Here is a 54,962-nt window from a genome sequence, read left to right as displayed (position 1 = left end):
ACCACCACGAGGCCGACCAGCGCCTGCAAGACGAGAAACAGCTTGGCCTGCCCCCTCGTCACCTGCCCCGATGGCAGCGGTCTTGAACGCGTGCGATCCACCTTGTCGTCAATATCCTGATCGACAAGATCGTTATAGGTGCAGCCGGAGCCACGCATGGCAATGGCGCCGATCAGGAACAGAACGAGATGCCAGATCGAAGGCATGACGGCCCAGGCGCCATCGCCCGGCTTGGCGCCCGCACCTGCCACCAACGCTGCCGACCACCAGCATGGCCAGAGCAGGAGCTGCCATCCGATGGGACGATCCCAGCGGGCGAGCTGCGCATAGGGCCAGAGCCAGTGCGGCAGCAGCTTATAGACCCAATGGCCCGATGGAGCATCCTTTACACGCCCTTGCGCATTGCGTGACTGAATCGATCCGTGTAGTTCGGGCTGTGACATGGCGAAATCCTTGATATATGCAGCCATCACTATAACCCCGACGAAGACGGAGCAAGCAATGAGAGTTCTTTTAATCGGTTCTGGCGGTCGTGAACATGCTCTGGCCTGGAAACTGTCCGCTTCTCCGTCACTGACAAAGCTCTATTGCGCTCCCGGCAATCCGGGCATTGCGACGGTCGCCGAACTCGCCGATATCGGCGTCGATGACCATCAGGCTCTGATCGCCTTCGCCAAGGACAGGAAGATCGACCTTGTAATCGTCGGCCCGGAAGCGCCCCTCGTGACTGGCCTTTCCGATGAAATGCGCGCAGAGGGTATCCGTGTGTTCGGCCCCTCCAAGGCTGCGGCACAACTGGAAGGGTCAAAGGGCTTTACCAAGGATCTCTGCGCACGCTTCGATATTCCAACGGGTGCATATGGGCGCTTCAACAATGCGCCCAAGGCCAAGGCCTATATCCGCCAGCAGGGTGCGCCCATCGTCGTCAAGGCCGACGGGCTTGCAGCAGGCAAGGGCGTGATCGTTGCGATGACGCTCGATGAAGCGCTCGACGCCGTGGATGCCTGTTTCGAAGGTGCATTCGGTTCCGCCGGTGCCGAAGTGGTGGTTGAGGAGTTTCTGGACGGCGAAGAAGCAAGCTTCTTCTGCATATGCGATGGCAAGACCGCCTTGCCGCTCGGCTCGGCACAGGATCACAAGCGCGTCGGCGATGGCGATACCGGCCCGAATACGGGCGGCATGGGTGCCTATGCCCCTGCTCCGGTCATGACGCCGGAAATTGTCGAACGCACGATGCGCGAACTGATCGAACCGACCATGCGCGGCATGGCTGAAATCGGCGCACCATTTTCCGGCATCCTGTTCCTCGGCCTGATGATCGGCAAGGATGGCCCAAAGCTCATCGAATACAACACTCGTTTCGGTGACCCAGAATGCCAGGTACTGATGATGCGCCTCAACAGCGACCTGCTCGCGCTCATCAATGCTGCCGTGGACGGCAAACTGGATCAGGTCTCTCTCGACTGGAAAGACCAGCCTGCGCTGACGGTTGTGATGGCTGCGGAAGGCTATCCGTCCAATGTGAAGAAGGGCAGCGTCATCCGCGATCTCGACAAGCTTGAAGGCATTGATGGCGTCAAGGTCTTTCACGCGGGAACGGCGGAGAAGGACGGCAGCATCGTAGCCAGTGGGGGCCGCGTGCTCAACATCACCGCCATTGCCGACACGGTTGCCGAGGCACAGGCGCGCGCCTATGAAGCCGTGAAACTTATCGACTGGCCGGAAGGTTTCTACCGCTCCGATATAGGCTGGCGCGCTGTCGAGCGGGAAACCCAAGCCGACAAGAAATAGCCTCGACAGCATTATCTGTAACCGCCAAGTTTCGGCCCTCACAGGCGGATAATGCCTAGTGGATTGCATTTGACGTTTGATACCCGTCCGATATTAATCCCGTTTCAAACGTCAAATTCGAAAAATCCACGAGATTGTTCACCTCCGTACAAATGGCTGTGAAGCCGCAGCGCAATATTGACGTTTACGTAATAAGCCGATAGCTCTTGTGTTGAACAGCCAAAATGGCTCCTGCCGGATTGCATGAAGCACCGGCGCAGGGCGGGCTTCCGAGGAGAAGTCCGCGAAACATACTCGGAGGAAAGATGTATCGCGCGCCGGTTTCTGAAATTTCCCATACGCTGATGAAGGTTGCAGGGCTGGAGAAAGCCCTCGATGACAACCGCTTCCCCGAATTTTCCGCCGATCTTGCCGCCGCCATTCTGGAAGAAGCCGGCAAGTTTGCCTCCGAGCGCGTCGAGCCTCTGCGCATCACCGGCGACAAGCACGGCGCGACCGTCAAGGACGGCGTCGTCACGACAGCGCCGGGCTGGAAAGAGCTTTACCGCGACTGGATCGAAGGCGGCTGGAACTCGCTGACCGGCACGCCGGACTATGGCGGTCAGGGCCTGCCCACGATGATGTCGGTGGCAGTGAGCGAAATGTGGAACTCTGGGACGCTTGCCTTCGCCATTGCCCCGACGCTGACCATGGGTGCCGTCGAAGCAGTCGAAAAGCACGCCTCCAAGGAGTTGAAGGACATCTATCTCGAAAAGCTGATTAGCGGCGAGTGGATGGGCACCATGAACTTGACCGAACCGCACGCCGGTTCCGATCTTGGTGTACTTCGCACCCGTGCGGAACGCGCCGGTGACGGCAGCTACCGCATCTTCGGCCAGAAGATTTTCATCACTTATGGCGAGCATGACCTGACCGACAATATCGTGCATCTGGTACTGGCGCGCCTGCCCGATGCCCCGGCCGGAACGAAAGGCATTTCGCTTTTCCTGGTGCCAAAATTCCTTGTCAACGATGACGGCTCGCTTGGCCGCAGGAATGATCTGTTCTGCTCCGGCCTTGAGCACAAGATGGGCATCCATGCCTCGCCAACCTGCACCATGATTTATGGTGACGGCTTCGTGAAGGGTGAGGAACAGGGTGCAGTCGGTTATCTGATCGGCGAGGAAAATCGCGGGCTGGCCTGCATGTTCACCATGATGAACAATGCGCGTCTACTGGTCGGCATTCAGGGTGTCGGCGTTGCCGAGGCCGCTTATCAGCAGGCTCTTGCCTATGCCAAGGAGCGTAAGCAGGGCCGCGCCATCGGCGCTGATCCTAAGCAAGGCATGAGCCCGATTATCGAACACCCCGACGTGCAGCGCATGCTCTTGACCATGAAGGCGCTGACGCAGGTTGCCCGTTCGATCACCTATTCCTGCGCACATGCCATCGACATGAGCCATGCGACGGACGGTGCAGACCAGCAATTTTGGTCAGATCGCGCCGGTCTGCTGACGCCGCTCGCCAAAAGTTTTGCGACCGATGCGGGTGTGGATGTCGCTTCGCTGGGCATCCAGATTCACGGTGGCATGGGCTTCATCGAAGAGACAGGTGCTGCGCAATTGCTGCGTGATGCCCGCATCACCCCAATCTACGAAGGCACCAACGGCATTCAGGCCATCGACCTCGTGGCGCGCAAGCTGCCGCTGGGTAATGGCGAGCACATCAAGGATTTCCTAGCAGAGTTGCAGGATGATGCCGACAAGGCCACCGCGTCCAATCGTCCGGAACTCGGTGAAACCGGCGCGCGCCTTTCCAAGGCCATTGCGGAAGCCCGCGAAGCAACAGACTGGCTGCAAAAGGCCGTTGCCGAAGGGCAGCTTGAGGCAGCCCTTGCCGGAGCCACGCCTTATCAGCGGCTTTTGTCGCTCGTTTCCGGTGGCGCCTATCTCGCGCGTGCAGCGCTTGCGGACGGCGATAGCGGTCGCGCAGTGCTGAGCCGCTTCTTCGCGGAAAACATGCTTGCCGAAGTATCGTCCCTGAAGGACACCGTCATCACCGGTGCTGCCAGCCTTGCCGCCGCCAAATCCGCGCTGGAGGCATAAGCATGAGCGAACATATCCTGATCGAACGCAAAGGCGCGGTCCAGATCATTCGTCTCAACCGGGCCGACAAGAAGAACGCCATCACCCGCGCCATGTATGCCACCATGGCAAAGGCGCTCAAGGAAGGCGATGCCGATGACGCGGTGCGTGTGCATGTGTTTCTCGGGGTTCCGGGTGCATTCTCATCCGGCAACGACATGCAGGATTTCATGGCGGCTGCGATGGGCGGCGATCTCGGCAACGACATTCTGGATTTTCTGGGTGCTCTTTCCAGCGCAAAGAAGCCGATCGTTTCCGGTGTCGATGGCCTTGCCATCGGCATCGGCACGACCATCCACCTGCATTGCGACCTGACATTTGCAACGTCGCACGCCCTGTTCCGCACGCCTTTCGTCGATCTTGGCCTTGTGCCGGAAGCAGCTTCCAGCCTGCTGGCACCACCGCTGATGGGACATCAAAAGGCATTTGCCCTGCTGGCGCTCGGTCATGGATTTACCGCGGAAGCCGCACAGGAAGCCGGAATCGTCTATCAGATCGTTGCCGACGATGTGCTGGAAACGGAAGTGATGAAGGCCGCAGAAGAAATCGCTGCCAAGCCTCCGCAGGCCATGCAGATCGCCCGTGCGCTGATGCGCATGCCAGCTGAAAAAGTTTCCGAACGCATTGCGCGTGAGGCCAAACATTTTGCTGAACGGCTTACCTCGGATGAAGCCCGCGAGGCCGTCATGGCATTTCTCAGCCGAAAAAAATAAACCCGAACGTCTTCTTTTCTGGGCGCATCTTTTCCGAAAACCGGTTTCCACTTTTCGGGATGCGCCCCAAGACGTTCGGGGGCTTTTTGGAGGTCAGCCAAGGTTTTTTTGAAGGGGTCGCCTTATCTCAGGCGACCCTTTACCCTTTCTAGAGCGCATCCCGAAAACCGCTTCACACTTTTCGGGATGCGCTCTAATTCAATTTCGAGCAATGATTTCCTTGCCGGAGATCACCAGACGGACGCCAAGCGTACCGGTCTTGCGGCGAGCGAGAAAACGCGGACGGCGACGGCGCGGCTCCTGCCCCTGACGGCGAGCCTGCGGCTGGCTGGTCCGGACTGCGCCGGTGCTTTCGTAAAGCGGGCGGGCAACGCCGTCTTCCTCGACCAGCATCATCGGCAGATTGAAGCTTGCCGCCCAGGCGCGCCAGTCGGCGGCAACGTCAGTCAGATCATGTGCGACAAGCAAGGGAACGGAAAGCTGCGGGTCTTCATGCATCAGCTCCAGCGTCACCGTGATTTCGCCGAACTCGTCTTCCACCGCACGGGCGGCAACGCCGACAAATGCGTTGGCCGGGAGAGCGATCGACATCGGCAGACCGCTTGAAGGCAGAACCTGCCGGATCACTGCGCCGCGCTCGTTGATGGTGAAGGTAACGTCGCTGCTCCCGTCATGGGTCGCATAGCTCACAACCTGCGGAAAGTGAAACGGATCAAGCCGCAATTCCCGTCCTGCCCAGTCGGGCTTCAGTCCCTTGCTCATCATTTTCGACGCCTCTGTCTCTCTGTTTTTTTATTTTTGAGAGCCGGTTATTCCGACTTCCCTTTGTCGAGCTTTTTGCTCTTCGTTGAGATGGAGAATAGGCGCGGTTTATTACCGACGGGCTTAATGAGTTAAGTTAACTTTTTCCTGCCTTTTCCTTTGGTTAGCAGATTGCAACCAGGTGTAAGAATTCGGAAATTCTTCTGAAGAAGTGTTTACTAAAACAAACGGGCGGTTAATACCGCCCGCCTTACTCGATTAAATAGTGATACTTTATAGAACCTTGCCGGGGTTCATGATGCCTGCCGGATCGAAAGCTGACTTGATGCGGCGCATCAGGTCAAGCGCGACATCCTGCTTGAAGAAAGCCAGTTCTTCGCGCTTGAGCTGACCAATGCCGTGTTCTGCCGAAATCGAACCCGTATAGCTCGCGACGATCGTGTGGATACGGTGGTTCAGCTCGTGCCATCGCGCAAGAAAGGCTTCCTTGTCAGCGCCTACCGGCTGCGAAACGTTGTAATGCAGGTTGCCGTCGCCGATATGGCCGAAGCAAACGATGCGCGCACCGGGAATCATTTCCAGCGTCGCGGCATTGGCTTCGTGGATGAAGGCGGGGATGGATGCGACCGGCACGGATATGTCGTGCTTGATCGAGCCACCTTCCGGCTTCTGCGCCCAGGACATTTCCTCGCGCATTTTCCAGAAGGACTGCGCCTGCGCAACGCTTTCGCCGATGGCCGCATCCTGAATAATATCGCTCTCGAAGGCTTCGGTCAGGATCGTTTCCAGCGTCGTGCGCGCATCTTCTTCTGAGCGGGTAGAAGAAATATCGATCAGCACATACCAGTCATGCGGGCTTTCGAGCGGATCGCGCACGCCATCGACATGGCGCACCGTAAATTCCACGCCCACGCGCGGCATCAATTCGAAGCCGGTCAGCGACGGGCCTGCATGTTCCGTTGCAAGCTGGAACAGGCGCAGCACGTCTTCCGGATTGCGCAGTCCTGCATAAGCTACGCCCTTGCCCTTCGGCTGCGGGAAGATTTTCAGCACCGCAGCCGTGATGACACCAAGCGTGCCTTCCGAACCGATGAAAAGGTCTTTCAGGTCGTAACCGGTATTGTCCTTTTTCACATAGCGAAGATCGTTGAGAATCTCGCCGGTCGGCAGCACGACCTCAAGGCCGAGGCAAAGCTCGCGCATGTTGCCATAGGCAAGCACTGCCGTGCCGCCAGCGTTGGAACCAAGATTGCCACCGATCTGGCATGAACCTTCGGCACCCAGCGACAGCGGAAACAGGCGACCGGCTTTTTCAGCAGCTTCCTGAAGGTTCTTCAGGATGACACCGGCTTCAAGCGTTACCAGATTGCCGACCGTATCGAGGTTACGGATACGGTTCATACGGCCGAGCGACAGAATGATGGCTGCGCCGCTTTCATCGGGCTGCTGGCCGCCGACGAGGCCCGTATTGCCACCCTGCGGCACCACCGGTGTTTTCGTCTCGCTGGCAAGCTTCATGATAGCCGCGACTTCTTCCGTCGACCCCGGACGAAGGACGAGAGGTGTGCGACCGTGATAGAGATCGCGTTGCTCGACGAGATAAGCGGCGAGATCTTCCGGCGCGGTGAGCGCATTCTTTTCGCCCACGATGGCGGAGAAACGTTCGATCAGAGCGGTGTCCAGCATAGTCTGTCTCTTACATAGGAGGATGTTAACGCGGGGCCGCCGCGCGTTTCAAACGGTCGTTGATGGCCTCGCCGAGACCTTCGAAAGGAATGGGTTCGACGGCGATGGTTGTGGCACCTGTCGCGTCCAGCCTGCGCATGAAATCGAACAGATTGGCCGCTGCTTCGCGCAAATTGCCATCAGCGCTCAAGTTCATGATCACCTTTGCCGTATCGGCCCCGGCCACGCGCTGCGGGCCAAAGGCAAGCAGGGCTTCGCCCGGCTGCACCGAGCCGACACCAAGCCGCATCGCAGCATCGGGTGCATAGTGCGACGCCATCATGCCCGGTGCCTGAATTGCCGACGTGTGGTCGGCGCGCACGAGCTTCTCGCCAATCACGGCTTCGATTTCTTCCGCAGCCAGTCCGCCCGGCCGGAGCAGATGCACTTGATCACCGTCAACCTTGACGATGGTGGATTCAACCCCAACGCCGCAGGGACCGGCATCGAGGATCAGATCAAGCTTGTCACCGAGATCGTCGGCAACGGCACGAGCGCTTGTCGGGCTGATGCGGCCCGACGTGTTGGCGCTTGGCGCTGCGACCGGACTGTCGAGCCCCTCGATGATATCGCGCACGCGGCCAAGCGGCATGCGGATGGCAAGGGTCGAAAGCCCGGCGGTTACAAGCGGATGGATCGGGCGATCCGTATCCTGCCTGTCCTTCAGCGGCAGCACGATGGTCAGCGGGCCGGGCCAGAACATCTCGGCAAGCTTGCGCGAAAGAGCGTCGAAGGTGACATAGCGCTCGGCCATCGCAATACCGCTCACATGCGCGATCAGCGGATTAAACTGAGGCCGCCCCTTGGCCGCGAAAATACCCGCCACACCCTCGCCGTTCGCAGCATCGGCGGCAAGGCCATAAACGGTTTCGGTCGGAATGGCGACGAGACCGCCGCGCCGCAGCACTTCCACCGCGCGCTGGACTGCCTCGTCATCAAATTTGACTATATCGGACACTGGTTTTCCGCCTCTCGAGCGTCCCAAGTTGGAGCGCATCCCGAAAAGTGTGAAACGGTTTTCGGATAAGATGCGCGTCAAAACAGACAGTTAGAGCGCCGATCTGACTCTATCAGATCAAAATGCGCTCTAAGCCCGTTCTGCCTACACAAGCTCAGGCTCCTGTGCAAGTGATGTGCAAGCGATGTACAAGCAAGCTCGGACTCTATCCGGGCACAATCACGGCAAGACGATCATGATTGCGCATGAAAAATTGCGTTTTGTTAGGTTTTTCAGGGTATGATGATATTATTCATGCGTGAGGTGAATAATGTTATCCCGATTTATCGCTATTTCGCTGACGGCCATCGGACTGCCCGCAATCGCTTCCGCAAACGGAGGCGAGCGCGCGGCATTGACCTATCAGGTCGGCTCCATCGACTATATCGGCTATGACAAGATCGGTGCCAACGGCCTGCCGGTTTGCGGCACCTGTGCGCAAAAGCAGGCAGCCGAACTGGACGCACAGAAGGAAATCGAGGCCCGCCGCAAGCGCGCCCGTGCCTATATGGCGCGCATGCAGGGCCAGTCCGTTCCGGACGATCTGCTTGAGCCAGCCGCCACACCAGCAGAAGACTTTGACCCCACAAAGCCGGTGCGCGTCGTTGGCGATCCCTGGGCCGGCGCATCCGACGAAATCGATCTCAGTTCGCTCGAACTCAGACCCAGCCTGAAATAAACAAAAATGGCGCCAGCCCCTCGTCCCTTATCCTGAGGAGGTCCGCAGGGCCGTCTCGAAGGATCGAGCGACGACGCGCAAAATCGAAGGGCGCGGCAGGCGCTGTGCGTTTTCCCTCAGCCCTTCGAGACACCTCCCTTCGACAAGCTCAGGGAGGCTCCTCAGGATGAGGGAAAATGGAGCCGCACGTGGCTGATTATCAGCCCGCGATTTTCGAGAAATCCGCCACCTTGCCGGTTGCCGCACGAATCTGGTCGAGCAAGGCCAGACGATTGGCGCGGACATTCTCGTCCTCGTCGTTCACCAGTACCTTTTCGAAGAACGTATCGACCGGACCGCGCAGCTTTGCGAGCGCCAGCATTGCACCGTTGAAATCTTCACGGGCAATTGCAGCCTCGGCATCTTGCGAAGCCAGAGTGACGGCTTCGAACAGCGCTTTTTCTTCCGCTTCGCGAAGAAGAGACGCGCTCACGCTGTCTGCAACCTTCGTACCCTTCTTCTCTTCGGCAGCGAGAATATTGGCGGCGCGCTTGGTGCCAGCCAGAAGGTTCTTGCCGTCTTCCTCATTGATGAAGACGATCAGCGCTTCCAGACGACGGGCAACCAGCAGCAGATTGTCGGCTTCCGGCGACAACACGGCATCAATGGCGTCGTAGCGTGCACCTTCTTCTTTCAGATGCACCTTGAAACGGTCATGGAGGAACGACAAGAGATCAGCCAGCACCGGCTCGGACGATGCCTCCGCCCCGGCGCGAACCTGCTTTTCATAGCTGGCCAATGCGTTGTCGACGTCCTGTTCGCCGTCGACATCACCGGAGTTTTCCCCAGCAAGCTTGGTTTCAAACTCGCGCAGCTTGCGCTGGACCTGACCTTCTTTCAGCGCGGCAAACGCCGAGCGGAAGAGCGGCAGCAGCGGGAACTTCCATTCCTGCGACAGCAGGAGGCGGATCACGCCCAAAGCCGCACGGCGCAGCGCAAACGGGTCCTTGGAGCCGGTCGGCTTTTCGTCGATCGCCCAGAAGCCGACCAGCGTATCGAGCTTATCGGCAAGCGCGACGGCAACCGAAACCGGGTTTTTCGGCACCACATCCGATGGACCTTGCGGCTTGTAATGTTCTTCAATCGCAGCGGCGACGGCTTCGTCTTCGCCCTGAAGCAACGCATATTTGCGGCCCATTGCGCCCTGAAGTTCAGGGAACTCGCCGACGACTTCCGTGGTGAGGTCAGCCTTTGCCAGAACTGCCGCGCGCGCAGCAAGCTTCGGATCGGCACCCACCAGCGGCGCAATCTGCGCAGCCAGTTCGCGAATGCGTTCAACGCGCTGCCCTTGCGTGCCCAACTTGGCATGGAAGGTCACATTCAGTGCATCCAGACGCGCCATGCGCTGATCGAGCGGCTTCTTCAGATCAAGACTGAACTTTTCCGCCGAAGCGACGAGTTTGTCGAGGTCGGGCAGATCATGCTGATCGGTGTGCCAGAAATAGAGCGCATCCGACAAGCGTGCGCGCACGACCTTGCCGTTGCCATAGGCGATTTCCGTGCCACCATCGCGGGCTGCAATGTTCGACACCAGAATGAACTTGTTGGAAAGCGCTTGCGCTTCGCCCTGCTTGCGGGTGACAAAACACTTCTGATTGGCGCGGATGGTGAGGCGAATGACTTCCGGCGGAATGGCCAGAAACTCTTCCTCGAATTCGCCCATCAGCACGACCGGCCATTCGACCAGACCGGACACCTCTTCCAGAAGTCCGTCATCCTCGACTAGCTCAAGGCCGGAAGCAAAGGCGAGATTATGCGCGTCCTGCGAAATGATTTCCTTGCGGCGCTCGGCGTCGAGAACCACGAAAGCCTTTTCAAGCTTTTCGACATAATCCTCGAAGCGACGTACCTTGATTGCCTGACCGTCGCTCAGGAAACGATGCCCATAGGTGACATTGCCTGACTTGATGCCATCGACATCGAAATCGATGACCACGGTTTCCTCGGTTTCGGGACCGAAGGTGCAGAGGATCGACTGCAGCGGACGCACCCAACGAAGCGAACCCGGCTTGGCCGAAGCGGCACCCCAGCGCATGGATTTCGGCCATGGGAAATTGCGGATCGTCTGCGGTACCAGTTCGGCGACGATTTCTTCGGCTGCGCGGCCCGGTTTCGTCAGATGGGCGACATAGAAATCGCCCTTCTTCGGATCGGAATGCACATGAGCCTGCGCCACATCCGTCAGACCGGCCTTGCGCAGAAAACCCTGAATGGCCTGTTCCGGCGCTGTGACCGACGGGCCCTTAATGTCTTCATGCACGTCCTTGGAACGCACGGTGAGGCCGCGAATATCGAGCGTCAGACGACGTGGCGTCCAATAAGGGGTCGCAGCTTCATAGGTAAGACCGGCTTCCACCAGACCATCGGTAATCATCTTCTTCAGATCACCAGCAGCCTTGCGCTGCATGCGAGCGGGGATTTCTTCGGAAAAGAGTTCGAGCAACAAATCAGGCATGTTCTTTACTCGCCCTCACGCTTGAAATTGAAACCACCGGCATCCGTCAAAAGGAATGCCTCGCCGCACTGACGCGCAAGATTGCGCACGCGCAGAATATAGCTCTGACGCTCGGTAACCGAGATCACGCCGCGCGCATCCATCAGATTGAACACGTGGGATGCCTTGATGCACTGGTCATAGGCCGGGAAGACACTCTTATGCATTTGATGATTGGCATTCGGACCAGGCGCACCAGCCTTCAGAATGGCCTCGCACTCGCGCTCGGCATCGATGAAATGCTGATGCAAAGCCTCGGTATTGGCCATTTCAAAGTTGTAGCGGGAATACTCCTGCTCAGCCTGCAGGAACACCTCGCCATAGGTGACCTTTTCATCGCCTTCGAGACCGTTGAAGTTGAGGTCGTAAACATTGTCCACACCCTGCACATACATGGCGAGGCGTTCGAGACCATAGGTCAGCTCACCGGAAACCGGCGAGCATTCGATGCCGCAGACCTGCTGGAAATAGGTGAACTGCGACACTTCCATGCCGTCGCACCAGCATTCCCAGCCGAGACCCCATGCGCCGAGCGTCGGGCTTTCCCAGTCATCTTCCACGAAGCGCACGTCATGCAGCGTCGGATCGAGACCGATGGCGCGCAGCGAACCGAGATAGAGATCCTGAAGGTTCGGCGGCGATGGCTTGATGATCACCTGATATTGGTAATAGTGCTGGAGGCGGTTCGGGTTTTCACCATAACGGCCATCCTTCGGACGACGCGATGGCTGCACATAGGCAGCCTTCCACGGCTTCGGCCCCAGCGAACGCAGCGTCGTTGCCGGATGAAACGTACCGGCACCAACTTCCATGTCATAGGGCTGCAGAATGGCGCAACCGTGTTCCGCCCAATAGTTATGGAGCGTCAGGATCAGACCCTGAAAGGAACGGGTGGGATGCATATGTGCTGGCAACGTACTGGACACGGGGTCGGGCCTTGTAATTGAAATGATGGCCCGGTCTAATTTGTCCGTAACGCAGGGTCAAGCACAGGCTGCCAGTTTCGGTGTCACACCATCTTGAAACCGGCAGCCTGAAGCTCTTAGTCAGTTGCCGGTTTTTCTGGAGCCTTGTCGGACGGTGCGGCAGGCGCAGGCGATTGCGCAGGAGCTTCCGGCTTCTGCTCGACAGGCTTTTTCTCGTCGGGCTTTGCAGCATCGGCAGAAGATTGCCCCGGAATATCCGGCAAACCCTTCTTCAGCTTCGCCTCGATCTTCACCAGATCTTCCGGCTCGGGCTTGCCTGCAATGGCATGGTTCCACTGGAATGTCGCTTCCAGAAGACGCCCGACACGCCAGTAGGCATCGCCCATATGATCGTTGATCGTCGGGTCTTCCGGACGAAGCTTGACCGCCTTTTCCAGTTCGACCACCGCCTCGTCATACCGGCCCAGCATGTAATAAGCCCAGCCCAGCGAGTCGACGATATAACCGTCCTGCGGACGCAGCTCGACCGCCTTCTTGATCATGCCCAGCGCTTCATCGAGATTTTCACCCCGGTCGACCCAGGAATAACCAAGATAGTTCAGCACCTGTGGCTGGTCGGGATAAAGCTCCAGCGCCTTGCGGAAATTGGGCTCCGCCTTGTCCCATTGCTTCAGGCGTTCATAGGCGATGCCGCGCTGGTAGAAGACCGGCCAGTCCTTGCGTTCCGGCATCTTGATCTGTTCCACCGCAGCATCATAAATCTTCGCCGCATCGGCGAAATTCTTGTCCTGTGCATAGACACCACCGAGCGCCAGATAAGTGCGCATATCGGTCTTGTCACGGTCGAGCAGAACTCTCAGCTGCTTGACAGCGTCGGCAGACTGGTCGTTTTCCGCCAGATTGAGTGCGCGCTGCATTTCTGCATCACGGCGATAAGGCGACTTCTCCGGCACGCGACCATAGTAGTCGATGGCCTTTTCCGGCTGGCGCAACTTGGCGGAAATATCGCCCAGCTGATAAAGTGTTGCGTCATTGTCCGGACGCAGCGGCAACGACATCTGCAGATAAAGCTTTGCAAAGGCTTCCGCGCCGCTGCGGTTGATCGCAGTGCCAAGCGTATAGAGCGCTTCGGCAGTCCCTTCCTGAGCGGTTTTGATAAGGCGGCCATATTTCTCGCCAGCCTCGATCTTTTCACGCATTTCGGTGATCGTCATGCGACCGTTCAAAAGCTCGGCTGCATCATTCAACGTCTTGATAGCACCTTCCTTGTCACCCTGACGAAGCTTGAAGGAGGCATAGGCCATCACGATGCGTTCGTAAGTGTCAGGGGCAGCGCTCCCGCCGGGCCGGTCGTCGATGGCCTGCTGGTAGAAATCACGCGCTTCCTGCTTCTGGCCGGCGAGATCGGCTATCAGTGCGGAATTATAGGTGCGGAACAGACCATACCATTCCGGTCCCTGCATTTTCTGGATATCGGCGAGCGCCTGTTTGGGGTTGCCCTGCCCGACCTTCACCCACGCGCTCATGAAGCCTGTCGCAAGGCGATCCATATCGGATTGCAGCGACAGCATCAGAAGCGGCCCGACCTTGCGATATTGCTTGCGGTCAATGGCGTCGATGGCCAGCGCCACGCGCGAAAAACGCTCGATGTCCGGGACGTTCTTCAGTTCTTCCGCCAGAGGCAGCGCATCCTTGAAACGGCCCTCCGTCAGCAAAACCAGCAGCAGATCCTGCTTGATCTGCGCATTGCCCGGATCGAAGGCCATAGCCTGACGATAGAAATCGACGGCGGTAGCGAGATTATTGTCGGATTCGGCGGTGCGTCCGGCAAGATAGGCCCCGGCAAACGAACCCGCGCGGACAGGAGGCGGTGCAGGATCATTTGTCGCCTTGGCCAAAGCACCGCTTGTCGGGATCGCGATTCCCGCCAGAAGCGAGAGCAGCAAACCATAAAGCGGGCGGTATTTCGATCCTTGCCGCATAAAGCCCTATCCTCTTCTCAAATCCCTGTGACAGATACCGGCAAGCAAACCCCAACTGGCTCAAAAGCCGGGCACGCTGTCTCTTTGCCGGAAAAGGCACCCCAAGCATGGCCTTTTTGGGATGGCGGGGCAAGAAAAGCATCCGTGATGGGATGCTTTTCCCGTGTATCGCTGGCCCGCAAGAAATGCTGGCCGGAGTTTGTGGCTATTGCCGGTCAGTTCACGCGGCTGATGCAGAAATCGATGACTTCGATCAGCGCGTCCTTCTGAGGCGTCGCTTTCAAAGGTGCCAAAGCATCGCGGGCAATTTCGCCGAAATGCCGCGCGCGCTGCACCGTGTCGGCAATCGCGCCGTGCTTCGTCATCAGGCCGATGGCCTTTTCAAGCGAGGCCTCATCGCTCGCACCGTCCTCAATCGCGTGCTTCCAGAAAGCGCGTTCATCATCAGTGCCGCGACGATAGCTCAGAATCACCGGAAGCGTGATCTTGCCTTCGCGGAAATCGTCACCGGTATTCTTGCCGAGATCGGCTGCCGAGCCGCCATAATCAAGCGCATCATCGACAAGCTGGAAGGCAAGGCCGAGATTGAGGCCGTAATCGCGCAGCGCCGCACGATCCGAACGCTGTGCACCGGCAATGATCGGGCCGACTTCACCGGCAGCCGAAAACAGCGCTGCAGTCTTGGCCTTGATGACCGCCAGATATTCGTCTTCGGTGGTTTCCATGTTCTTGGCAGCAGCAAGCTGCATTACTTCGCCTTCGGCGATCACCGACGCCGAGGTCGCGAGAACGTCGAGCGCGTCGAGCGAACCGACATCGACCATCATCTTGAAGGCCTGCCCCAGAAGGAAGTCGCCGACGAGAACGCTGGCCTGATTGCCCCAGATCATGCGCGCCGTGCTTTTTCCGCGCCGCAGATCGCTTTCATCAACCACATCGTCATGCAGAAGCGTTGCAGTGTGCATGAACTCGACGGCCGTCGCCAGACGCACATGACCGTCGCCTTCGTAACCGAACATACGGGCTGCTGCGAGCGTCATCATGGGACGCAGGCGCTTGCCGCCTGAGGAAATCAGATGATTGGCGACTTCCGGTATCATTTCAACATCGGACCCGGCCCGGGAAAGGATCATCTCGTTCACCCGCGCCATATCGGCCTTTGTCAGATCGACAAGCGGTTGAACCGATCCTTCCTGTTTCTTTTTACCGTCCAGATTTAGAACCACACCCAATGCCATTTCTCCTAGCTGCCCGGCCACATTATTGAAACGGACCGGATTGCTCAAGACGCAACTGCCCCCAAAGCGCCCTCAAAGCGATACTATTCCAACGCCTGTTCACCATTGAAGGAAGCTGTTGTCAATGCGGTGCATTCGCTACAAACTGTTCAAATGATCGAACTTATCCGTACGAATGATTCCGTTCTGCTGTCCTTTGCCGAGGCCTTGATGAAAGAGGCCGGGATCGCCTATTTCATTGCCGACACGAATATGAGCATCATCGAAGGCTCTTTAGGTGTATTGCCGCGCCGCCTTCTGGTCAGCGAAGAGCAGCTTGAAGAAGCACGGCAGATTCTGATCGATGCCGAGATTGAACACGAACTGCGCGATCGATGACTTCGGAAGCAAGCTTTGAAACTGAAGATGGGGCTGGAGAAACGCTCGATGTGTTTCATCGTGGGGCGTTTCACCTCATCCAGCCCGCATTGAAAGGCCATCGTTCCGGTGTGGATGCGATGATTCTGGCAAGCTCCGTTCCAAACGGCTTTGCCGGGCGTGTTGCCGATCTTGGCAGCGGTGCGGGCGCGGCAGGGCTTGCTGTTGCGTCGCGCTGTCCTGACGCCAATATCACCCTCGTCGAACGTTCCGCTTTCATGGCGGGCTTTGCCCGCAGAAGTGTTGCACATCCGCTGAACGCCGCTCTGGCAGGCCGTATCAGTGTGATCGAAGCCGACGTCGGCCTGAGAGGCAAGGCGCGCATCGCCGCAGGACTTGTCGACAACAGTTTCAACTTCGTCATCATGAATCCGCCCTTCAACGAAGCGCGCGATCGCAGCACACCCGATCCGCTGAAGGCGGAAGCGCATGTCATGCCCGAAGGCATGTTCGAGCAATGGGTGCGCACTGCGGCAGCCATTGTGAAGCCTGGTGGAGGCATTGCCATTATTGCCCGACCCGGTTCGATTTCTCCCATCCTCGAAGCACTGTCGGGACGATTTGGCGGGCTGAGGATCATTCCCGTTCAGCCCCGCCCCGAAGCGGCGGCGATCCGTATTGTCGTGACAGGAACACGCGGGAGCCGCGCCGGTCTTTCGCTGATGCCAGCGCTTGTTCTCCACGGCAGCGACGGCCACGGCTTCACCCCACGCGCCAACGGCATCAACAATGGGCTCGACGCTCTCATTTAGAATCTAACTTCGGGGTTGTGCCAGCACGACCAGATTGCGGTCCGGGTCGTGCAATCTCAGAATCGTCGTATAGTCAGCTATCTCGACATTTCCGGGGCGAATCCCGTCGAACGAGAGCCGCGCATGTTCGGCCCGCACGTCGCGGACGATGAGCGTCAACGTGCCGTGCCCCGCTGCAGCCGGGTTCTGGTAGAGCTGAAACCCGGCACTTGAACCGTGATGCCACTCAGCCAGTCCCTGCATCGGTCGCGCATCGGGATTGCGATCGAAGATCGTGGCAAACCATTCCGTGCTGCGTTCGAGGTCGGAGCAATTGAGCTGGGCAAAAATAGCCGTGAGCACCATCGTGGTGTCCTCCCGGATCGGATAACACGGTAGCATTCCGGAAGTTCCGGTAGTCCAGACCTGCCGATTTCGGTCCGAGCGGGTGATTTTGGTTGAAACCCTATATTCGAGCCAATATTCCTAAAACCGCAATTTTCGTTCTGCGGCTCCCCGCCGCCCTTTTCCGAAAAAGCGCAAACAGCAAAACGACAAGAACAGGCAACGGGAACCAATGAACCATAGCCCAAATCAAAGCCGCCCCGTATCCATCATGCGGCGCTTTCTGGATAGCGAATCTGCAGGGGGTGTAAGCCTGATGGCGGCGGCAGCGCTCGCGCTGATCGTGGCGAATTCTCCATTCTCGCAGGCCTATTTCGATATACTGCACACTCATATCGGTCCGCTGAGTCTGACGGACTGGATCAACGATGCCTTGATGGCGGTGTTCTTCCTGCTTGTGGGGCTGGAGATCAAACGCGAATTTCTCGACGGTCAACTGGCAAGCTGGCCAAACCGAATGCTGCCCGGTATCGCCGCTGCGGGCGGCGTCATCCTGCCAGCCATCATCTTCACCGCGTTGAACTGGCACGACCCTGCCAAGGTGCGCGGTTGGGCTGTGCCATCTGCCACCGACATCGCCTTCGCGCTCGGCGTTCTGTCGCTTCTGGGTTCACGGGTTCCTTCCAGCCTCAAGGTGTTTCTGGCGACACTTGCAATCCTGGACGATCTCGCAGCCGTCGTCATCATCGCCATTTTCTATACGGCTGAAATCTCCATGCCTTATCTCGGCGGGGCTTTCGCCGCCGCTATCGTTCTGTTCGTCATGAACCGGATGGGCGTGATGAAGCTCCTGCCCTACCTGATTGGCGGAGCCGCCCTCTGGTTCTTCGTCCTGAATTCCGGCGTTCATGCAACGGTTGCAGGCGTGGTGACAGCACTTATGATTCCGCTGAAGGCCGCGCCCGGCAGGCCTGACGACATGACCTCGCCGCTGCATGTGCTGGAACATGCGCTGGCCAAGCCTGTTGCCTTTATCATCGTGCCGATTTTCGGCTTCGCCAATGCGGGCATATCGTTTGCCGGTCTTGATGCCTCGGTGATGCGGGATACACTCACGCTTGGCATTATGCTTGGCCTCTTCATCGGCAAACAGCTCGGCGTTTTCGGAGCCGCCTGGCTCGCGATCAAGACAGGCCTCGCACAAAAGCCGCTCGGGGCCACGTGGATCCAGCTCTACGGCGTGGCGGTCCTGTGCGGGATCGGCTTTACAATGAGCATCTTCATCGGCCTTCTCTCCTTCCCGTCCGATCTCATGCAGGCGGAAACGAAGATCGGCGTTCTGGCCGGTTCGGGCCTGTCGGCCGTTTGCGGCTATATCCTGCTGCGGCTGGTCACAAAGCCGAAAAACACCTGACAGAAACGACATCACCGCCCGGAAAACAAAATTTCCGGGCGGTTTTCTTTGTGTTTCCCAAATGGCTTCCTACATTCCGGCTGAGAGCCTGAATGATTTCAGTTAGCAGGAGTTTGCCTTGCCCGGTTTATTGACGCGCCTTGTTCCACGCCGCTTCCGCCCGGTTTCCATCGAGATACCTGTCGTGCGGCTGCATGGTGCCATCATGTCCGGTGGATCTGCATTCCGTCCGATGCTTTCACTGGCGTCAACAGCAGCAGTCCTTGAAAAGGCGTTCACCGACAAGGAGACGCCCGCCGTCGCCATTTCGCTCAACTCGCCCGGCGGATCACCGGTTCAGTCCCGACTGATCTACCGGCGTATCCGCGACCTTGCCGCCGAACACCAGAAGAAGGTTTTTATCTTCGTCGAAGATGTTGCCGCCTCGGGTGGCTACATGATCGCGCTGGCTGGTGACGAAATCATCGCCGATCCGTCATCCATCGTGGGTTCTATCGGCGTGGTGTCGGCCTCGTTCGGCTTCCCCGAACTTCTGAAAAAGATCGGTGTGGAGCGCCGCGTCTATACGGCAGGCTCCAACAAGGTGACGCTCGACCCGTTCCAGCCGGAAAAGAAAGCCGACATCGAGCGGTTGAAATCACTGCAGCTCGAAATCCATGAGACCTTCATCGACATGGTGAAGGAACGGCGCGGTACGAAACTTGCAGAAGACAAGGACCTGTTTACCGGGCTGTTCTGGACCGGCATCAAGGGGCATGAGCTTGGCCTGATTGACGGGCTTGGCGATATGCGCAGCTTCCTGCGCAAAACCTACGGCGACAAGGTTAAGCTCAAGCTCGTGGAACAGAAACGCGGCCTTCTGGGGCGCAAGATGCCCGGCGTTGATATGGCCGTTGATATGGCACTCGGCAATCTTGAACCGGCTTCCATTGCCGCGCATCTCGGCGACGGGCTGCTTTCAGTAGCCGAAGAAAAAGCACTTTGGGGCCGTTATGGCCTGTAAAAACAAAGCGAAGTCGAAAATCAGCGTCGATTTTCGAACCAAAGCTTTGAATTCCCTCGTTTCACCATGATATGGTGTCAGAAAGCGGGGTGGGCCGCTTCCCGCCCCTTCATGAACATCCGGCATTTCGGCGTTGCGATCCAGCAATCCGAAATGCGACCCTTAAGGACTTGAGGCCATGCCCCAGCTCATCTTTCTGCTGCTGATCATCGCCGCCGCCTGGTACGGCTATCGCTCGTTCAAGCGTGAAGCCTCGCGCGTGTCCCAGCGTGTGCGTCAGGCAGAAAAGGAAGCGCAGAACCGGGCTCAAGGCACGTTGGTGCAGGACCCTAAAACCGGCGAATATTACGTCAAGAAGGACTGACCCGTCTTGCAAGAGAGGTTGCCAACGAAGTGGTGCGGTTGCTCGCCGCAGCCGAATGCCATGTTTTCTGAAGAGCGGTTCCAATTTTAACAATATCGTCGGAGCCGCTCCAACTATTTGTTTCATAGCATTTGCCTCACGCAAAACCGTTTCACACTTTTGCTGGAAATGCGCTATTCCCGGTCCGTAGCCAGAAATGACCCTTTCTCCGACAACCAAAACGCCCATGAATGCCGGGTCTGCACATGCGGTGACGCGTCTGGCCCCGGCCAAGATCAATCTCGCACTGCATGTTACAGGGCGTCGTGACGATGGCTATCATCTGCTCGATATGCTGGTGGTCTTTGCGCGCTATGGCGACATCATCCGTATCGAGCACGCCGAAAAGGATAGCTTCACGGTCAGCGGCCCTTTCGCAAAAGGCATACCGCTCGATGGTGGCAATCTGGTTCTCAAGGCACGCGAGGCCTTGCGTGATCATACGCAAAGGGCATTGCCGCCCGTCGCCGTTCATTTGGAAAAGAACCTTCCGATTGCGTCGGGTATAGGCGGCGGATCGAGCGATGCCGCGGCAACGCTGCTCGCACTTGATGAATTGTGGGGGCTCGATCTCGGTTTAGAGCAACTCGCCGCGATGGGGCTTACCCTTGGCGCAGATCTGCCCATGTGCCTGCATGGCGCATCCAAGGGCACACCGCTTGCCGCGCGCGGCATCGGTGAAGACCTGAGCCCGGTTGTCGGATTTCCAGCCCTGCCGATGCTCCTCGTCAATGATGGAACCGCTGTTGCAACGCCGGATGTCTTTCGCGCACTCGACAAACGCGACCATCCAGCGCTGAACCTTGGCTCCCATGCAGATATCGCCCCCCTGTGCGCCTATCTGCAGACAACCCGCAATGATCTTCTGCCTCCGGCCCTAAAACTTGCCCCCCAGATCGGTGACAAACTTGACCTGCTTCGCGCAAGCGGATCGCTTTACGCACAGATGTCAGGCTCAGGTGCAACCTGTTATGCGATCTACGAAGATATGGCCGCCACAGAGCGGGCAGCAGCACTTCTCTTGGCCGAACGACCCGACTGGTTCGTCATCGCAACCCAAACGGCTCCCTCCCAAAAGTAGTTTCTGAGCGGCCTCCCAACCGAAAGTCTGAAAAATCGCCCTATTGTTCACTCTCATTGGACAATATATTGGGACAGACTGTTCGCTCTTTTTGAACAAAATGCCTTTTACAACAGTTTCGTGAATACTGATATATAATATAACTTATTGATTATATTTAGTTATTTCTCATAAATTATCTACATTCCATAAAATTGGCTGCACGAATGTGTGATTAAGAAAACATTTTCGTGACTGGAACTTTTACCCACTGTCACCCATTTCAGCTGCATCGGAACGACGAACAAAACGCCGCTCCACTTTCCAAGGAGATAGGAAAATGAAAAAGATTGTTCTTGCTGCCGCTGCCCTCGCTCTTAGCGCCGGTGCTGCCTTTGCTGAAAACCCACGCGTTGGCGAACCTGCCGATCTTTATGCAAACGACCGCACCCCGGTTGCTTCCCAGAAGGTCGACTACACTGCTCCCGCTTCGATCAGCCAGTCCTCATTCCAGGACGGTTCGGCTCATCGCTTCGGTGACGCATCGCCTTCGAGCTACCAGAACTAAGTTTTCTGAAAACTTAGGCGCAGGGCGTCGTCAAAAGCCTCCCAGCGGATGACGCCCCGATGAATTCCCAAGCTGGATATTCCTCCCAATCATTCAGCTTCCCCAGTTATCTCCCCGATGGATGGCATGGTGCCACCCGGGAGCCCCGGAAAGGCTTCTATGCCATCCGAAGGGGCGATTTTAAGGATTACGAAAATGAAAAAGTTTGCTCTTGCTGCTGTTGCCGTTGCCCTTAGCGCCGGTGCTGCTTTCGCTGAAAACCCGCATGTCGGCGAACCTGCCGATCTCTATGCAAACGACCGTACGCCGGTTGCAACGCAGAGCCAGAAGCTCGACTACACGGCTCCTGCCTCGATCAAGGCTCCGGTCTATCAGGACGGTTCGGCTCATCGCTTTGGCGATGCTTCGCCTTCCTCTTACCAGAACTAATCCGGCCAGAACTAATCCGGTCAGCATGTCTGACGAAAAAGGCGAAGCTTCCAGCTTCGCCTTTTTGTTTTGTTCAGTCTTCGTCGGGCGGCAGAATGGGGTGTTTGAGACAGACCGGCCGCAAGCGCTGTGGAAGCAGATCAAACGCCACGCCGTCGAGCAACAGCGGCTTCAAGAGATCCAACCGAACCAGAAGCCCGGCATCGAGCGTCGCCTTGTGGCCGAAGATTCTACGGACCGTGCCGAAGCCGCTATCTTCCGGCAGTGAAAAGCGCGCGGTACCCCCATCATTATCCATGTGGCGGCGGAGGACTTCCTCCCACCCTTCCTGCGGAATAGCACCCGGTTTCAGCAACAGTACCCACGGCGTGCGGATTTCTGCGAGCGCCGCCTCAATATCCATTTCGGCATAAAAGCTACAGCCGGCACCGAGCGCGACGAGAGCGGTTTCGTCCGATGACCCCCGGTCGACGACCGTAACACGGCGCAGCAACCCCTCCACAACGGCTGGCACCAAAGCCGAAAGCGTGTGGGCCAGCGCTCTTTCTGAATTCAGGGTTTCGATCACGACGGACAACATGCGCGCTTCATATATCAAGAACGTGTGAACGGAAAGCTGCTGCGCATATGTTCTTGCTTTGTTCTAAGTCTTGCGATAGGAATAGATTCATCAGAACAGAGTCGCATGGCAGCACGGCACGCGCAACAGAACAGTTCTCAGCCCTGAAGGGGTGTCCTGTTCCCGGTTTGCTTTCGTCGTGGCTGCACAACGCCAGATGTTTCCATTCAGGGAGACTAAAATGGAAGTGATCCAGCAGGCAGATATCATCAAGCAGGCCGACATGGCTGCCTTCGGTAGTGGACGCGCGGATCACGCCAATGCGATGATCGGTGAGGCAGGCCTGCGCATCGACCATGCTCGCAGGCGCGGACGCGGCGCGGGCATCAACCCGACCGGACGCTTCGAGCCGACGACGCGGCATGATTTCGATGACGGCTGGACCACGCTTGAGGAACTGCCGCCGTTCAAGACCGACGTGCAGATCGAAAAGCCGCGCACGATCATCACCCGCAATGATTCACCCGACATCAATTTCGACCGCTCGATCAATCCCTATCGCGGTTGCGAGCACGGTTGCATCTATTGCTTTGCCCGTCCGACCCATAGTTACATGGGGCTTTCTGCCGGTCTCGATTTCGAATCCCGCCTGTTCGCGAAGCCGGATGCAGCGCGCCTTCTGGAGCGCGAGCTCGCCAAGCCCAATTATCAGCCGAGGACCATCGCCATCGGCACCAATACAGATCCCTATCAACCGGTCGAGAAGAAATGGCGCATCATGCGCGAAATTCTCGAAGTGCTGGAGGCTGCCAATCATCCGGTCGGCATCGTGACGAAATCCGCCCTGGTGGTGCGTGACATCGATATTCTAAGCCGCATGGCCGAGAAAGGGCTGGCCAAGGTCGCCTTGTCAGTCACGACGCTCGATGCTCATCTGTCTCGCACGATGGAGCCGCGCGCCTCGACGCCGACACTGCGGCTTCAGGCCATCCGTAAGCTGGCCGATGCGGGTATTCCAGCGTCCGTCATGATGGGGCCGGTCATTCCGGGTATCAACGATCACGAGATCGAGCGCATTCTGGATGCAGCCTATGCGCAGGGCGCGCGCGAGGCGGGTTATGTTCTGCTGCGCCTGCCGCTCGAAGTAGCCCCTTTGTTCAAGGACTGGCTGCTGCGCAATTACCCGGATCGCTATCGTCATGTCATGTCGCTGGTGCGCTCCATGCGCGACGGCAAGGATTACGATGCCGAATGGGGCAAGCGCATGCGCGGCACAGGTCCCTATGCATGGCAGATCGGACGTCGTTTCGAGATCACCGCACGCAAGCTCGGTTTCAATGCGCGCCGCCTTCAGTTGCGCACCGATCTGTTCGAACCGGTCGAAAAGGGAGGCAAACAGCTTTCACTGTTTTAGGCGAGGCACACAAAGGGGCTCCAAAAGGCGAACTTCACCTTGGGCTGGTGCCGCTTTTCAAACTGCATATCCTATCAGTCGTCAGTTCAATTCCCGTCTGATCTCTTTTCGGACGGAGGGGCTACCTGCTTTCACGCCACCATCCTCGAGCAGGGCCCTTGCGGAGAATCGGAAGCAATGCGAGCATCGCCGCCAAATGAAACGCTCGGCTTCTGATTCTCCGCTTCTCTTTGATATCCCACTCGCGCCTGACTTTTCTGAAGAGAAAAGATTGCTTGCGCGCGGACTGAAACACATCGTCGGCATAGATGAAGCAGGACGTGGACCTTTGGCCGGTCCTGTCGTGGCTGCTGCCGTGGTGCTCGATATCGACAACCTTCCAAACGGTCTGGACGATTCCAAGCGTCTCACGGCTGTAAAGCGCGAAGCGCTCTACGAAACCATTCTGGAAAAAGCCATCACCGTTTCGGTGGCAAGCCTCAGCGCGCGCAGCATTGATGCAAGCGATATCAGGAAAGCCGCGCTTGAAGCCATGCGTCGCGCTTCTGTCGGCCTGACCTTGCAGCCATGCCATGCGCTGATCGATGGGCGCGATGTTCCGCCCGGACTACCCTGCCCCGGATCTGCTCTGGTCAAAGGCGATCAGCGTTCTGTCTCCATCGCCGCGGCCTCCATCGTCGCCAAGGTAACGCGCGACCGTATGATGATCCGTGCCGGAGCGGCGCATCCACCTTACGGACTGGAAATCCATGCGGGCTACGCGACTGTGAAACATCGTGCCGCCATCGAAACGACTGGCCCCGTTCCCGGTATCCACCGCTATACTTTCGCGCCCATCAAAGGCCGTTACAGCGTTTAAACAGTTGCAAGCTTGGCCGCGAAGCCGAAAAGCAGCGCTGCAAAGCCCCAGCGCTGTACCGACTGTATGGCAGGATAACGTTTAAACAGGCTTCCGAGCGACGAACCTGTAAAGGCGTAGATTGTGTCGAACGACAATCCCACGATCGTCATCACGGTCCCCAGCAACGCGAACTGGAGCGTAATGCTGCCATTTTCGGGATGAACGAACTGCGGCAGCAGGACCGAACAGAAAAGCAACGCTTTCGGGTTGAGCAGATTGGTGAGGAGACCCTTGCGCGCCGAAGCCAGATAGGACCGGCGTTCGCGCACGCCGCCAGATGCATCCACTGTCGGCAAGGGGTTGCGCAGAATGCCGATGGCAATCCAGACCAGATAGCAGGCACCGATGATCCGGACGAACTGAAACGCGACAGGAAATGCATGAAGAAGTGCAGCCAGACCAAGTGCGGCAAGAGCGACGTGACAAGCGCGCGCGATTGCAAGCCCTGCTGCCGCTGCAAGCGCATGTGTCCTGCCCTGTGCTGCACCAGTCTGGAGGAGCAGAAGCATATCCGGTCCCGGAATAAGAAATGCAGCAGCCAGTGCGCCTGCATATAACCACATCTCGCTCATCGATATCGTCCACCAGAGCATTTCCAGCAAAAGCGCGAAGCAGTTTTGCGTAGGCTAATGCGAAAAAAGAGAGTGCCAGCCGGTCCGCTATGCGAAGCAGCTGCATGGTCGAAACTATGCGGAGATAGATGCGCATGTCCTTGCGATTTGTGGCGAAATGTTACGGCTTTGTGGTACATTCTGCCAACATAACAACTATGATTGTCGGATTATGCCAACACTGAAACTGGACGCTATCGACCGCAAAATACTGACCGCACTCCAGGACGATGCGCGGCTCTCCAATGTGCAATTGGCGGAGAAAATTGGTCTGTCGCCGTCTCCGTGCCTGCGGCGCGTCAAGATGCTCGAAAAGGCAGGCGTCATTCAAGGCTATCATGCAGCGCTGGATCGAAACGCAGTCGGGCTTGGATTGACTGTTTTCGTGGGCATCCGGGTGGAGCGCCATCACGAGGAAACCGCGACGGCGTTTCGCACCTCCGTGCAGAATCTGCCGGAGGTCTTTTCATGCCATCTCGTGTCGGGAGAATCCGACTTTCTGCTGCAGGTGGTGGTGCCTGATCTCGCAGCCTATGAGCGCTTTCTAACCGGCACGCTGCTGCGGCTTCCCGGCGTGATCGACATTCGGAGCAACTTCGCCATCCAGACGGTCAAGTCACAGGGAGAGCTGCCGCTCGCCCATCTCACGGGCCTCAAGGACTGACCTCACCTCGCACCATCGAAGGACCATCATGCCGGATATTGTCAGTGCAGTTCTTGTCGGCTCTCAGGGCGTTCTTCTGGGCCGTCGCAGTCCGGATCGCCGCGCCTATCCAAACCGTTGGAGCTTTCCGGGCGGTCACGTTGAAGCAGGAGAGAGTTTTGAACGCGCACTCCAACGGGAAATCCAAGAGGAGATCGGACTAACGCTTCACTCGTTTTCGTTCCTCACCACTATAGAGACCGCAAGTCCGGCAGCGTCATTCCACCTCTTTACCGTCACCGCCCGGGGCGGGCGCCCTGCCATTCGCGACCAGGAACACACGGAACTGCGGTGGTTCATGTCAGAGGAAGCCTGCGCACTGGATGACCTTGCTTTGGAAGAATATCGACCATTGTTTCACAAATTGGGTGGCATGGCAGCCAGCCGCTGATCGGACTGGATCGAAATCGATTTCTCAACCCGGAAAACAAAAACGCCGCCCTTTCGAGGCGGCGTTTTCTAGAAAACTGTATAAGCCGAGATTAGTTCAGGTTCGACTTGACCTGCGACAGAGCATCCTTGAACAGGTTGCCTGCGACCTTCGTGTCGACCTTGTCGGCAACGATCTTGCCAGCTGCAGCAACCGCCAGATCGACCGCCGAAGCGCGAACTGCGTTGATGGCATCGACTTCAGCCGTTGCGATCTTCTGCTCGGCAAGCTTGTTGCGGCGTGCAACATATTCTTCCGTCGCGCGCTTGGCGTCTTCGAGAAGTGCCTTGGCTTCACGCTCGGCGGAAGCAACGATGTCGCCTGCTTCCTTTTCGGCTTCCTTGCGCTTGCGATGATATTCGGCCAGCAGCTGCTGGGCCTCTTCACGAAGCGTGCGGGCTTCTTCCAGTTCGTTCTTGATGCGGTCAGCGCGCTCATCGAGCGAACGACCGACCATACCCGGAACCTTCAGGTAAGCCAGGATTGCCAGAAAGATAATGAGGCCAATCAGTGCCCAAAATGTAGCGTCCATTGTCCTCTCCTCAGGCGTTCGAAGCCTTGACGGCTGCTGTTACCGAAGCTTTGTCGGCCTTGGTGCCCAGAAGCTGTTCGACGATCTCTGCCGTGGTTTCCTCGGCAATGTTGCCGACGTCGTTCATGGCCTTGGCCTTGATCGCGGCGATACGTTCTTCAGCTTCCTTGAGCTTGCCTTCAAGTGCTGCTTCGGCCGTAGCGCGTTCTGCGTCGGCTTCGCCCTTGCCCTTTTCACGAGCAGCTTCGGCGATCGAAGCAGCCTTGGTGCGGGCCTGGGTCAGTTCCTGCTCGTAAGCAGCAATAGCATTGTCGGCATCCTGCTTGAGGCGGGCTGCCTGCTCGAGATCCTGAGCGATACGGTCGCGACGGGTTTCGATCACGCCGCCGATGCGCGGCAGAACCACGCGCGACATGAACAGATAGAAAAGCCCGAAGGTGATCGCGAGCCAAAGGATCTGCGATGCGTAATGGGTGGAATCAAACGGCGGGAATACGCCGCTGCCGTGTCCGGCATCGTTGGCGACCCCGGTTTCGGTGTGCACAGCATCGGCTGCGCCGTGCTCGCCAGCAGCAGGTGCCGGTTGCGATTCGGTGGCGGTTTGGGCAAACGCCGTGGACACGAACATCCAGATTTCCCCTTTAATCCAGCACGATCTGATCCAGATGGAGAGGGATCATGCCTTACTCAGACGTCATATGCAAAGGCCAGCCGCGCTGCATTTCAAGATACAGATCGCGGCCAGCCAGTTCCTTGCAACCGTTGATTAGACGGCGAAGAGGAGCAGAAGCGCGATGAGCAGCGAGAAGATGCCCAGAGCTTCCGTAACGGCGAAACCGAACACCAGACGGCCGAACTGGCTGTCAGCAGCGGACGGGTTGCGCAGAGCGCCGGAGAGGTATTGGCCAAAGATATTGCCGAGGCCGAGAGCCGTACCGGCCATACCGAAACAGGCGAGACCGGCGCCGATGTACTTTGCTGCTTCCGCTTCCATGTTAAGCTCCTTCTGGATTGAATATAAGCGCGGATTTCAGTTCTGGCGGTCGCCCGCCGGCTTGAACTCAGTGTCCCGGATGTACTGCGTCGTTGATGTACATGCAGGTGAGAACGGTAAACACGTAGGCCTGCAGGAAGGCTACGAGGAATTCGAGTGCGGTGATCGCCACCGTCATGATCAGCGGCAGGACAGCGCCGCCGATGCCGATGGGCCCAAGTGCGGCCAGCGAGACAACGAAGCCCGCAAAAACCTTGAGCGTGATATGGCCAGCAAGCATGTTCGCAAAGAGACGAACCGAGAGGCTGATCGGACGCGACAGGAACGAGATGATTTCGATGGCGACAACCAGCGGCACGATGATGCCGGGAACACCGCTCGGCACGAACAGCTTGAGGAAGCCGAGACCGTGCTTAAAGAAACCGTAGACAATGACCGTACCGATGACCAGAACCGCAAGCGCGAAGGTCACGATGATCTGGCTCGTAACCGTATAGAAATACGGGAAGAGACCGAGGAAATTTGCGACCAGAACGAACATGAAGAGCGAGAAGACGAAGGGGAAGAACTTCATGCCCTTCGACCCTGCTGAATCCCGCAGGCTGGTGGCCACGAATTCGTAAGCCATTTCCGACACCGACTGAAGACGGGTCGGGATCAGGCCGCGGCCCGAAGACGTCAGATAAAGGAAGCCCGAAGCGACCACGACGGTTGCGACCATGAAGGCCGAAACGTTCGTGAACGAAAGGTCCACACCGCCTACATCGATGGGAATCCACCGGGAAACCTGAAACTGATGGATCGGATCGTTCGCCACCTTAACCTCGTCTGTCTTCCCTGCCCGAAGGCAATTTGGCCTGCCCGAAGGCGATTTGGTCTGCCCGAAGGCGATTTGGTCTGCCCGAAGGCGTTTCAGTCTCGGACCAGAAGGCCCACTTGTTCACTTACACTTGAACGAACTTTACCGTGAAGCCCGTCAAGTCCTATTTCTTGTCGTTCTTTTCCGCGCTAGATTTAATGTTAGCCTGTTCGGCAACATATCCAGCGGAACGAAGCACGTTGAGGACGCCCGCACCGAAGCCCAGAAGGAGAAATACGATCAATCCCCAGGGCGACGTGCCAGCGACACGATCGATGAACCAGCCAATCAGCGCACCGACCAGAACCCCTGCGATAAACTCGCTGGAAATCTTCATGGCCTGCGCGACCGAGCTTGCAGTCGCCGATCGCTCATCCTCGGAAGCCGGTTGCTTGAGCACACCTTTCTTGGCCAGTTCGGCCTCCAGGCGGTTCAAACGCTGATCCAGCTCCCCGGAACCGGGTTCGTTCTTCGCATTCTTGAACGCACCGGATGGCTTTCCGGGTTCAGTCCCGCGCGCCATTGGCAGCTCCTTTTTTCAAGAAATACGAGGATTTCAATCCCATTTCCAAGTTGCGCGCAACATATTGACACGCCGCCCGCTAGTCAAGGCGGTGCAGGCATTGCTCCAAAAGGTTTTTTATCAAGCAATCTCAATTACTTAGATATTAGTGCGACTCATTTTCCGACCAAAGGATCAGATTGGCCACATTATTGGCTAAAAAAACGGAATCGATTTCGGATGGTCATGCCGCATTCAAGGCAGGAGGAAAGTCGGCCTTATGCGCCTGTTCGACCTTTTAGTCCGCTAACAAAAACGTGACTTGAAATCGGCCGATCCCTTTATTGCCGCGAGAAGGAGCAATCAGCTCCATCCGCCGCCATAGGTGCGATAGAAGATGTGGAGACCGATCTTGGCGACCTTCTTCATGGTCGGGGCCCAGAACGGACGAACATAGGTCGCATGATAATGGGTGGCGGAGCCAACTTCCGGCAGCCATATCTGACCGGCAGAGACGGTCTTTGCCACCTGCTGCGCCATGCGCCATTGCGGCATTTCGGTTACGCGGTGCTTCTGGCCGTCGCAGGCGAAGGAAAACTGGCAGGCATTGAGCCAGTCGCGATTCTGGTAGACCACACCGCAGATCGATCCCGGATAGGCCGGGTTGCGCACGCGGTTGAGGACGACCTGGGCGACGGCAACCTGCCCCTTCACCGTTTCGCCGCGCGCTTCATAATAGACAGCCTCGGCAAGGCACTTCTGTTCGCCCTTGCTGAAAGCGGAAGGCGGCAGTGGCGTAGCCGCCCATTCGTGGTCCTTCTCACCGATCGGTGGCACGAAGCGGCCTTCGTCCGGCTGGGGTTTCAAAATGCTTTCAAAGGGCGATGTCTTGCCATAGTCCGGCGTCGCAGGCGCATAACCAAGGGCCAGCGCATCCGGCTGGTCATTGGTAATGAGCTTGGCGAGCTGGGTCGGCATTTCGGAGCGCGGCTTCGGCGGTTTGACCGCATGGAACGCCATGGTGATGGCGACTTCCTTGCCCTCCAATTTGTTAGAGAAGGCCATTTTCGCGTCCGTCTTTTCCGGCGGACGCGTGATCATGCTGATCTTGTCGAACATGCTGCCGGCAGTGAAGGCCTTGGCTGGCGCCTTGGGTTTCACCGAGACGAGGCGGCCCGTCTTGTCGGAGCGATTGATGCGGTTTTCGTCCGGGTTCGGATCGTCCGGGCCGAGCTTGGCCGTCTTTTTACCCCCGGACAGCGCAACACGACCGATGCCCGGCACTTCGATGCCGTTGGTTGCGATGCTGCCCGTTACCGTCGTTGCATCCACGAACGGCATTTCGGCCTGATGGACGGAGCCGACCGGCGCCTTGGCAACAAAGGCAGTCCAGCGATGCGATCCCAGATCGGCCGACGGCACCAGGCTCGCCATATCCTGAAAGGCAATCGCATTGGAATTGAAAAGATAAGTCATGGCCGCCAGAACCAGCGGCACCAGACGGTGCGGTTTATGAACTGTCTGGCGTGGCTTTGCCCTTACGGCGTAATAGCGTCCCTCTTCCGGGCAATAGCCCGTGACAGGGTAATGCCACACCGGCTCGGCAACGGCCTTCCTTCGACCAAACAGCGCTCGTAAAGATACAAGACGCACCGCACACTCCACTCACACTGACTAAACTGATGCGGTGATAATGAAGTATTAACCTTGCCCACTGGGTGGAGGACACGCTTGCAGCTCTGGCGAATACAGTCATTATCAGCAGCGCGTTAACCATGAACGAATATGGTTAATGCAGGGTTTAAGCTCATTCGGCTTGGCGAAAACCGAATTGCTGTAGTGAGGAGGTGCGTCATGGATAAGGTTACGGGTGGATGCCTGTGCGGCAATGTCCGCTTTGAAGCAACGGGACAACCATATCGGGTCGGTATCTGCCACTGCCTCGACTGTCGCAAGCACCATGGAGCCCTGTTTCACGCTTCAGCGATATTTCCCGAAGCTGCGGTTACGGTCGAGGGAGAGACCCGTGACTATGCGGGACGATTTTTCTGTCCGCGTTGCGGATCGCCTGTTTTCGGGCGCAGCGCGGATGAAGTCGAAATCAATCTCGGCTCACTCGACGCACCGGACCAGTTCAAGCCGACCTATGAACTCTGGACCATTCGCCGCGAATCCTGGCTGCCGCCATTCCCGGACATGAAGGGTTATGAGCGCGACCGCGATGGGTCGAGCCGCTTCGAGGATTAGAGTGCACCCCGAAGAATGTGAAACGCCTGGCTGCACAGGGAAATCAGTCCAGTGGATTGATTTCTGATCCTGCTTCGACCAGACCAAGATGCGTGGAAAAACAAATACAATATAGCACTCCCGACACTTCCATTTTATTTAAAGTGGAAATGCTCCTGGCGTCATCTTTTCTTTAATGACAAACGTTCTATTTGTGATGAAGATAGTATCGTCAAAGTTTCGGGGAGGAAATTTATGCAGGTTTTGAAAATCGGGGTTATCGGGGTGGCGTTCAGTGCTTTTGCAATCATTGCCACAGCGCAAGCCGACGACTGCCAGAACGCCAGTTCGCAGTCCGCACTCAATGAATGCTATGGCAAAGCCTACAAGAAATCGGATGCCGAGCTGAACAAGATCTTCAAGACCTTGCAGCGCCGCGCCGACGATGCGGACCTGAAGAAAAAGCTGGTTCAGTCGCAACGGACATGGATCGCCTTTCGCGACGCCGAATGCGACATGCAGACAGTTGGTGGCGGCAGTATTTCCGGCATGGCCTATTCGATCTGCCTGTCCGACCTGACGGCGGAGCGCGTCAGCGACCTCAAGAAATATCTCAAATGCGAGGAAGGCGACAGCAACTGCCCCTTCCCCACCGCCAGCAACTGATCAGTTCCGGCTCTCATAGGCGGCATCGAAGAATGCCTTTTCCAGTTCGACTGCTCGCCGGAAGAACTGCTGGCATTGTTCTGCCGCTGCCGGGCCGACCCTATCGAGTTCCGAGCGCAGGAAACCGACAAATTCCACGAAGTATGGATTGTCATGCAGCACGATCCATTCGGCGAAAATAAAATCGTCAGGCAGAGGCTTTGGCGCTTTTTCAGCCCAGTCGAGATAAAGCCATTCGGCAACGGTCAGCACCGACAGGCAGACCGCATAGGAGCCTGAACGCGCAGCTTCCAGCATCAGTTCCTTGAATGCAGCGGTTGGCGTCGCATCAGGTGTATCGAAACGCTCGGCGTCAGCGACTGCGAGTTTCGCAAAGGAGCGTTCGAAATAGGAGTTCTCATCGCTGCTGATCATGCCGATGAAACGGCCCAATGTCAGCTTGGCTTCCATCCTGTCGCAATTGACCAGCGTTCCACCCAGCAGTGACAGAAAGCAGTCGATAAAGCGATGATCCTGTACCAGATAACGCGTCATGACATCAGGTGCGACCGTGCCCGTATAAATTTCACCGACGAGGCGATGGCCGACGGCTTGCGACCAGAATGGTTCGGCGTCCTGACGAAGATTGTCGGTAAAACGACCGGCTTTGGCATCACTTGGCATGGAAAGACCGACTCCTTGCTATTTTCACGGCCGGACCTTATCGGCGCTATCCGACATCGGCAATGAGCATGTCAAAATCCCCTATGCATCGCCCGCAGATTAATTATGCTACTGAAATGAAGTGGACATTTTTCTGAGGGGAATGATGAACACGTACTTCTCGCCTGCCCGTGCGGCACTTCTGCTTACTGTTGCGATAGCTCTTCCGGCAGGAAGCGCATTCGCCAAATCCGCTTGCGATGGTCTGACGACAACGCTCACCAAACAGCAGAAAACAGACTACAGGTCTCTCATCGCGCAAAGTCTCGGCAAGAAAGTCAAACCGGCTTCCGTCAGCATCGAGAGCTTCATGCAATATGGCAACTGGTCCGTCGTCTATGCGGATGTTCCGGTGGCCGATCCGGGCTATTTCTTTTTCGACCTTTCCAGTAAACCGCCGAAACTGAAAGACATCTGGGGCGGGATGGCTGAAAGAAACGAGATACCCGATCTTGTCAAATGGGCGGAAAAGCTCGGCGCCAACAAGGAAATTGCCGCCTGCTTTGCCGATACGGCAACCGCTTCGTAAGTTCGAGAAACCCACACTCAACTTTCACTGACCCAATTGACGCCAGTGCCCGTAAGATGATTGACGGAGAAACGCAAACTTGCCACCTACTCATCACGCAATTTTTGAATCCAAGGTATAATTATAATGCAGTTTACCAAGGCATTTATAGCTGGCCTTGCCGGTGCCATCAGCAGCCTCCTTACATGCAATACCGCCACAGCAGAACTCATGAATCTCCGCGTGAGTAGCACATCTATGATGCCCGTCTTTGGGCCAGGCGATGTCGTCGCCGCAACCAGCTATAGACCACAGGAAAAGATCGAGCGCGGTGATCTCGTCGTCTATACTGTTGACTACGTTTCGAAGGAATTGTCGGGCGATGTACCGGTCAAAGCTGAATTCCTCGGGCGAGTGATCGGGCTGCCCGGTGAAACGGTCAAAATCGAGAACGGCATACCGCTTATCAACGGAAAAGCACTCGCAACAACGAAGATCACATCAGCAATTGATGATGGATGCCCTGAAGAAACCGTGTCGAACTCTTATTATCAGTGCCGTTTCGTGCGTGAGACAATACCGGAAGGTAAGAGCTATGTTCTTCTGAATACGGTCGATCATGGCTTTATCGACAACGTCAAGGAGAAGGCACTCGCTCGCGGCCAATATTATATCATGGGAGACAATCGCGATAACGCCAACGATAGCCGAGGAAAGTATGTTGGCCTCGTATCAAAAGACCGGATCAAGGGCAAGATTCGTATGGTGTCTGCATCAGTCCGCAAGCCAGACCGGGAGTGGCGATTGGAAGGTTTTCCAGGCCTGGAGTGAACCATCCTCCAACCACACTTAATCGTGCTTCACTGACCAGCGTTCGATATCCGCGCTCTGCCCGATCAATGCGAGGCCATTGGCGATGGAATCGAACTGGTTCGAGCTCGTCACCACGGCGTCGGGAAAGCGGTTTTCAAACACCGTACGGATGACCGGCACGAAAGATGTGCCGCCGGTCAGGAAAACACGGTCGATAGACGACGTTTCCAGCTCCGCTTTATCCACCGCCTGCTGCACCGACTGTTCAATCTGGCGCACATCGTCAGCGATCCAGTTTTCGAAATCGTTGCGCGTGATGTCGGAGCGGATTTCGAAATCGTCGGCTTTAAAGTGCAGTTCCGACATGCGCTGCGATGAAAGCCTTACCTTCAGGTCTGAAACGGCGCGGTATATCTCGTAACCGTAATCGTTCTCGATCAGGTTGATGAAATGTTCGAGGGGCTTTGGATCGACCGCTTGCCGGGCCAGTTCGTCCAGATCGCGAATGGTCGCTGGAGAGTTCATCAGGAACAGCGTGTTCCAGCGCGCAAAATTTGCATAATAATGGTTCGGTATGGTCAGCCTTTTGCCGAAGGACTGGTATTCCGTACCCTTTCCAAGCAGCGGCGAAACGGCATTGTCGATGATGCGATAGTCGAATGTATCGCCTGCAATGCCCAGACCTGTCTGGCTGAGCGGCGTAAAGCTGAGGCCATTCTTGCCCACTTCGAAGCGCACGATGGAAAAGTCGCTCGTACCGCCGCCGAAGTCGGCCACCAGAACGGTGGATGCTGCATTCAGTTCCTGCGCATAGAAATAAGCCGCGGCAACCGGCTCATAGACGTAGTGAATATCGGTAAAGCCGAACGCCCGGAACGCCTTCTCATAGCGCTGCATGGCCAGCGCTTCATCCGGCGAAGCGCCCGCAAAGATCACCGGCCTGCCGATAACGACGCGATTGCCCTTTGGTGGCAGGCGGTCGCCCAGCCGCGCGGCGACCGTTTCGAGGAAGGTCGCCAGAATATCCTCGAACTTGAACCGCTTGCCGAAAACTGGCGTATCGGTGAAGGATTTCGATGCCGCGAATGTCTTGAACGATTGCAGCATGCGCGTGGAATGCGGCGCGTTGACGAACGCGTCCATCGCCCAAGGTCCGCTTTCAACGGTGCGCTCGCCGGTTTCGCGATCTTGCCAGAAGCAAAGGATCGAGCGGTAGCCGGTAATATCCACGCCATCCTTCGGCACGCTCAGGACGACCGTGGTTCCATCGGGTGCAGCCACGGACAGAACGGTGTTCGTCGTGCCGAAGTCGATGCCCAATGTCACGCCGTCAAAACGGCTCTGGTCAGCCTTCGTCATCACTACACCTTCTTTGGAGAAAACCGGAGAGCGGGCGAAATAGCAGCCGCGCAAGCCAAGCTCAACCTGAAATTACCAAATTAAATGCCGGTTATGATCACGATCGCGATCATCGCGGTCCAGATGAGAAAAATTTCCGGTCGCGCAAATGTTAATGCGTGTTTCCAAAGTTTACATGACCTCCTTCTTCTGCCTGTTAGGTTTCACCGCCGCATCTGGAGTGGTTCGTCTTTCACTCATATCCCCTGAACTGCTCCGCTTATTTGTTTTCACCGCCTTCGCAATGCCCGGATGTTTTCGATCCGGCTTCGCTATGCTCAAGGTTACCCAACAAATGAAAGCGATACTCATGGCGTTTCTCTCACGTACGGTTCTTGCCACTGTCCTCCTTTCGACCAGTGCGCTTCCCCACGCTGCAAATGCTCAGGAGACAGCCAATCAGCCGATAGCAAGTGGCTATCACAGCAGCGGTCAGGCCACCGCAGAGGTGAGCGGCGTCGTGGCAGATGGCGACAAGCTGACCGTCAAGGTCCGTTTCATCAATGCCAAGGAAGGCGGAAGCGTTTCGACAACGCTTTATACCGCGCTGTCGGACAAGGATTACGAGAATGACTATTATCTTCTCGCAGGCGACAAGAAATATCTTCTGCTGAAAGATTCCGAAGGCAAACCGCTGGCTCCGGCATCGGTTTCCCTTTTCGGCAATGGCCATGTTGTGGGCGTCTGGCATGGCGTCTTTCCCGCGCCACCGAAGGGCCAGAAGGTGACGCTCTATATCAAGGGGGTCGAGCCGCTCGGGCCTTTCGCTGTTCCCGCCGAATAGGGGCTGGCCATGACCAATCAGATCAAAGGTTGCATCGCTCTCGGCCTCGCCCTGCTTTGCCTGCCATCCGTCGCGACCGCGCAGAATACAAGCGCAGACAACAGCGCTTATATCCGTGATCTTGTGCCCGAAATCCGCGATCTGGTTTCGGCATCGGGCAGCACCGATGGCAAGGCGCGGGGCCTGTCCGGTGCGGCACAGGAGATTGTCGAGAAGAGCGGCAATATCACCATGCGGGAAACGGAGGACAGCATCGTCCTTTCCGTGACGAGCGATATTCTGTTCGATTTCGACAGCGCCAAACTGACCAGCAAGGCCAAGGCGACGCTGACCGATATTGCCAAAATATTGGAAAGCATGCCGGATTCCGCAGTCCGTGTGGTGGGCCATACGGATTCCAAAGGGGCCGACAGCTACAACGATAAACTGTCGAAAAGCCGCGCCGATGCGGTCACCAAATTTCTCGTCAATAATGGCGTTCAATCGGCACGGCTGAAACCGGAAGGGCATGGCGAAAGCGAACCTGTCGCACCCAATGAAATCAAGGGCAAGGACAATCCCGACGGACGGGCACAGAACCGGCGTGTCGAATTTGTGCTGCCGAAAACCTAAGGGCAGGACCAGACCAAACGCGACTTCCGGCATCACGCCGGAAGTCTGCAATCTTTGCCTCCAGATATATTAGTAATAGCTTATTTTCATGCAGGACTGACGCCCTAATTCTCGATTGCCGGACTTGGCATCAACGTCAATTAGGAAACCGTCTCATGAGCACAAAACCAACTATCGTACTTGCGCATGGTTTCTGGGGAGGGGCAGCCCATTGGAGCAAGGCCATCCTCGCACTTTCCCGAATGGGACATGACAAGATAAGAGCCGTGGAGATGCCTCTGACGTCGCTTGCCGACGATGCCGAGCGTTTGCGCAAGATGACCGTACAGCAGGAGGGTCCGGTACTTCTGGTCGGGCATTCCTATGGTGGTGCGGTCATCACACAGGCAGGTGATCTGCCGAATGTGGTGGGGCTGGTTTACATTGCCGCCTTTGCACCAGATGCAGGCGAAAGCCCCGGCGGCATCAGTCAGGAACATCCACCTGCGGCATTCCCCAATCTGGCTCCTGACAGCGATGGATATCTCTGGATCAAATACGATAAGTTTCACGAAAGCTTCTGCCAGGATTTGAGCGCCGACGAAGCTCTGGTCATGGCAATCACGCAGAAGGCGCCCATCGCAAATACATTTGGTGACACGATCACAGCACCGGCCTGGAAGAAGAAGCCAACCTGGTATCAGATATCGAGCCAGGACCACATGATCGCGCCGGAAAACCAGAAGCGAATGGCCGAACGCATGAACCCGCGCAAGACCATCACACTGGATGCAAGTCATGCCTCGCTTGCATCAAGACCCGACGAGATCGCCGGATTGATCGCCGAGGCCGCAAACAGCGTCTCGTGAGAATCGAAAAGCAAAAAGCCCGGATCGCTCCGGGCTTTTTGTGTGTCAGCTTATTTCTTTTTCTTCGCGCGTTCCCAATCGGCAGTCAAACGGGGACTAGAGTAACCCAACGTCTCTTTCAGTCCGGCGTTCTTTCAAAATTTCAATCCGTCGTTCGGCGAATTTAATTGCGAGCATGGCACATGACCCAGCGTAAAAATGCTTAATCATAAAAACCAGATCATCTGCTATCCAATTATACAATTGTGCATGATCAGCATCGTATATAGCTCTTATCGCAGGAGAAAAATACTTCGTAAATTTGGGATTTTCTAAATCCATATTCCATTGATGTGCCGTTGCATTCCGAATTGACCTAATTCGGTCACAAATCATCAGCTCATCGCGTGAGATAAGACCTAAGACAAAGCAGCATTTTGATCTTCCGGAAAAAGTCCCTAATGAACTGTGAGCATCATCCCAAATTAAATCCCGAGAACTTGAATGATCCACCAAAAATGCTTCTAAAAGTCTTCCAAGCAATTCTTCAATCATAGAAGCCCAAACAAGGACGATTCCTCGGGGAGTTCCTTGTACATTTTCAATATTAGCCTGAAGTAAGAATTTCTCGATTTCAGGCCAGCTATGTACCAGAATAGGAACGTCGCCTGCCACATTCACCGTCGTAGGTACGATGCGAGTTGGATCGGGTTGATAATTCTCAACTGCACCAAAGTCACCTCTGACGCATCGACTATAAATTTCCTGCCCATGTACCTCAACGTCACGTGGACTCGCAGTAAAAGGCACTTCGACCTTCAAATGCTCAAATTTAACGATGCAATCGATGAGATTTTTCTCATTATTTGCCCAACGAGGCTCGCGAACGGACGTATACTTAATCACAATTCCTCACTGGTAATTCTCTACAATCATTTACCTCATATCAAAAAGCCCGGATCGCTCCGGGCTTTTTGTGTGTCAGCTTATTTCTTTTTCTTCGCGCGGCCCGCGAACGGGTTGTCCGAGGTGCGCAATGAAAGCCTTATTGGCACACCCGGCATATCGAAAGTCTCACGCAGGCCGTTGATGAGATAGCGCACATAGGATTGCGGCATCGCATCGGGACGCGAGCAGGACACAACGAAGCCCGGCGGACGGGTTTTCACCTGCGTCATATATTTTACCTTCAGGCGGCGGCCAGAAACTGCCGGTGGCGGCTGATGCGCGATGACGCCAGCCAGCCAGCGGTTGAGACGTCCGGTCGAAACGCGGCGGTTCCAGATTTCGTGGGTCTTGACGACATTCTCCATGAGCTTGTCGATACCCTGTCCACGCTCGCCGGAAATCGGCACGGCGCGGAGCCCGCGCACCTGTGGCAGCAGGCGGGCCGTCTTTTCGTAAAGATCGGCCAGAACCATCTGCCGGTCCTCGATCAGATCCCATTTGTTGAATGCGATGATCGGTGCCCGGCCTTCACGGATGATGAGATCGGCAATCTGCAGATCCTGCTTTTCAAACGGGATCGTCGCATCGAGCACGATGATGACGACTTCCGCAAAACGGATCGCACGCAGGCCGTCAGCAACCGAAAGCTTTTCGAGCTTTTCCTGCACGCGCGACTTGCGGCGCAAACCGGCCGTGTCAAACAGCTTGATCTTGCGGCCACGCCATTCCCAATCCACCGAGATCGAGTCACGGGTGATGCCTGCTTCCGGTCCGGTCAGCAGGCGGTCTTCACCGAGCATCGTATTGATGAGCGTCGACTTGCCAGCATTAGGTCGGCCGACAATGGCGATCCGCAGCGGCTTGGTCGCATCATAGGCCGGGATTTCTTCTTCATCCGGGTCTTCGATGTCATCGCCGATCAGTTCACCGACAGCCTTCGGCGTGAAAACCTCGTCGGCAACTTCCTCTTCCTTCTCGTCGGCGAAGACGCGCTCTTCGCCCAGAAGCTCGACAATGGCGTCACGCAGGTCTGGCATGCCCTGACCGTGTTCGGCCGAGATCGGGCACGGTTCGCCAAGGCCAAGCTGGAAAGCGTCATACATGCCGGATTGCGCGCCGCGCGCTTCCGCCTTGTTGGCGACCAGCACGACCGGCTTGCCGGAACGGCGCACCACTTCAGCAAAGGTGCTGTCGGTCGGCGTCAGGCCGTTCTTGGCGTCAACGACGAACAGGATCACGTCGGCTTCCTGGATGGCAGCCTCGGTCTGGGCGCGCATGCGCGCTTCCAGGCTGTCATTGGCAGCTTCTTCAAGACCTGCCGTATCGATGACCTGAAACTTCAGATCGTAGAGCTTGGCATCGTGGATGCGCCGGTCGCGCGTGACGCCCGGCAGGTCATCGACCAGCGCCAGCTTGCGGCCGACGAGGCGATTGAACAGCGTGGACTTGCCGACATTGGGACGCCCGACGATGGCGACTGTGAAACCCATGGGAGAAGATAACTCCAGAAACCAGAGCGGTTCCGCTTTCAACCGAAACGTGGAACCGCTCTATTTATTTATCTTGACGCGCATCTTGTCCGAAAACCGCTTCGCACTTTTCGGGATGCGCTTTGATTTTCCCGCGCATCTTATCCGAAAACCGTTTCACACTTTTCGGGATGCGCTTGTGTTATTATGTGCTTTGCGCATCGGGCACGTTGACACCCGCACTGCGCATCAGATCGAGCATCGTATTGGAACGCTGGCGGATATTGGCCGGAGCAAGACTGTCATTGGCAATTTGCTGGAACAGTTTGACCGCATCATCGAACCGTTCAGCCTTCCAGGCAGCCAGACCCAACGCTTCCCGTGCGCTTGAACGCATAGGATTGCCGTCTGCGGAAAGCGTCTCGACGTGCTTGGCGACATCGTCGTAGGAACCGCTGTCGACCAGCAGATAGCCGGCACGCAGGCGCGCGACATCGCGAAGCGGTGCAGGCACGGCGTTATCGGCAGCAACCTCATCGAACGCCTTCACGGCACCGGCGGCATCGCCCTTGTCAGCGATAACCGACGCGGCGCGAAGACGCGCCAGCACCGGATAGGAGCCGTAGCCGGTCTTTTCCAGATCGTCGAGCGCAGTCAGCGCTTCGTCGTTTTTGCCTTCCGAGGCGAGGTCCAGTGCGGCGAGGAACTTGTCACCGGAAGCGGAAGCCTTGCTGTCGACCCAGTGCTGATAGCCGACCCAACCAGCTGTTCCCAGAACAATGGCCACAGCGCCGCCGATCAACAGCGGACCGAAATTCCGCCAGATCTGCTTTGCCCGTTCCGAACGGATTTCCTCGTTTACCTCGCGAATGAAACTGTCGTCTGCCATGGACCTGCCACTAAAGCCAAATTGATGTTCGTATTTGTTCGTTCTGGCGCTTTTAGTCGCATTTCGCGCCATATGTAAGACCCGTCAGCGAAATAAGCCGAAACACGTGTCACAAAGTGCATTTCGGTCCGACAATAGCCTTATTCAAGAACTAGCAACGGAATTTCTGGAACTATTCCTCTTCCCCCCTCGTTTCGTGGTCCATGCGCATCCTGTCCCCCCGCCCTGTTCTTTTGTCCGCCCTGGTTCTGGCTACCTGTGCCGCACAGGCGGAACCGGTATCCACAAAGCCGCAATATGTGCTGATTTCCTTCGATGGCGCACATGACAATGCACTATGGACCCGCTCGCGCGAGCTGGTGAAGAAAAACAACGCCCATTTCACCTATTTCCTTTCCTGCGTCTTCCTGATGACCAAACAGGACCGGCGCGATTACAAGCCGCCCCATAAGCGGGCCGGTTCGTCCAATGTCGGCTTTGCGCTCAGCCGCGACGAAGTTGTCGCCCGCCTTGGCAATATCTGGCAGGCCCATCTGGAAGGCAACGAGATCGCCAGCCATGGCTGCGGCCATTTCGACGGCACCGACTGGTCAACCGCCGACTGGGACAAGGAAATCAAGGAGTTCCGTCGCATTACCGCTGACGCCTACAAGAATAATGGCATCAGTGGCGAGCCGGAAGGCTGGCGTGATCTTGCGCTGAAGGGAATCGACGGGTTTCGCGCGCCCTATCTCGCCGCATCGAAGCCGGTGCAGGATGCGCTCAAGGCAAACGGTTTTCGCTATCAGGCATCGTCCATCACGCGCGGCCCTGAAGAGCCGACCCTTGCCGGTCAGTTTGCTTCATTTGGATTGCCGCTTGTTCCGGAAGGCCCGTCGCAACGCCCTATCGTGGCAATGGACTATAATCTCTATGTCCGCCACTCGAAGGGCAAGGAAGCGCCGCAGCAATCGGCGGCTTTCGAAGAACGGGCCTATAAAGCTTTCCGGGCGGCGTTCGACAAGCAATATACGGGCGAGCGCATTCCGCTCCAGCTCGGCTTCCATTTCGTGCTGATGAATGATGGCGCCTATTGGCGCGCCATGGAGCGGCTCGTGACGGAAGTCTGCACCAAGCCCGACGTCAAATGCACAACCTACAGCGATTATCTGGACAGTCTCGACAAGGATGCCGTCCATGCAAGCCAGAACAGGTCGTAATCGTCCCCTTAAGCTGAAGGCGTTGCATCAAGATTTGCCTGATCGAGCCACGGCAGCGGCTCGTCGCGGATAACCGCCTCGAAAGCTCTCAGACGCTTGTAGATCGACAGCAATTCGATGATCGTCGTCCATGAGTTGACGAGATACTGGAACGATCCCTGCACCTGCGAAAAGACATTCGTGATCTGGTTCATGAGGCCAAGCGTCAGCTTGCCAGCCACAATCGACGGAACAAGGATCAGCGTCGGGAAAATATTATCGGCCTGAATATAGAAAATGCGGGCGACGTTGAAATAGACATAGTGGAAATAGAGCCGGAAATAATTGTGCCGGACATTGCGGAACAGCTCGCCCAGCGTGACCGGCTGGGCACGATCCGCATGGTCTTCACCATAGACCAGTTCCTTGCGGTAGGCCGCTTCGACGCGCTGATTATTGAACTCCAGCCCCGGCAGCTTGATACCAACCAGCGCCAGAAAACCGGTGCCAAAAGCAGCCCAGAAAATCGCTGCCACGACCAGCGCATGCGGCACCATGCCAACCACCGGCAGCTCACTGACCTTTTCCGAAAAACTGAACAGGACCGGCAGAAAGGCGATCAGCGTCATCACCGATTTGACGAGGCTGACACCAAGCTGTTCCAGCGTCGTGGAAAAGCGCATCGTGTCTTCCTGCACGCGCTGGGCCGCACCTTCGATGGAACGCAGTTTCGGCCAATGACTGACGTAGTATTCATTCATCGCCGAACGCCAGCGGAAGATATAGTGGCTGACGAAAAACAGGCTCAGAACACCGACAGTCACACCGATAAAGGCTATTTCGGCAAATGTGACCATGCCCCAGTAAAAGTCGGAGGCGCTGACGGCTCCGGGCGATGTGAGTGCCTTTTGAACCAGATCGTAGAACGGCCCATACCAGGCATTGACCGCAACGCTGACCTGCACGCCGAAATAGGTAGTGAACAGGATCAGTGCCGATCCAAGTATGGACCAGCGTTGCCACGGGTGCGGTGAAAACCAAGCCCAGAAAAGATAGAAGGCGAATGTCGCCACCGCGAAATATATATAGAACCAGAGAAACGGCGCCGACCAGAACAGGCTCGCACCGATAATCGGCGCGGCGTCTTGCGCCAGGGGTGGCAGGCCGAATATGGCACCCAACCTTTCCCCTCCTTCATACCAGCCAAGCACTGCAAGCAGGCTCCAGACGAGCGCGGACCAGAAGAACAATTTCGGGCGGGGAAAGAACGACACAAACACTGAATTTCAGTCCAACTTCGTGAGGAATTTTCCGCATATGAAGCCGGTTCTCGCGTCTTTACCAGTTAAATTCCTGTAAGGTTTCAGCCCGATGTTCTGGCGGCGCGTCCCGCCATGATGCCAAGCACCGCGACGACCACCAGCGAGAGCGCTGCGGCCAGACTTGCCGAAGTAAACGAACCGGAACGCTGCGCCATGAAGCCAGCCACCAGCGGGCCGATGATCTGGCCAATGCTGAAGCAGACCGTCATCCGCGCCAAAGCGCGTTTTGGCGAAGCCGGTGCGAGTGTACGGGCGATCTGCAATCCGAACGCCGTCAATGCCATGAAAGTGATGCCCAGAAGCGCGCCACCCACCAGAGGCCCGAGCGGCGGAGCCAGAACCACGCTCGCGGCAACGCCGACAGCCTCCAGAATGGCTGTCAGGGCAAATGCATTGAAAAGGCCGAATTTCCTGGCAGCCGGTGCCCACAGCCAGATCGAGGGCGCAGCCGTCAGGCCGGTCACCACCCACACAGCCGCTTCCATCAGCGGGCCACCATCGGTCGCGCGCACGATTGCAATCAGGAATGTTGCCGTGATCACGTAGCCAAAGCCGAAAATGCCATAGGCCAGCGCCAGTGCGTTGAAGGCGAAGCTCTTGGGGAGCGGCGGTTCACGCGTGCCACTGTTTCCGCCAACCGGCCCTTCCCTGACGAAAGCGCCAACCAGAACAACCATGACGATGGTCAGAACCGCAGCGCCGATCCAGTCGGCACGCCAGTCAAGCCCCGCAAAACGGATCAGCGCCACAAGAACGGCAGAGAGTGCAATACCACTGCCTACACCGCCGAAATGCAGGGCTCCAAGCCCCGCTCTTTCCGCCGCCGTGACATGGCTCAGCACGATTGCCGTGCATAGGATCATCGTCACCGCACTGATGAAACCCGCCGCAAAGCGGATGATGGAGAACAGCCAGACACCGTCAAAAAACGCCATGGCAGCGCACAGCAATCCGCTGATGATCAGGCCCGCAATCACGCTTTTCCGCTCGATGCCCGCGGACCATCCATAACCGGCAACGACTGCCCCCAGCAGATAGCCGATATAATTGGCCGATGCGATAAAGCCTGCATCGGCGGCAGTGAAGCCGATATCAGCCATCATTCCCGGCAGGATCGGCGTATAGATGAAACGCCCGATCCCCATGGCTGCGGCCATAGCCAGAAAGCCGCCGAAAGCATAGCGGACGGCAGTGCGATGTTGTGGGGATGCGGGCTTGGTCATTTCCAGGGAGGTCTCGGTCATTGGCGGGAAAATAAACCTCAATCATCCAAGGACAATTGAATTTTTCTGATCGGACCGATCACGACTATTGAGCCTCCATACGCGCTCGCCCTCCTTGAAGCTTGCCCCCGGTTGTTTGGGTTTGTGCCCCTGTGGGACCACCCTACAATCGATGCATGATACTCGTTAGGGAGGATCGGGATGAATAGATCGGGCATATCCGCCTGCCTGTTGGCAGTTGTAGCAGTTGCGTCAGCGGGGAGCGTTCAGGCGAAAGAACTGACAACGATGAACGAAGTTCGTGACGCATTGAATGCCTGCTGGTCTCCACTCTCGGATAGCAAAAACTCTTCCGTTACCCTGCGCTTCAGCTTCAAACGGGACGGAAACCTGAAAGGACCGCCACGTGCCAGCGCAATCAATGTTCAAGGTGATGACAAGACAAGAAAAGCATTTGTAATAGCTGCCATCGAAGCAGTCGAAAGATGCACCCCGTTGAAGCTCGCTCCCTCTCTTGCACACAGTATCAGCGGGAGCGTCTTCACCATGCGGTTTCATTCGTCTGATTAATCAAGACATCTGCTTTCAAATATGGCCTTGCGAATCACATAAGTGTGTGCTTATGTTATTGCATGAATGAGAATGATATATTCCACGATATATTCAGGGCACTTGCCGACCCGACCCGCCGGATGATTTTCGAGAAGCTGGCATCGGGCAGCATGAATGCCAGCGCGCTGCGGCAGGGTATGGAGATCAGTCAGCCAGCCATATCGCAGCATCTGGCTGTGTTACGCAGCGCGGGGCTGGTGCGTGAGGAACGCGAGGGACGCTTCGTCAATTACGAAGTCGATCCGAACGGGCTGACGCTCATCGCCAACTGGCTTGCAAAGTATCGCGCCTACTGGCCGGAACGTATCGACGCTCTCAAAACCTTGCTGAAGGATATGGACCAATGACCGACCGGCAGGAAGAACCACGCGTGAAAGGCATTGAACAGGAATATGAGGTGGATGCCACGCCGCAGAAAGTGTGGCGCGCGATCAGCATTCGGGAGTTTCGCGAAAACTGGCTTCCATCCGAGGCACTGGCCGATCCGGAGCCAGCATCCTGCAAGCCCGGCGAGGAGATCAGCTACCGGATGCGGGAAAGCGAACCGCCCTTTCTGGAAAGTATGGTCACGTTCCGCATTGTGCCAGGCGTTTCCGGCGGCACCTTTCTGCGCGTCATCCATGAACTGAACGACACGCGCCTGAAGCGCACTGCGGCAGTTGCCGCCAACAGCAACCGGGCGCCGATGATGCGCGCCGCTTGACCGCCTGACGCTCTGAAACTCTAAAAAAAGAGGAGTTCGCCGATGCGCGAAACGATGCAACTCGTCCCTATGGTCGTGGAACAGTCGAGCCGTGGCGAACGGTCATTCGATATCTATTCGCGTCTGCTGCGCGAAAGGATCATCTTTCTCAATGGCGAAGTGAATGACACCGTATCCGCGCTTATCTGCGCACAATTGCTGTTTCTGGAAGCGGAAAATTCCAAACAGCCGATCAATCTCTATATCAACTCGCCGGGCGGCGTTGTGACCAGCGGCCTCGCGATCTATGACACGATGCGCTATGTCCGTGCGCCTGTGCACACGCTTTGCATGGGGACAGCCCGCTCCATGGGCTCCTTCCTGCTGATGGCGGGCGAACCCGGTCATAGGGCAGCACTTCCCAACGCAAACCTGCTTGTCCACCAGCCTTCCGGTGGCTTTCAGGGGCAGGCATCGGATATCTTCATCCATGCCGAGGAAGCGCAACGAACCAAGAGGTTGATGACGCGTCTTTATGCCGAGCATTGCGGTCGCAGCTATGAAGAGGTGGAACGCGCCCTTGACCGCGATAATTTCATGACCGCGGAGGCAGGTCTCGAATGGGGGTTGATCGACCGCATACTGGAACGGCGTGAAGTTTCAGCGGCGTGACATCTTTCTGCAGCAGCAGTGTGCGCCCACCTATGCCGCAGTTGGCTTTTCTTCAGTCTTCCTTCCGGCGATGGGAATGCTATCCGGCAGATCGGAATGCAGGAAGTGCAGCAGCGTATCCTGAACCGATATCAGCCGGTGCGCGCTATCGCGCCAGCCGAACGGAATGTCGTTTGGCATGGGCGGGACCCGGCCTGGTTCCTGCCCCTCCTCCAGTTCACAATTGGCGATGACAATCTGCAAGGCTTCCACCAGCCAGCGCGGCGGCGGGGCCTCTTTCTTTCGCAGCGCATTGCCCAGAGCTTCGCCGAACAGCAGCGCCGATGCGTAAAGGCGGATGCCACGCCGGTCGTACCGACCCGCCATTTCCGTAACCTCGCGCGCCACCAGCCGACCACGCAGCGACCAGCGCGCATTGCTGCGCGCCAGCGCAATACCGTCGCCGAGGGCGATCACTGCCCGGTGCGCGGATGTGAACTGGTTGATTGCACTTTGGGCGCGCACGAGGTCCTGTTTTTCGAGCGCCACTGCCGATTGCTTGAGTCCGTTGGCAAGACGGTCAAGCAGGCCGCGGACGGCCTTGTCGATCAGCAGCACGGGGCTTGGCGTCATCAATATCTGGCTGAACAGCAAGCCGACACCGGCACCGACCAGAACATCGACCAGCCGCGTTATTCCGGCGACCTGCGGTCCCATGGCGAGAACCAGAATCGCAGAGACGCCCGACTGGATGGCAATTGCCGGAGCCATGCCGAAAGAGGTCGCCAGCACCATGGCGACGAACGTCACTATACTTGTGTGGAAGACCGGAACCGTTTCCGGCAAGAGCAGCGAAAGTTCTCCCACCAGCACGCCAGTCGTGACGCCGACCATCACCCCTATCGCCTGCTTGCCATGGTTGGGCAGGTTCGGCGCCAGACAGATCACAGCCGTGACCATGGCAAAGACAGGTTTCGGCTGCCCCAGAAGCAACTGGCAGATCAGCCACGCGACACCGCCTGCAAAGGACGCGATCAGGGAGTCACGCCAACTTACCGACCATTGCTGAACGACCTTATTCGCGCGCTGCCGCATAGATCTCTCCATCTGCTTATCGGCAGCTATCTATGGCAGCGCTCCTCTGCCTCAAGACTTGAAGAAACTTTCGTATAGTTCCGGCTTGAAACCGACCGTCAGCTTTCCGCCCTTGTCGAGAACCGGACGTTTGACCATGGATGGCTGTGCCAGCATCAGCGCCCGCGCCTTGGCGGCATCGACGTTTTGGCGTTCTTCCTCGGGCAGTTTGCGAAACGTCGTTCCGGCCCGGTTGAGCAATTGTTCCCACGGAACGCTTTTCAGAAAGTGGTCGAGCGTTTCGCCGTCGAGCCCTTCCTTCTTGTAATCGTGAAATGCGTAGTCGATGCCATGGTCTTCAAGCCAGGTGCGCGCCTTCTTCATGGTGTCGCAGTTCTTGATACCGTAGATGGTCACGCTCATATCCGACTCCTTTGATCGTTTAGAGCGTGATGTTTTCAAGTTGAACCGTTATCCCGCTCTAAACTTTTGTTTGAGCATGATTTTATCCGAAAACCGGTTCCCACTTTTCGGAATCATGCTCTGGCCGCGATCAAAGGCGATCGAAACCTCGGTTTCAACCTTTAAAGCGTGTTGCATCCTACTATATTCAGGGAACACGCTTTAAGCTTTTGTTTTCACGCATGTCTTTATCCCAAAACCGGTTCCCACTTTTGGGAGACATGCTTTATCTGGAATCGTGAAAGATTATGCCCAGCGTATGCCGCTGGCCGGACCGGATGCGGCTGACACCGTGCCGCATCTTGACGCGATAATCGCCGCGTGTGCCCTGCATCGGACGGTCATTGACCGCAAAAACCACACCATCCCCCTGACGGAGCGGCACGACCTCCGCCCGGCTCTGCATCCGGGGGCGCTGTTCGGTCAGCACGAATTCCCCGCCCGTAAAATCCTTCTCCGGTTCGGAAAGCAAAATCGCAACCTGCAACGGAAATGCGATATCACCGTAAATATCCTGATGCAGGCAATTATAGTCGCCCTCTACATATTGCAGGATGAGCGGTGTCGGACGGGTCTGTCCTGCCGCGTGGCACCGGTCCAGAAATTCGTCATGGGTCGGAGGAAAACGGACATCCGATCCCAGTCTCTCACTCCATCGATTGGCGATGGGTGCAAGCTGCGGATAGAGCGTCTGGCGCAGATTCCAAATTAAGGCAGGAATGGGATTTGCGTAATATTTGTATTCTCCGCGCCCAAAACCGTGTTTTCGCATCGAAACAACGGTTCGAAATGCGGCCAGATTGTAGTAGCCGGCGGCTAATTCGCGGCAATCCTGTGGCGAAATTATGTTCCTGAGGATTGTGGCGCCGAACTCATCCAGTTCGGCGCCAATTTTTTGCCAGTCATAGGCGGCGATATTATCCGCCTGCATGGGTTCATTTCTGTTCATGCCTGGCTCTCCCGCTTCAGGAGATCGCGCTTGCGCTCGACGCCCCAGCGATAGCCGGAAAGACCGCCATCGTTGCGCACGACCCGGTGGCACGGAACCGCGACAGCAATCTTGTTGGCCGCACAGGCCTGTGCCACCGCCCGCACCGATTTCGGCGCGCCGATGCGCTCGGCAATATCAGTGTAACTCACTGTTTTTCCCGCAGGAATTTCGCGCAATGCCTGCCAGACGCGCTGCTGGAAAGCGGTTCCCTGCAGGTCGAGTGGCAGGTCGAGGCCAATGCGTGGCGCTTCGACGAAGCCGACCACCTCGGCCACCATGTTCTCGAAATCGCGGTCCGCGCCGATGAGATTGGCCTGCGGAAAACGCTTTTCCAGATCGCGGATCAATTCTTCCGGGTCGTCCCCCATCAAAATGGCACAGACGCCCTTGCCGCTTGCGGCCACCAGAACGGCCCCGAGTGACGACTGACCGATGGCAAAACGAATATCCGCATTCTTGCCACCTTGCTTGTAAGCCTTTGGAGTCATTCCCAAAATCCCATCCGAAGCCTCATAAAATCGGCTGCTGGAATTGTAACCGGCATCATAGATGGCGTCGGTTACACGGATTTCCGGTGCATCGAGCGCCGCCCGCATCTTCTTTGCACGATGCGCATTCGCATAGGCTTTCGGGGTCAGCCCCGTGAACTCCTTGAAAACACGATGAAAATGGGCAGGGCTCGCCTTCACGGAAGCCGCAATTTCTTCAAGGGAAGGCACCTCTTCCGCCATCTCAATGAAGCGGCAGGCGGCAGCTACCATATCGGCGTAACGGGTGCTGTTTTGCGTCGCCAAGGTTTCGGAGAGATGCGGCTTGCAGCGCATGCATGGCCGGAAGCCAGCGCGTTCTGCATCCTCGCAACCGTCGAAGAACTGCACATTTTCGCGTTTTCCACGCCGCGACGGGCATGATGGACGACAATAGACGCCCGTAGTGCGCACCGCATAGACAAATGCACCGTCCGACGCCTTGTCGCGGTCGAGCACTTTCTGCCAGCGGTTTTCATCAGGGTCGTGGTTCTTCATGGTCATAAGGTTCATGTCGGTATTCCTTCAATATGAGCATGAAGGAAGGCTAATGCCACCGCGTCGAAGCTACACTCCGCTGCTTGCTTTCAAATTCGAGACGATATCGTTGCACGTTTTGTCCGCAAGTGAGAACAATTCGGCAATCAGCTCCATCATCTGGCCGGACAGAAACTTGCCTCAACGCACAGTAAAATCAAATCCAGCAACAAAACAGAGACTCAATAAATCTCCTCCCCCGGAAGAAATACTAGATTTAATTCGACCGCCAATCCGATATTATTTATCGATTAAAATACATTTTCAATAGCACCAAGGAATTTAGAATGGTTAAACAGTTCACATGGGACCCGGATAAATCACAGGTATTTGATAGCAGCTATGAATCTCAAGAGAGCCTTTGCACCTCGGCTGTCTCCTTTTCCAAGGATAACGGAAGCAGCTTCGAGATGAATGCGCCGGGAAAAACGCTGACCTTGAAGCAATCCACAGCGACAGACATTGTTTCCTGGAACCCGACGGCAGACCAAGAAACTCCGGTAATTTCAGTAACCGGTGGAGAAGTTATCTTTGATTTCGCGGGTAATGCACAAACATTATATGTTTATAATCCATTCGGTGACGAAACAATAAAAATACTCAATGGCCGTTTTTTGGTACACAACGTATCAAGCTTTATATCAGAATCTGGGAGAATATATTTAGATGAAAACTCCCTCACACACATTCTAACCTCAGATGTAACGGATTTGACAGGATCAATTCTATATATAAATAGTAGCTCATTAAGTATAGATTCAGAAAATATAAAGTTCGGAGAATTCTCCATCAGCGAGTCGATACTCAATACAAATTCCAAAGTATTGGCGCTCGAGGGAAATGATATAAACATCACAAACAGTAAATTAGAATTTTATACAACTGAATTTTATACGAATGGGAAAATGGCTTTTGGCCAGAGAATAACAATACTAGACGCGAGTTTTATAATTTACTCTCAAAAGACATCTATCAGTAATTCTGAATTTGATATTTTTAATGCCAGCTTGCTAGAGATTAGCGGACAAAAGGATGAGGATTTTTCTGAAGGCGCGAGCTTCCGATTCAACTTCATAAAAGACAATGAATCTGGTCCGAATACATCTGAAATTCACTTCAACAATGGAAGTGCATTTCTTGCCAGCAGACTTGGTACTTACGGATTGATTTGCATTAATGGCGTGCCCCAGACCGGGACCAATTGGTCAAAGAATATTTCCTGGGAGATGACGTCGGACAGAGTTCTGATCGTAAAATTGCGCTAATATTCTCAAAGCATCGAAATACGTCTCCGGAGAGTGCGAAAGGATGCGATCGACAGACGATGAAGTGGCAAGACAGATATCGACCAGTTTGGCACTCTAGATTACCATTAACGGCCCGCAGCATTATCCGTTTTGAATCAAGAAAGGGCGGCATTTCAACTCCGCCCTTTCACAAATGGTATTGAATTAGGCCTTCCGCGCTTCCTTGATCGCTTCGATCAGTTCCGGCTCCTTCATGACCCCGCCATAGAGCTTGGTACCGATAACGAAGGAAGGCGTACCGCCGAAATTGAAGGCTTCGCCCTGATCCATGTTGCGCTCAAGAATGGCGTTGATGCGCTTGGAATCGGCTTTGTAGGCTGCATTGAGCTTTGCCGGATCAAGCCCACCCTTCTTCAGTGCCGCATCCACCTGTTCCGGCGTAAGACGACCGGGCGTTGCCATCAACGCCTCCATGGCCTTCACATAGTTGCCGGACTTTTCCGCAGCCAGAACGAGACGTGCGGCATAGGCCGACGTGTCACCGAAGATGATCCAGTCCTTCATGACAAGGCGAACATTGCCGTCATTCTTGACCACGCGCATCAGCTCGCCATGCCCCTTCTTGCAATAGGGGCATTGGTAATCGAAATATTCCACGATGGTCACATTGCCGTTCGGGTTGCCCAGAACCGGAATTTCCTTGTCGTAAAGCACTTCCGCAACCGTCGGCACGCGCTGCGCAAGGCTTTCGCCGCCTGAAATCGCAATCGTTGCGGCACCGGCTGCCGTTGCTGCCAGTATCTGACGACGATTCATCATGAGCTTGCTCCTTTCCCCGCCTTTGCTCCAGACTGGGATTTATCCAACACGACGACACGCGCACCGGCGGTGGCGCGCTTGTAGAGATCGAGAATGTCCTGATTGTAGAGACGGATGCAGCCGGACGATGCCGCCTTGCCGACGGACCAGGGCTCGTTGGTGCCGTGGATGCGGTACAGCGTGTCCTTGCCATCACGATAAAGATAAAGCGCACGGGCACCGAGCGGGTTGCGGATGCCGCCTTCCAGACCATTGGCGTATTTTGCGTAATGTTCCGGATTGCGCTTGATCATGTTGGCTGTCGGCGTCCAGCGCGGCCACTGCGACTTGTATGCAAGCTTGGCATCACCCTTGAAAGTCAGACCAGCGCGACCGACACCCACAGAATAACGGATCGCCTTGCCGCCCGGCTGCACGAGATAGAGATAGCGCGCATAGGGATCGACCACGACGGTGCCAACCGGCTCCGTCGTAGCATAATCGACTTCCCGGCGCAGATTGCGATCCGCAATCTTGCTGAGATCAAGTGCCGGAATGAGATTACCGCGGTCGTTCACCGCGCCATACATGGTCTCATACTCGCTCTTGGCCGTTTGTACTTCCGGTGCCGGTTCGCTAACCGGTTCAACGGCAACAGGCTCCGGCGTGAAAGCAACAGTCTGCGGCATGGTAACGGCAATCGGTCGATCTGCGGATGCGGTCGTACATGCTGCGGCAGCAAAAGGCAGACAGGCAACCACAGCCATCCGTAGCAGCGATTTCCGTGCATCCGGCTTTTCATTCAGTACCATCAATTTCCTTGCCCCCGGGCCATCTTGAAATCCTTTATTTCTAGAGCATTTCCTGTTTTTCCTGAGCCATCGGAAATGCTCTATCTCTTTGTTTTTTTGCATTATCCGACGCAAAACCGCTTCGCAGTTTTGCTGGAAATGCTCTAGTCAGCGCTCACAAGGCCTACCGAACGTTCGATAGAGGCGGTCGTGACATCGCCCACCAATCTGGTCCCCTCCGGTTCTTTGCTGATGCGATCGAAGAAGATCATCGTCGGCGGGCCGGCGACACCAAGCTTTGCCATAAGATCGGCATTGCCGCTGGTAAGCTGCGAAATATCCGCCTTGATGAGCTGATAGTCGCCCAGCGCCTTCTTCACGCTCGCGTCGGGCAAAACCCGGCGCTCCACGGTGGAGCAGCTTACGCACCAGTCCGCCGTGAAATAGACAAGCGTCGGCTTGTCGCCGCGCGCTTCAACAAGTTTCTCCTGAAGGGAAGAAACAGTCTCGACCGGCGCAAATTGCAGCGCGGCCAGATTCTGGTTGCCGCCACGGTTACCGAATGCGGCCAGCGGTTGCAACGGGTCTTTTCCGCCCGAAGCCATGCCGAGCATCAAAATGACACCGTAAACGAAGGCTGCGGTGCCGATTGTGCGCGCGACAACGCTGCGCCCCGGAATCCTCAGAAATGCGAAACTTGCAGCCCCGAAAAGCAGGAGCGCCCACAGCACCATGTCCACGCCAGGCGGCAGAAGCGGTGCGGCCATGAAGATTGCAGTTGCCAGAAAACCGAAGCCGAAAATCTGCTTCACCGTTTCCATCCATGCGCCTGCGCGCGGAAGCGTCCCAGCGCCAAGCGTGGCGAAAGCAATGAGCGGCAGTCCCTTGCCGATACCGAGCGCAAAGAGCGCGGAAGCGCCCAGAGCCACATTGGCCGTCTGCGCAATATAGAGCAGCGCGCCTGCAAGCGGAGCCGTCACGCAAGGCCCGACAATCAGCACGGACGAGAAACCCAGAATGGCGGCGGAACGTTTGGAACCTGTCCGTCGGCCTCCACTCTGTCCAGTGCGCGACGAAATTGCGCTGACCCATGAATTTGGAAGCTGTATCTGGAACAGGCCGAACATGGAAAGCGCCAGAAGCGTGAATAGTCCGGCCAGTGCAAGCGCAGTCCATTTCGACTGCAGCACCATCTGCAGATTCTGCCCCGACCAGCCAGCAATTGCACCCACCAAGGCAAAGCCCAGTGCGAGACTGACGACGTAGACGGCGGAAAGCACGAAACCACGCTTTGCCGTCAGCTTTTCACCTTCGCGGGCCAGCGTTCCGGCGAGGATCGGATAGATGGGAAACACGCACGGCGTGAAAGCAAGCAGAACACCGAAAGCCAGAAACGCCGCGATCACCAGCCCGGTGCCGCCCTGATCGAGCAGTCCTTCGACCATGCCTTTTTCGGGCGCAAGGGCAAACGCCGTATTCTGCGGTGCGGATTGCGATGCAGCCGGTGTAAATACCGATGCCTGCGTCAGCGCTTTGGCCTTCTGCCCCATTTCGCTGGATATGGCGAGCGTGACCGGATCGACTGTTCTGGTTTCCGGACGGTAGCAGATGCCGTCTTCCTGACAGCCCTGATAGGTCAGTTCCACCGGCTGCGCATCTGCTTTCACACTTGCTGTGGCAT

60 protein-coding genes (2 of these 60 running past the window's edge) are annotated in these 54,962 nt (G+C 56.6%); 29 read left to right on the top strand and 31 right to left on the bottom strand.

Features of this window, described 5'->3' with window-relative positions; all coding sequences use genetic code 11:
• Positions 1–443, bottom strand: partial view of a 4-hydroxybenzoate octaprenyltransferase gene (ubiA, locus tag OHI65_RS11940; protein WP_264359159.1) — the beginning only. It extends 559 nt beyond the left edge of the window; 443 of the gene's 1,002 nt are visible here — the first part of the coding sequence; the start codon lies at positions 441–443; the stop codon falls past the left edge of the window.
• Between the two features lie 58 nt (positions 444–501).
• Here ubiA and purD point away from each other — a divergent pair, with 58 nt between their 5' ends.
• The 3 genes from purD (at position 502) to OHI65_RS11925 (ending at position 4,627) form a co-directional block, all read left to right on the top strand.
• Positions 502–1,791, top strand: a complete 1,290-nt coding sequence (gene purD / locus OHI65_RS11935) for a phosphoribosylamine--glycine ligase (RefSeq protein ID WP_264358909.1) — start codon at positions 502–504, stop codon at positions 1,789–1,791.
• Positions 1,792–2,096: 305 nt separating this feature from the next.
• Positions 2,097–3,875, top strand: a complete 1,779-nt coding sequence (locus OHI65_RS11930) for an acyl-CoA dehydrogenase (protein WP_264358908.1) — start codon at positions 2,097–2,099, stop codon at positions 3,873–3,875.
• 2 nt (positions 3,876–3,877) lie between these two features.
• Positions 3,878–4,627: a crotonase/enoyl-CoA hydratase family protein gene (locus tag OHI65_RS11925; RefSeq protein ID WP_264358907.1), complete on the top strand. Its 750-nt coding sequence runs from the start codon at positions 3,878–3,880 to the stop codon at positions 4,625–4,627.
• A 198-nt stretch (positions 4,628–4,825) separates the two neighbouring features.
• Here OHI65_RS11925 and OHI65_RS11920 read toward each other — a convergent pair whose 3' ends face one another.
• From OHI65_RS11920 to OHI65_RS11910, 3 genes are all read right to left on the bottom strand, one after another.
• Positions 4,826–5,392, bottom strand: coding sequence for a DUF6101 family protein (locus OHI65_RS11920; RefSeq protein WP_010658347.1), 567 nt, complete (start codon positions 5,390–5,392; stop codon positions 4,826–4,828).
• Between the two features lie 270 nt (positions 5,393–5,662).
• Positions 5,663–7,075, bottom strand: coding sequence for an FAD-binding oxidoreductase (locus OHI65_RS11915; RefSeq protein ID WP_029925591.1), 1,413 nt, complete (start codon positions 7,073–7,075; stop codon positions 5,663–5,665).
• Between the two features lie 25 nt (positions 7,076–7,100).
• The gene (locus OHI65_RS11910; protein ID WP_413541927.1) at positions 7,101–8,111 is read right to left on the bottom strand and encodes an L-threonylcarbamoyladenylate synthase; all 1,011 of its coding nucleotides are present in this window, start codon (positions 8,109–8,111) and stop codon (positions 7,101–7,103) included.
• 271 nt (positions 8,112–8,382) lie between these two features.
• Here OHI65_RS11910 and OHI65_RS11905 point away from each other — a divergent pair, with 271 nt between their 5' ends.
• On the top strand, positions 8,383–8,790 hold the full coding sequence (locus tag OHI65_RS11905) for a hypothetical protein (protein WP_264358905.1): 408 nt from the start codon (positions 8,383–8,385) through the stop codon (positions 8,788–8,790).
• Positions 8,791–8,989: 199 nt separating this feature from the next.
• Here OHI65_RS11905 and glyS read toward each other — a convergent pair whose 3' ends face one another.
• The 4 genes from glyS to OHI65_RS11885 all read right to left on the bottom strand — a co-directional run bounded on the left by glyS (position 8,990) and on the right by OHI65_RS11885 (position 15,463).
• Positions 8,990–11,284, bottom strand: coding sequence for a glycine--tRNA ligase subunit beta (gene glyS / locus OHI65_RS11900; protein WP_264358904.1), 2,295 nt, complete (start codon positions 11,282–11,284; stop codon positions 8,990–8,992).
• A 5-nt stretch (positions 11,285–11,289) separates the two neighbouring features.
• Complete coding sequence (locus tag OHI65_RS11895; protein WP_010658342.1) at positions 11,290–12,225, bottom strand: glycine--tRNA ligase subunit alpha; 936 nt, start codon at positions 12,223–12,225, stop codon at positions 11,290–11,292.
• A 140-nt stretch (positions 12,226–12,365) separates the two neighbouring features.
• On the bottom strand, positions 12,366–14,231 hold the full coding sequence (locus tag OHI65_RS11890; protein ID WP_264358903.1) for a tetratricopeptide repeat protein: 1,866 nt from the start codon (positions 14,229–14,231) through the stop codon (positions 12,366–12,368).
• A gap of 215 nt (positions 14,232–14,446) precedes the next feature.
• A complete protein-coding gene (locus OHI65_RS11885; RefSeq protein ID WP_264359158.1) occupies positions 14,447–15,463 on the bottom strand; it encodes a polyprenyl synthetase family protein in 1,017 nt (338 codons plus the stop codon).
• 159 nt (positions 15,464–15,622) lie between these two features.
• Here OHI65_RS11885 and OHI65_RS11880 point away from each other — a divergent pair, with 159 nt between their 5' ends.
• Both OHI65_RS11880 and OHI65_RS11875 read left to right on the top strand, forming a co-directional pair.
• Positions 15,623–15,847 carry a DUF2007 domain-containing protein gene (locus OHI65_RS11880; protein ID WP_010658339.1) on the top strand — a complete coding sequence of 75 codons (225 nt, stop codon included), beginning with the start codon at positions 15,623–15,625 and terminating at the stop codon, positions 15,845–15,847.
• Complete coding sequence (locus tag OHI65_RS11875; protein ID WP_264358902.1) at positions 15,844–16,638, top strand: tRNA1(Val) (adenine(37)-N6)-methyltransferase; 795 nt, start codon at positions 15,844–15,846, stop codon at positions 16,636–16,638. Before OHI65_RS11880 ends, OHI65_RS11875 begins: the two co-directional genes overlap by 4 nt.
• A 3-nt stretch (positions 16,639–16,641) precedes the next feature.
• On the opposite strand, the gene OHI65_RS11870 is transcribed toward OHI65_RS11875, so the two are convergent.
• The gene (locus OHI65_RS11870; RefSeq protein ID WP_264358901.1) at positions 16,642–16,983 is read right to left on the bottom strand and encodes a VOC family protein; all 342 of its coding nucleotides are present in this window, start codon (positions 16,981–16,983) and stop codon (positions 16,642–16,644) included.
• 211 nt (positions 16,984–17,194) lie between these two features.
• On the opposite strand from OHI65_RS11870, the gene nhaA reads away from it, so the two are divergent.
• From nhaA to OHI65_RS11840, 6 genes are all read left to right on the top strand, one after another.
• Complete coding sequence (nhaA, locus tag OHI65_RS11865) at positions 17,195–18,376, top strand: Na+/H+ antiporter NhaA (protein WP_151688973.1); 1,182 nt, start codon at positions 17,195–17,197, stop codon at positions 18,374–18,376.
• Between the two features lie 118 nt (positions 18,377–18,494).
• Positions 18,495–19,379 (top strand): S49 family peptidase, encoded by an 885-nt coding sequence (locus tag OHI65_RS11860; protein WP_010658335.1) that lies wholly within the window; start codon positions 18,495–18,497, stop codon positions 19,377–19,379.
• A 178-nt stretch (positions 19,380–19,557) separates the two neighbouring features.
• Positions 19,558–19,743 carry a membrane protein gene (locus tag OHI65_RS11855; RefSeq protein WP_010658334.1) on the top strand — a complete coding sequence of 62 codons (186 nt, stop codon included), beginning with the start codon at positions 19,558–19,560 and terminating at the stop codon, positions 19,741–19,743.
• A gap of 196 nt (positions 19,744–19,939) precedes the next feature.
• Positions 19,940–20,863: a 4-(cytidine 5'-diphospho)-2-C-methyl-D-erythritol kinase gene (locus OHI65_RS11850; RefSeq protein ID WP_151688971.1), complete on the top strand. Its 924-nt coding sequence runs from the start codon at positions 19,940–19,942 to the stop codon at positions 20,861–20,863.
• 319 nt (positions 20,864–21,182) lie between these two features.
• The gene (locus OHI65_RS11845; protein WP_012090790.1) at positions 21,183–21,410 is read left to right on the top strand and encodes a hypothetical protein; all 228 of its coding nucleotides are present in this window, start codon (positions 21,183–21,185) and stop codon (positions 21,408–21,410) included.
• A gap of 195 nt (positions 21,411–21,605) precedes the next feature.
• Complete coding sequence (locus OHI65_RS11840) at positions 21,606–21,839, top strand: hypothetical protein (protein WP_010658330.1); 234 nt, start codon at positions 21,606–21,608, stop codon at positions 21,837–21,839.
• 73 nt (positions 21,840–21,912) lie between these two features.
• On the opposite strand, the gene OHI65_RS11835 is transcribed toward OHI65_RS11840, so the two are convergent.
• Positions 21,913–22,419, bottom strand: a complete 507-nt coding sequence (locus OHI65_RS11835; RefSeq protein ID WP_264358900.1) for a glycosyl transferase — start codon at positions 22,417–22,419, stop codon at positions 21,913–21,915.
• 220 nt (positions 22,420–22,639) lie between these two features.
• On the opposite strand from OHI65_RS11835, the gene OHI65_RS11830 reads away from it, so the two are divergent.
• The gene (locus OHI65_RS11830; protein ID WP_010658328.1) at positions 22,640–23,812 is read left to right on the top strand and encodes a PA0069 family radical SAM protein; all 1,173 of its coding nucleotides are present in this window, start codon (positions 22,640–22,642) and stop codon (positions 23,810–23,812) included.
• A 196-nt stretch (positions 23,813–24,008) separates the two neighbouring features.
• Complete coding sequence (locus OHI65_RS11825) at positions 24,009–24,671, top strand: ribonuclease HII (protein ID WP_012090787.1); 663 nt, start codon at positions 24,009–24,011, stop codon at positions 24,669–24,671.
• Here the strand turns inward: OHI65_RS11825 and OHI65_RS11820 are convergent.
• Positions 24,668–25,285, bottom strand: coding sequence for a LysE family translocator (locus tag OHI65_RS11820; RefSeq protein WP_151609743.1), 618 nt, complete (start codon positions 25,283–25,285; stop codon positions 24,668–24,670). The two genes, OHI65_RS11825 and OHI65_RS11820, sit on opposite strands and share 4 nt — an antisense overlap.
• 211 nt (positions 25,286–25,496) lie before the next feature.
• Between OHI65_RS11820 and OHI65_RS11815 the strand changes: the two genes are divergently transcribed.
• Positions 25,497–25,988: an Lrp/AsnC family transcriptional regulator gene (locus OHI65_RS11815; protein WP_029925618.1), complete on the top strand. Its 492-nt coding sequence runs from the start codon at positions 25,497–25,499 to the stop codon at positions 25,986–25,988.
• Positions 25,989–26,016: 28 nt separating this feature from the next.
• Complete coding sequence (locus OHI65_RS11810; RefSeq protein ID WP_264358899.1) at positions 26,017–26,418, top strand: NUDIX domain-containing protein; 402 nt, start codon at positions 26,017–26,019, stop codon at positions 26,416–26,418.
• Positions 26,419–26,509: 91 nt separating this feature from the next.
• On the opposite strand, the gene OHI65_RS11805 is transcribed toward OHI65_RS11810, so the two are convergent.
• From OHI65_RS11805 to OHI65_RS11780, 6 genes are all read right to left on the bottom strand, one after another.
• Positions 26,510–26,989 carry a F0F1 ATP synthase subunit B gene (locus tag OHI65_RS11805; RefSeq protein ID WP_010658323.1) on the bottom strand — a complete coding sequence of 160 codons (480 nt, stop codon included), beginning with the start codon at positions 26,987–26,989 and terminating at the stop codon, positions 26,510–26,512.
• Positions 26,990–26,999: 10 nt separating this feature from the next.
• The gene (locus OHI65_RS11800) at positions 27,000–27,617 is read right to left on the bottom strand and encodes a F0F1 ATP synthase subunit B (protein WP_010658322.1); all 618 of its coding nucleotides are present in this window, start codon (positions 27,615–27,617) and stop codon (positions 27,000–27,002) included.
• 138 nt (positions 27,618–27,755) lie between these two features.
• Positions 27,756–27,983, bottom strand: a complete 228-nt coding sequence (locus tag OHI65_RS11795) for a F0F1 ATP synthase subunit C (RefSeq protein ID WP_002963544.1) — start codon at positions 27,981–27,983, stop codon at positions 27,756–27,758.
• 67 nt (positions 27,984–28,050) lie between these two features.
• On the bottom strand, positions 28,051–28,800 hold the full coding sequence (locus OHI65_RS11790; protein WP_010658321.1) for a F0F1 ATP synthase subunit A: 750 nt from the start codon (positions 28,798–28,800) through the stop codon (positions 28,051–28,053).
• A 166-nt stretch (positions 28,801–28,966) separates the two neighbouring features.
• Entirely contained in the window at positions 28,967–29,365 is a 399-nt protein-coding gene (locus tag OHI65_RS11785; protein WP_264358898.1) for an AtpZ/AtpI family protein, read from the bottom strand.
• A 342-nt stretch (positions 29,366–29,707) separates the two neighbouring features.
• Positions 29,708–30,997: a cell wall hydrolase gene (locus tag OHI65_RS11780; RefSeq protein WP_012090782.1), complete on the bottom strand. Its 1,290-nt coding sequence runs from the start codon at positions 30,995–30,997 to the stop codon at positions 29,708–29,710.
• 201 nt (positions 30,998–31,198) lie between these two features.
• On the opposite strand from OHI65_RS11780, the gene OHI65_RS11775 reads away from it, so the two are divergent.
• Together OHI65_RS11775 and OHI65_RS11770 are read left to right on the top strand one after the other, a co-directional pair.
• Complete coding sequence (locus OHI65_RS11775) at positions 31,199–31,591, top strand: GFA family protein (protein WP_012090781.1); 393 nt, start codon at positions 31,199–31,201, stop codon at positions 31,589–31,591.
• Positions 31,592–31,825: 234 nt separating this feature from the next.
• On the top strand, positions 31,826–32,236 hold the full coding sequence (locus OHI65_RS11770; RefSeq protein WP_012090780.1) for a lysozyme inhibitor LprI family protein: 411 nt from the start codon (positions 31,826–31,828) through the stop codon (positions 32,234–32,236).
• On the opposite strand, the gene OHI65_RS11765 is transcribed toward OHI65_RS11770, so the two are convergent.
• Entirely contained in the window at positions 32,237–32,899 is a 663-nt protein-coding gene (locus OHI65_RS11765) for a TenA family protein (protein WP_264358897.1), read from the bottom strand.
• A 145-nt stretch (positions 32,900–33,044) separates the two neighbouring features.
• On the opposite strand from OHI65_RS11765, the gene OHI65_RS11760 reads away from it, so the two are divergent.
• Both OHI65_RS11760 and lepB read left to right on the top strand, forming a co-directional pair.
• Positions 33,045–33,467, top strand: coding sequence for a hypothetical protein (locus tag OHI65_RS11760; protein ID WP_151689039.1), 423 nt, complete (start codon positions 33,045–33,047; stop codon positions 33,465–33,467).
• Positions 33,468–33,593: 126 nt separating this feature from the next.
• Positions 33,594–34,277, top strand: a complete 684-nt coding sequence (gene lepB / locus OHI65_RS11755) for a signal peptidase I (protein WP_319636895.1) — start codon at positions 33,594–33,596, stop codon at positions 34,275–34,277.
• Between the two features lie 18 nt (positions 34,278–34,295).
• Here lepB and OHI65_RS11750 read toward each other — a convergent pair whose 3' ends face one another.
• A complete protein-coding gene (locus OHI65_RS11750) occupies positions 34,296–35,618 on the bottom strand; it encodes an Hsp70 family protein (protein ID WP_012090776.1) in 1,323 nt (440 codons plus the stop codon).
• 334 nt (positions 35,619–35,952) lie between these two features.
• On the opposite strand from OHI65_RS11750, the gene OHI65_RS11745 reads away from it, so the two are divergent.
• The 3 genes from OHI65_RS11745 to OHI65_RS11735 all read left to right on the top strand — a co-directional run bounded on the left by OHI65_RS11745 (position 35,953) and on the right by OHI65_RS11735 (position 37,901).
• The gene (locus OHI65_RS11745; protein WP_012090775.1) at positions 35,953–36,441 is read left to right on the top strand and encodes a hypothetical protein; all 489 of its coding nucleotides are present in this window, start codon (positions 35,953–35,955) and stop codon (positions 36,439–36,441) included.
• Between the two features lie 9 nt (positions 36,442–36,450).
• Positions 36,451–37,053, top strand: coding sequence for an OmpA family protein (locus OHI65_RS11740; protein ID WP_264358895.1), 603 nt, complete (start codon positions 36,451–36,453; stop codon positions 37,051–37,053).
• Between the two features lie 155 nt (positions 37,054–37,208).
• On the top strand, positions 37,209–37,901 hold the full coding sequence (locus OHI65_RS11735; protein ID WP_151576866.1) for an alpha/beta hydrolase: 693 nt from the start codon (positions 37,209–37,211) through the stop codon (positions 37,899–37,901).
• A 96-nt stretch (positions 37,902–37,997) separates the two neighbouring features.
• Here the strand turns inward: OHI65_RS11735 and OHI65_RS11730 are convergent, their stop codons facing one another.
• The 3 genes from OHI65_RS11730 to OHI65_RS11720 form a co-directional block, all read right to left on the bottom strand.
• Positions 37,998–38,786, bottom strand: a complete 789-nt coding sequence (locus tag OHI65_RS11730) for a hypothetical protein (RefSeq protein ID WP_264358894.1) — start codon at positions 38,784–38,786, stop codon at positions 37,998–38,000.
• 80 nt (positions 38,787–38,866) lie between these two features.
• Positions 38,867–40,318: a ribosome biogenesis GTPase Der gene (gene der / locus OHI65_RS11725; RefSeq protein ID WP_010658311.1), complete on the bottom strand. Its 1,452-nt coding sequence runs from the start codon at positions 40,316–40,318 to the stop codon at positions 38,867–38,869.
• Positions 40,319–40,502: 184 nt separating this feature from the next.
• Positions 40,503–41,186 carry a tetratricopeptide repeat protein gene (locus OHI65_RS11720; protein ID WP_010658310.1) on the bottom strand — a complete coding sequence of 228 codons (684 nt, stop codon included), beginning with the start codon at positions 41,184–41,186 and terminating at the stop codon, positions 40,503–40,505.
• Positions 41,187–41,389: 203 nt separating this feature from the next.
• Here OHI65_RS11720 and OHI65_RS11715 point away from each other — a divergent pair, with 203 nt between their 5' ends.
• Complete coding sequence (locus OHI65_RS11715; protein ID WP_264358893.1) at positions 41,390–42,385, top strand: polysaccharide deacetylase family protein; 996 nt, start codon at positions 41,390–41,392, stop codon at positions 42,383–42,385.
• An 8-nt stretch (positions 42,386–42,393) separates the two neighbouring features.
• On the opposite strand, the gene sbmA is transcribed toward OHI65_RS11715, so the two are convergent.
• Entirely contained in the window at positions 42,394–43,644 is a 1,251-nt protein-coding gene (gene sbmA, locus OHI65_RS11710) for a peptide antibiotic transporter SbmA (protein WP_012090769.1), read from the bottom strand.
• An 83-nt stretch (positions 43,645–43,727) separates the two neighbouring features.
• Complete coding sequence (locus tag OHI65_RS11705) at positions 43,728–44,909, bottom strand: YbfB/YjiJ family MFS transporter (RefSeq protein ID WP_041545281.1); 1,182 nt, start codon at positions 44,907–44,909, stop codon at positions 43,728–43,730.
• Positions 44,910–45,110: 201 nt separating this feature from the next.
• Here OHI65_RS11705 and OHI65_RS11700 point away from each other — a divergent pair, with 201 nt between their 5' ends.
• From OHI65_RS11700 to OHI65_RS11685, 4 genes are all read left to right on the top strand, one after another.
• Positions 45,111–45,479 (top strand): hypothetical protein, encoded by a 369-nt coding sequence (locus OHI65_RS11700; RefSeq protein ID WP_264358892.1) that lies wholly within the window; start codon positions 45,111–45,113, stop codon positions 45,477–45,479.
• Between the two features lie 62 nt (positions 45,480–45,541).
• Positions 45,542–45,868 carry an ArsR/SmtB family transcription factor gene (locus OHI65_RS11695; RefSeq protein WP_264358891.1) on the top strand — a complete coding sequence of 109 codons (327 nt, stop codon included), beginning with the start codon at positions 45,542–45,544 and terminating at the stop codon, positions 45,866–45,868.
• Positions 45,865–46,224, top strand: coding sequence for an SRPBCC family protein (locus OHI65_RS11690; RefSeq protein ID WP_264358890.1), 360 nt, complete (start codon positions 45,865–45,867; stop codon positions 46,222–46,224). Before OHI65_RS11695 ends, OHI65_RS11690 begins: the two co-directional genes overlap by 4 nt.
• Before the next feature lie 42 nt (positions 46,225–46,266).
• Positions 46,267–46,875, top strand: coding sequence for an ATP-dependent Clp protease proteolytic subunit (locus OHI65_RS11685; protein WP_061345069.1), 609 nt, complete (start codon positions 46,267–46,269; stop codon positions 46,873–46,875).
• A gap of 30 nt (positions 46,876–46,905) precedes the next feature.
• Here OHI65_RS11685 and OHI65_RS11680 read toward each other — a convergent pair whose 3' ends face one another.
• The 4 genes from OHI65_RS11680 to ada all read right to left on the bottom strand — a co-directional run bounded on the left by OHI65_RS11680 (position 46,906) and on the right by ada (position 50,421).
• Positions 46,906–47,949: an FUSC family protein gene (locus tag OHI65_RS11680; protein ID WP_264358889.1), complete on the bottom strand. Its 1,044-nt coding sequence runs from the start codon at positions 47,947–47,949 to the stop codon at positions 46,906–46,908.
• Between the two features lie 51 nt (positions 47,950–48,000).
• Positions 48,001–48,351, bottom strand: a complete 351-nt coding sequence (locus tag OHI65_RS11675) for an ArsC family reductase (RefSeq protein ID WP_264358888.1) — start codon at positions 48,349–48,351, stop codon at positions 48,001–48,003.
• A 265-nt stretch (positions 48,352–48,616) separates the two neighbouring features.
• Positions 48,617–49,339 (bottom strand): 2OG-Fe(II) oxygenase, encoded by a 723-nt coding sequence (locus OHI65_RS11670; RefSeq protein WP_114048106.1) that lies wholly within the window; start codon positions 49,337–49,339, stop codon positions 48,617–48,619.
• Positions 49,336–50,421 (bottom strand): bifunctional DNA-binding transcriptional regulator/O6-methylguanine-DNA methyltransferase Ada, encoded by a 1,086-nt coding sequence (gene ada, locus OHI65_RS11665; protein ID WP_264358887.1) that lies wholly within the window; start codon positions 50,419–50,421, stop codon positions 49,336–49,338. Before ada ends, OHI65_RS11670 begins: the two co-directional genes overlap by 4 nt.
• A gap of 311 nt (positions 50,422–50,732) precedes the next feature.
• Here ada and OHI65_RS11660 point away from each other — a divergent pair, with 311 nt between their 5' ends.
• Entirely contained in the window at positions 50,733–51,710 is a 978-nt protein-coding gene (locus OHI65_RS11660; RefSeq protein WP_231771326.1) for a hypothetical protein, read from the top strand.
• A 186-nt stretch (positions 51,711–51,896) separates the two neighbouring features.
• Here OHI65_RS11660 and OHI65_RS11655 read toward each other — a convergent pair whose 3' ends face one another.
• The 3 genes from OHI65_RS11655 to dsbD all read right to left on the bottom strand — a co-directional run.
• Positions 51,897–52,511 carry a DsbA family protein gene (locus OHI65_RS11655; RefSeq protein WP_094514827.1) on the bottom strand — a complete coding sequence of 205 codons (615 nt, stop codon included), beginning with the start codon at positions 52,509–52,511 and terminating at the stop codon, positions 51,897–51,899.
• Positions 52,508–53,302, bottom strand: a complete 795-nt coding sequence (locus OHI65_RS11650; protein WP_231771468.1) for a L,D-transpeptidase — start codon at positions 53,300–53,302, stop codon at positions 52,508–52,510. The genes OHI65_RS11655 and OHI65_RS11650 overlap by 4 nt, the downstream gene beginning before the upstream one ends.
• 143 nt (positions 53,303–53,445) lie before the next feature.
• On the bottom strand, positions 53,446–54,962 hold the 3' portion of the coding sequence (gene dsbD, locus OHI65_RS11645; protein WP_264358886.1) for a protein-disulfide reductase DsbD. Its footprint extends 286 nt past the window's final position; the window shows 1,517 of its 1,803 coding nt (coding positions 287–1,803); its start codon lies off the right edge, out of view; its stop codon occupies positions 53,446–53,448.

Source organism: Brucella sp. MAB-22, from assembly GCF_025908475.1.
In the GTDB taxonomy this organism is placed as follows: Bacteria; Pseudomonadota; Alphaproteobacteria; order Rhizobiales; family Rhizobiaceae; genus Brucella; species Brucella anthropi.
Note: the sequence above shows the minus strand (reverse complement) of the source record. Positions and strands in the feature narration are given on the sequence as shown.

Excerpts from the sequence above, each read along its gene's own strand:
- OHI65_RS11795 (WP_002963544.1), bottom strand. The coding sequence starts at position 27,983 with ATGGAAGCGGAAGCAGCAAAGTACATCGGCGCCGGTCTCGCCTGTTTC.
- OHI65_RS11715 (WP_264358893.1), top strand. The coding sequence starts at position 41,390 with ATGCGCATCCTGTCCCCCCGCCCTGTTCTTTTGTCCGCCCTGGTTCTG.
- OHI65_RS11880 (WP_010658339.1), top strand. The coding sequence starts at position 15,623 with ATGATCGAACTTATCCGTACGAATGATTCCGTTCTGCTGTCCTTTGCC.
- OHI65_RS11905 (WP_264358905.1), top strand. The coding sequence starts at position 8,383 with ATGTTATCCCGATTTATCGCTATTTCGCTGACGGCCATCGGACTGCCC.
- OHI65_RS11815 (WP_029925618.1), top strand. The coding sequence starts at position 25,497 with ATGCCAACACTGAAACTGGACGCTATCGACCGCAAAATACTGACCGCA.
- OHI65_RS11680 (WP_264358889.1), bottom strand. The coding sequence starts at position 47,949 with ATGCGGCAGCGCGCGAATAAGGTCGTTCAGCAATGGTCGGTAAGTTGG.
- OHI65_RS11655 (WP_094514827.1), bottom strand. The coding sequence starts at position 52,511 with ATGATGAATCGTCGTCAGATACTGGCAGCAACGGCAGCCGGTGCCGCA.
- OHI65_RS11810 (WP_264358899.1), top strand. The coding sequence starts at position 26,017 with ATGCCGGATATTGTCAGTGCAGTTCTTGTCGGCTCTCAGGGCGTTCTT.
- OHI65_RS11820 (WP_151609743.1), bottom strand. The coding sequence starts at position 25,285 with ATGAGCGAGATGTGGTTATATGCAGGCGCACTGGCTGCTGCATTTCTT.
- OHI65_RS11805 (WP_010658323.1), bottom strand. The coding sequence starts at position 26,989 with ATGGACGCTACATTTTGGGCACTGATTGGCCTCATTATCTTTCTGGCA.
- OHI65_RS11920 (WP_010658347.1), bottom strand. The coding sequence starts at position 5,392 with ATGATGAGCAAGGGACTGAAGCCCGACTGGGCAGGACGGGAATTGCGG.
- OHI65_RS11685 (WP_061345069.1), top strand. The coding sequence starts at position 46,267 with ATGCGCGAAACGATGCAACTCGTCCCTATGGTCGTGGAACAGTCGAGC.
- OHI65_RS11855 (WP_010658334.1), top strand. The coding sequence starts at position 19,558 with ATGCCCCAGCTCATCTTTCTGCTGCTGATCATCGCCGCCGCCTGGTAC.
- OHI65_RS11760 (WP_151689039.1), top strand. The coding sequence starts at position 33,045 with ATGAACACGTACTTCTCGCCTGCCCGTGCGGCACTTCTGCTTACTGTT.
- OHI65_RS11695 (WP_264358891.1), top strand. The coding sequence starts at position 45,542 with ATGAATGAGAATGATATATTCCACGATATATTCAGGGCACTTGCCGAC.
- OHI65_RS11835 (WP_264358900.1), bottom strand. The coding sequence starts at position 22,419 with ATGTTGTCCGTCGTGATCGAAACCCTGAATTCAGAAAGAGCGCTGGCC.
- OHI65_RS11830 (WP_010658328.1), top strand. The coding sequence starts at position 22,640 with ATGGAAGTGATCCAGCAGGCAGATATCATCAAGCAGGCCGACATGGCT.
- OHI65_RS11890 (WP_264358903.1), bottom strand. The coding sequence starts at position 14,231 with ATGCGGCAAGGATCGAAATACCGCCCGCTTTATGGTTTGCTGCTCTCG.
- ada (WP_264358887.1), bottom strand. The coding sequence starts at position 50,421 with ATGAACCTTATGACCATGAAGAACCACGACCCTGATGAAAACCGCTGG.
- OHI65_RS11660 (WP_231771326.1), top strand. The coding sequence starts at position 50,733 with ATGGTTAAACAGTTCACATGGGACCCGGATAAATCACAGGTATTTGAT.
- der (WP_010658311.1), bottom strand. The coding sequence starts at position 40,318 with ATGGGTTTCACAGTCGCCATCGTCGGGCGTCCCAATGTCGGCAAGTCC.
- OHI65_RS11910 (WP_413541927.1), bottom strand. The coding sequence starts at position 8,111 with ATGCGCTCCAACTTGGGACGCTCGAGAGGCGGAAAACCAGTGTCCGAT.
- OHI65_RS11735 (WP_151576866.1), top strand. The coding sequence starts at position 37,209 with ATGAGCACAAAACCAACTATCGTACTTGCGCATGGTTTCTGGGGAGGG.
- OHI65_RS11915 (WP_029925591.1), bottom strand. The coding sequence starts at position 7,075 with ATGCTGGACACCGCTCTGATCGAACGTTTCTCCGCCATCGTGGGCGAA.
- OHI65_RS11925 (WP_264358907.1), top strand. The coding sequence starts at position 3,878 with ATGAGCGAACATATCCTGATCGAACGCAAAGGCGCGGTCCAGATCATT.
- OHI65_RS11840 (WP_010658330.1), top strand. The coding sequence starts at position 21,606 with ATGAAAAAGTTTGCTCTTGCTGCTGTTGCCGTTGCCCTTAGCGCCGGT.
- OHI65_RS11825 (WP_012090787.1), top strand. The coding sequence starts at position 24,009 with ATGAAACGCTCGGCTTCTGATTCTCCGCTTCTCTTTGATATCCCACTC.
- nhaA (WP_151688973.1), top strand. The coding sequence starts at position 17,195 with ATGAACCATAGCCCAAATCAAAGCCGCCCCGTATCCATCATGCGGCGC.
- OHI65_RS11650 (WP_231771468.1), bottom strand. The coding sequence starts at position 53,302 with ATGGTACTGAATGAAAAGCCGGATGCACGGAAATCGCTGCTACGGATG.
- lepB (WP_319636895.1), top strand. The coding sequence starts at position 33,594 with ATGCAGTTTACCAAGGCATTTATAGCTGGCCTTGCCGGTGCCATCAGC.
- OHI65_RS11700 (WP_264358892.1), top strand. The coding sequence starts at position 45,111 with ATGAATAGATCGGGCATATCCGCCTGCCTGTTGGCAGTTGTAGCAGTT.
- OHI65_RS11845 (WP_012090790.1), top strand. The coding sequence starts at position 21,183 with ATGAAAAAGATTGTTCTTGCTGCCGCTGCCCTCGCTCTTAGCGCCGGT.
- OHI65_RS11870 (WP_264358901.1), bottom strand. The coding sequence starts at position 16,983 with ATGGTGCTCACGGCTATTTTTGCCCAGCTCAATTGCTCCGACCTCGAA.
- OHI65_RS11740 (WP_264358895.1), top strand. The coding sequence starts at position 36,451 with ATGACCAATCAGATCAAAGGTTGCATCGCTCTCGGCCTCGCCCTGCTT.
- OHI65_RS11875 (WP_264358902.1), top strand. The coding sequence starts at position 15,844 with ATGACTTCGGAAGCAAGCTTTGAAACTGAAGATGGGGCTGGAGAAACG.
- OHI65_RS11930 (WP_264358908.1), top strand. The coding sequence starts at position 2,097 with ATGTATCGCGCGCCGGTTTCTGAAATTTCCCATACGCTGATGAAGGTT.
- OHI65_RS11705 (WP_041545281.1), bottom strand. The coding sequence starts at position 44,909 with ATGACCAAGCCCGCATCCCCACAACATCGCACTGCCGTCCGCTATGCT.
- OHI65_RS11895 (WP_010658342.1), bottom strand. The coding sequence starts at position 12,225 with ATGCATCCCACCCGTTCCTTTCAGGGTCTGATCCTGACGCTCCATAAC.
- OHI65_RS11720 (WP_010658310.1), bottom strand. The coding sequence starts at position 41,186 with ATGGCAGACGACAGTTTCATTCGCGAGGTAAACGAGGAAATCCGTTCG.
- OHI65_RS11850 (WP_151688971.1), top strand. The coding sequence starts at position 19,940 with ATGACCCTTTCTCCGACAACCAAAACGCCCATGAATGCCGGGTCTGCA.
- OHI65_RS11770 (WP_012090780.1), top strand. The coding sequence starts at position 31,826 with ATGCAGGTTTTGAAAATCGGGGTTATCGGGGTGGCGTTCAGTGCTTTT.
- OHI65_RS11775 (WP_012090781.1), top strand. The coding sequence starts at position 31,199 with ATGGATAAGGTTACGGGTGGATGCCTGTGCGGCAATGTCCGCTTTGAA.
- OHI65_RS11690 (WP_264358890.1), top strand. The coding sequence starts at position 45,865 with ATGACCGACCGGCAGGAAGAACCACGCGTGAAAGGCATTGAACAGGAA.
- OHI65_RS11765 (WP_264358897.1), bottom strand. The coding sequence starts at position 32,899 with ATGCCAAGTGATGCCAAAGCCGGTCGTTTTACCGACAATCTTCGTCAG.
- OHI65_RS11785 (WP_264358898.1), bottom strand. The coding sequence starts at position 29,365 with ATGGCGCGCGGGACTGAACCCGGAAAGCCATCCGGTGCGTTCAAGAAT.
- purD (WP_264358909.1), top strand. The coding sequence starts at position 502 with ATGAGAGTTCTTTTAATCGGTTCTGGCGGTCGTGAACATGCTCTGGCC.
- OHI65_RS11670 (WP_114048106.1), bottom strand. The coding sequence starts at position 49,339 with ATGAACAGAAATGAACCCATGCAGGCGGATAATATCGCCGCCTATGAC.
- glyS (WP_264358904.1), bottom strand. The coding sequence starts at position 11,284 with ATGCCTGATTTGTTGCTCGAACTCTTTTCCGAAGAAATCCCCGCTCGC.
- OHI65_RS11675 (WP_264358888.1), bottom strand. The coding sequence starts at position 48,351 with ATGAGCGTGACCATCTACGGTATCAAGAACTGCGACACCATGAAGAAG.
- OHI65_RS11800 (WP_010658322.1), bottom strand. The coding sequence starts at position 27,617 with ATGTTCGTGTCCACGGCGTTTGCCCAAACCGCCACCGAATCGCAACCG.
- OHI65_RS11745 (WP_012090775.1), top strand. The coding sequence starts at position 35,953 with ATGAAAGCGATACTCATGGCGTTTCTCTCACGTACGGTTCTTGCCACT.
- OHI65_RS11750 (WP_012090776.1), bottom strand. The coding sequence starts at position 35,618 with ATGACGAAGGCTGACCAGAGCCGTTTTGACGGCGTGACATTGGGCATC.